The following is a 43,881-nucleotide window of genomic DNA, read 5'->3' on the forward strand; positions in this document are numbered from 1 at the left end:
TTCAAAATAGATACAGCAAAATGGATTACTTATGATTTATAATGATTTTCGCTTTATGTCCCGTGGAAAACAACTCCATACGTTGAAAAAAGAGGACTTTTCACGTCTTCAACCTATTAATCAACGAAGCACTAAAAAAGATCGTGCCTTACTGCTTTTTCATGGTTTTACTTCATCGCCAGCTGTTTATCGCTACCTGATTCCGCAATTAAAAAATTATGATGCGATTGTTTGTCCTGTTTTACCAGGACATGCAGATAGTATTGCTGCTTTCGCTCGAGCTAAAAAAGACGATTGGGTAATGCATGCTAGGCAAGAATGTGAAGCATTGTTTAAAGAGTATCAAAAAGTAGATATATTGGGAGTGTCCCTTGGAGCATTACTGGCATGCAAGCTGAATAGGAACTTTCAATTCAACCATTTGTTTCTTTTAGCTCCCGCCTTAAAATTACAGATGAATATTAATCGAAATAAAAAACTACTTAGCGTACTCCAAAGTCTTGGTTTTTGTGAATTACGTGGAATGATGGGTAATATTGTCAGTACTAAAAATACAGAAATAGCCTATCGAAGAATTCCTATTACCACATTGATTGAACTATTTAATTTAATAGAAGAGCACCAATGGGCCCCTCCAAACTGTCCCACGGACCTTTTTTTAGGAACCCATGATATTGTTGTTGCATCCAAAGAAGTAGAAAAAATGTTTGCTCATCTGCCAAACACCACCATACATTGGCTTAAAAACTCAGCCCATGTATTGCCTTTAGATAATGATTTGGATCAAATTGTTCGATGTGTTAATCAATACGTATAATTTACAATCAGATCAAGTTATTTTCTGACCTTCCGCTTGCGCGATTGAGCCAAACTGGATCCCGTATAAATACTACGCATTTTGCGAGATAACGTTCGTTTAGCTAAACGAACGTTAATTATGGAAATTGCTTGTTGTAACGATTAAAATCTTTCAAATCGAATTGGTTCCATTCGCGCATATCCAACACCGAGCCATCAAAAGCCATAAAATCAGCTCGGGTTGTCGGTAGATTATAATAGTAAATATCACTGGCATCGGTAGCTAAATTGCTTTGATGTTTCGCTACAGAAATTTCTGCGACAGAACGTCCATGTGTCTTCACAAAACTACGTTGGGCACGTAAATAACGACCTTTAAATCGTGCATTATTCCAAAGCTCAACATCCAGTCTTTGTACTGCACCCGCCAATTGAATCGTTGCCGCTTGCCTTGCACGTATGGTTAATGTATCTGTTTTAACCCAATACAAACTAAGCCAAGCATTTCCTTGCATGGTTAAATTCGCTAAATTAGCAATCCCAGAAAGTTGTACTTTAGGACTGCCCTGCAAATGAACCTGTAAGTTTTGGCTCGATATACCACCAATTTGAATTAGGCCATTGCCTTTAATATCCAGTACACGTAATCCAATAGAGCCATTGAGCCTTACAGTCCCAGTATTTACCAAATAAACATCTAATACGCTTGTATGTAATTGATTACCTACAATAAGGTTCGTATCTTTAGCAGCTAAACGATTAAGGAATTGACCTCTAATATCAACAGAAACAGGCCCATACATGGGATAACCTTTTCCTAGAGCTAAATAAAGAGTATTTTGTGAAACTACTGTTTTTAGCGCAGCCAAATCACGAGTATCACCTCTTAAAATAATTTGCGGTTTTTTATAACCCGTATGTACTGTTACATTCATTTGTCCTTGAACATCAACATGATTAAAAGCACTGACTGCTCTGACTTGTTTTGTTTTAATACCTTGCGGCGGTAACGAAGAGACTTTGGGCGCATGATGATGTGCACAAGCAGTTAATAAAAAAACAATAAGAGTCAATAAGTAGCACCGCTTTAGCATAAGATTTTATCCCTAGATGACAATTCCTCTACATTAGAGGAAGTTTTACCAATGTTCAAGATTAAGTTTTTTAAGCATGTTCTTAACTCAACGTTACATCATCCTAAAAAAGCCTCTGTATTAAAATTTGAAAGAGTCACATTGTTAGGACAAGTATCATTAATTTGCGAATCAGGAGCCTCATTAATTAAAGACTCTAAAGAATCTCCATCTGGAATAAGCGCGGGCAATTGAATGTAAATATCTACTAAGATACCTTTTTTGCAGCCTAAATATATTTTATTTGAATTCGTTGGGCCAAAAGACTGAGTAATCATTTCTCGCAAATCAGTTAATTGAACTTTTTGGCCTTGATGTTGCGTTAGATATTGACCAAATAAAGAATTATCGGCTGTTTCTGCTAAGCGGATAGCCAGAGCAAAATACTGATCAGCAGATAAAATTTGACAACTGCCATGTTTATTCCATTCATGTCGTTCCAAACAACTCCCGTAATAGTAACTGGGCATTATTCTTTTTAAAAGCTCAGCAATCTGAGGGGATAAATCTAATGGAGGGTAGGCACAATGACTTGTCTTTTGTTCCACACCGCAATATCCATAATTTTGACCACATGCTTTTTGATTAGGCCATAATCCATGTAGCGTAAGATGTTTTGCTTGATAGGAGTCTTTGGGTAAATGCGCGCATTCTGGCTTACCTGCTTCATGTCCATAAGTTTGGCAGAAACCCGGTTGTGAACTTAATGCTAAAACATAAGAATCGGACAAACCTGCATGCATATCACAGGAATCACCTAGCTGTTCCATAGCATGCACATTGATTGAAAAAACCAGCAATAACAATGCAAACTTCATCATGAAGACACTTCAATTGGCTTCTTTCGAAACATTATACAGAAGCAGATAATGAATGCTAGATCTTTATCCTGAATAAAGTGGCCCCTCTTGCGGATCTATCGAAGGATCAACCTCGTTTTCGCCAAGTAATGGTTTTTTCATTTGTTCTGCAGATGTTTTCTTAAAGAAACCCTGAGGCTTTTTCGTTTCAACCTCATGAAGCGAATCATAAAATTTCGTATATTCTTCTTGATCGAACTCTAATGCCTTTTTTTCTTCTGGCTTAAATAAAGAATCAACCAGATAACGAGAACCTAAAGCAAATCCCAGCGCTGCGCCAATAGTAAGTATACCAAATCCTAAAGGCATGCATACTAAACTGAAAAAAACGACCACTGGGATAAGGATATCCAGTACAATACCACGTATTAAATTCGCTGACTGATAAATCATCATTTGTTTTTGATATTCTGTTTCTGCTTTGAGCTTCTTAATCTCCAAGAAAAGAAGTTTTCTTTCCTTCTCAGTGAGTTTATGGCCATCTCTTTTTAAGATACTCACCTTAAGCTCGTATTCCTCTTTAATCTCTTTTCTTGTTTGGTGAGTTGTGTACAGTTCAATACCACCTTTTATCGCATTGTTAATTACAGTGAAGGCAAGACATAAAACCGCGCCAACAAGACCTAATGTAGCGGCAACAGGTGCTGCAACAGGCAAAAATGGCATCGTTAAAATGACAAAGGCCAGCATCAAACCCACAGCATAGGCAATATTGCTCATTAATGAAAGCTTGTTCATTTGCCATTCTCTGGCACATTTTTTTTGTTCCCTTTGTAATGCATGCAGCTGCATTTTTAATTGTCGTTCTTCAGCTGCTCGCTCTTTTTCACCTTCTTTTTGTTGAGTACCTTTAAGAACCTTAAGTCGCTTTTCTATTCTGGCAATATCTTCAGAATATTGCAGCATGGCTTTATTGTATTTTGTTTTCTGTTCCTCAAAATCCCAAATAGCAATACTGATGTCAAAAATTAATAAAGCAACGGTGAGTGCATCACCCCAAGTCCCTAAAATACTTTTTCCAGTTAACCAAAAAAAGCAAACCAAATTGGCTGTTCCCCAAAGCGAATCATTCAATAAACTAAATTTTCTTTGGTCCCATTGCGTTTGAAAGCGCTCATACCAAGGCATTTTAGCCTCTTCTTCACTCATCCAAGAACCTTTAATTGTATGTTTTAATAATAAAGAGAGATTTAGTGCAAAACGTGCGTAATATAAAACCCAACTCAAAGTACCTGTATAAAAATCCGGGTATCTGATTGCCTTTGCAGCTTGGCCCGCGTTAGGATGATCTTTAGGAACTAAATCAATTACCGTTTTTAAAAAGGTAGACTCCCACACCCAATTCAATCTCTTTTCGTTTAAAGAACCCATGTATTCTTTAATTGTTTTGGTCGCACCTTTTTCGGTTTTAGTATCAGTCCAATCTACTATTTGTTGGCCAAGCTCGTGACCAACAGCCCACCCTAAATATTTTAGCGGCTTATCCTGATTAAGCTCGGTTTGCTCTGGAGATTTTATAATGAAATTTTGATATTCAGGATCAAGCACGAGAAGAAACTCGACACATCGTTTCATGTGCTGGGTATATGCTTTTCGATTTTCAGTTTTTTGATAGTCTATTTCATGTTGTTGTTGAGCGAGTAAAAGCAACAGTGTCATTTTTAGATCAAATCGCAATTGTTCTTTTTGCTCTTCACTCATGTAGGCAAACATTACTTTATCTGTATCGCCTAAGATCCCCAAATAAAAATTTAAGGAAGGGAGAAAATCATCACTACGATGTGCATTAAAAGAACGACCAGTAATCAATCTCACTAAGTCTAGTGTATGACCTTTTGCTCTTTTATAAGATGGAGTGCATTTTCTTTTTAATTGCTCATAGTCATCTCTATTGCTTTTGGTTTTTTCAAGCGCAATAACTTTTCGATTATTTATATCCGCGTAATAAAGTTTATCTTGGTAGGCAATCACCATGTTTTTCTTGTAGAGTAATGGGATAACCTCAGTAAATTTGTTGCTGGGATCAAAATCAACCTCAATGAGACCACACTCTGCTCTACTATACTCAAGAAGTTCTTTGCGAAGATTAAGAAAATCTTTAAAGTGCCAATCAGCAACTTTCTTGTTTTTATTTAATTTATCGTTAAGAAAGGAGTAAAAAATTCCGCTGCTGGTTGCCATAATGTTACCTCTGTGCTTATGAGTCTTTGGCGACTCATTCATTTAATCACAGTAAAAACTAATGTGTTCTTTTTTATAACATAGCACTAATTTTAAAAACAAGGTGAACATTGATTGATTTACAGTATTGAAACTAAAATTTGCATAATCTAATAAATCGAATAACAAACTTACCCCATCCCCTCCTACGTTGATGTCATCCCGAGCAAAGCGAGAGATTTTGAATGGGTACGTAAATCTGAAAATAAAAAGGGATTACAATAGGTCGCGTGCGTAAATATCATCAAACCGCTTAATGTCGTCCTCTCCTAAATATGCGCCACTTTGTACTTCAATGACATAAAGTGGTTCATTGCTTGGATTGCTTAGACGATGAAGGGTATTTTGCGCAATGTAAGTAGATTGATTTACTGATAAATAAATAGTTTGGGTGTCATTAATGACTTCGGCTTTCCCAGAAACTACAACCCAATGTTCTGCTCGATGTTGGTGCATTTGCAATGACAGACGCGCACCGGGTTTCACCATGAGCCGTTTTACTTTAAAAGAAGCTCCTTCAGCTAAAATTTCATAATAGCCCCAAGGTCGCGATACTCGTTGGTGATCTTGGATTAATTGGTGGTGATCTTTGCTTAAAGAATTAACTAAATCTTTAACTTGTTGTGAATACTGCTTATCGGCAACCAAAACTGCATCCTGGGTGGCAACAATGATTTTATCTTCTACTCCTACAGCTGTCACTAAGATATCTGTACTATGAATAAAACAATTTTTACTTTTTTGAGCAACCACTTTTCCAGTCACTGTATTACCATCGTGATCGGGTATATTGGCATCTGCAACTGCAGACCAGCACCCTAAATCACTCCATTGCATCGCAACAGGAATAACGACTGCTTTATCGGTCTTTTCCATAATTGCATAATCGATTGATTCTGCTTCACATCGTGAAAACTCTTCTAAATCAAGACGTAAAAAGTCATTATGATGCTGAGCATTTAAAACTGCTTGTCGGCTAAAATAATGAATGTCTGGTTGATGTTCAGCTAACTCATTCAGGTAGACACCTGCGCGACAAACAAAAATACCACTATTCCAAAAATAATGAGTACTCGCGATAAACTCTTTTGCTGTCTCCGTTGAAGGTTTTTCTCTAAAGCTTAAAACTTGATGTACTTTATCAGCAAGTGATGCCCCAGCCTCTATATAGCCATACCCAGTTTTAGGACTATCCGGTTGAATACCAAAAGTCACTAAAGCATGCTGCTCGGCAGCAAATTGCGCTCCGGTAATCATCGCTTCTTGCCATGCCAAATCATCAGCAATCCAATGATCTGAAGGTAACACCAACATCACAGCATCAGGACCAGCAATTTGTGATATATAATGAGCGGCGCTTGCAATTGCCGGTGCTGTATTGCGTGCACACGGCTCCAACAGATACGTTATGGATTGAGCAAAATGGTTTAATTGTTCCTGACAAAGAAAATAATGTGCATCATTACTTACAATGAAGGTATGCGAACTCACAAGACTTTGAGCTCTCTTCACCGTTTGTTGCAGAAGAGATAAGTCACCGTTTAGGGCAAGAAACTGTTTGGGATAATTTTTTCGTGACAAAGGCCATAAACGAGTCCCAGAACCTCCTGCAAGAATAACGGGATAAAGAGTAGTCGTCATAAAGTTCCATGTTATGGCATAATTGGCGCATTCTAACAGCATTTTTAACCTAAAAAAAGCGGTTACCTTTACAGCAAAAATGGCTAACAAATCCATTTAAGTTAAAAAGTAAATCAATTTATGGAGGCTCTCAATGAAAAAAGCGGTCATTTTACTCTCTGGTGGACTCGATTCAACAACCTGCCTCGCTTTAGCTGCAGCAAAAGGTTTTTCCTGTTATGCAATCAGTTTTTCTTATGGACAAAGACACTCAGCAGAATTATTGGCGGCACAACGAATCGCGGCACATTACAAAGTAGCAGAGCATCAGATCGTACCATTGGATACCAAATTATTCCGGAACTCTGCATTAACTGACCCCAACTTGAATGTTCCTGCCTTTAAGGAAGGCACAGAGATTCCAGTGACTTATGTTCCTGCACGAAATACTATATTTCTAGCCATGGCATTGGGTTTTGCGGAATCTATAAGCGCTAGAGATATTTTTATCGGGGCAAGTTCTGTGGATTATTCTCATTACCCAGATTGCCGCCCTGAATTTATTAGTGCCTTTCAAACCCTGGCGAACTTAGCAACCCAAGCAGGAGTATCTGGCGATCTGTTCACCATTCATGCACCGCTACAACAGTTAAGCAAAGTGCAAACTATCCAACTAGGAATAAGCTTAGGTGTAGATTATAGCTTAACTGTTTCCTGCTATCAGGCAAATGATACAGGTGAAGCATGCGGTCAATGTGATAGTTGTACTTTTAGACACCGCGGATTTATTGGAGCAGGAATTGATGATCCTACTTTATACCGTCATTCTGAATAGAAACAGCAGGGCTTAACCAGCCCAGCAATCAATAAGGAACACCTATCCCAAATATACATCAATACAAACTACTCGAACGTAAATTTTATCAAAAACGGTTCTTTTAGGATAAATAATACTTAACTTGAAAAGTGTTTAAACAATTAGTGGGTTATAGTCAAATTATTTTACACTTTTGTTACAACAAACTGAGCATTTTTGATTCACATGTAGCAAATTCATTGCTATCATCCGTCCTGATTTATAACCTTGGAGTAAAACATGAAATTTAAAGAGTTTATGACTACGGTTGGTTATTTACCAGCTAATGTTTTTAGCGGTATGGTTAACTTGGTATTAGGTTCTACCCAAAAAGATAAAGATGGAGAGACCAAGACAAATCGTGGCCTTTTAGGTCTTGCTCTTGATGGCGTTAAATATGTTGCTCAATCTACTGCTAATTTCATTGCTGCACATAAAAAAGCAATCTCCGTTGCTGCATGGCTTTCTTTAGCTGCTGCTGGTGGTGTTGGTCTTACATTATTCTTGTGGCCTGCTGCTTTAACAGCTGTTGCTACTTTTTCGATTTATGGTTTTTCTATTGCTGGTATCGTTGGTGCTAACACTGCTCTGCAAATCGGTTTTGCTGCTGGATTAGCTGCTGCTGCTACCTCTGTTGGTACTTACTTAACTGCAGCTGTAGTAAACGGCATTTCTGCAATTACCAGTTACTTTAAGCGTCCTGCTAAAACAGAAAAATTGGTTGCTAGTAATGAGGACTCTTTAAGTGACGAAAGTTCACAGAGCCATAGCCATAGCCATGATGAAATCCCTAACACTAACCCTAGCCTCATTTTATTAAGTTCACAGGCTCCTAAAAATACACAGGGTGTTACTGAAGAGAGCCATGTTGAGCCTCAATTTACACAAGTGTTCTCAACTTCAAAACCTGTTGTTGAGAAAAAAGATCAAGAAGAAGAACTTCGTCTATCTTGCAAATAATGTAAGAAAAAAATACATTATAAAAAACGCGGCTTAAGTCGCGTTTTTTATTTTTCCCTTCCTCTAGAGTCTGTTTACAATTCTATATCCTTACTACAGCATTTACCTCTCTTTTGCGTTATAATCAGCCATCTTTCATACAAGTGGGTACTTTAATTGATGAAACAACGCAAAATGCTGGTTACCAGTGCTTTACCTTATGCAAATGGACACTTACATCTGGGACATTTGGTGGAACACATTCAAACTGATATTTGGGTTCGTACTCATAAAATGTCTGAAATTGAGTGCATTAGCATTTGTGGGGATGATGCGCATGGCACTCCAATTATGTTGAAAGCAGAGCAAATGGGGATTAGTCCAGAAGCCTTAACCGCTGAAATAAAATTGAGTCATGAACGCGATTTCAAAGCCTTTGCCATAGACTATGACTGTTATCACACCACGCATTCGCCAGAAAATCAGTCTTTAGCCGAAGCGATTTATGAAAAGCTGCAAGCAAATGGATCAATCATTAAACGAATCATACATCAGGCTTATGATCCAGTGAAAGAAATGTTTTTACCGGATCGTTACGTCAAAGGAACTTGTCCTAAATGCGGCGCTAAGGATCAATATGGAGATAACTGTGAAGCCTGTGGTGCTACCTACTCACCAACCGATCTCATTGATGCTGTCTCTGCAATTTCTGGTGCCAAACCTATTGAAAAAGATTCAGAGCATTATTTCTTTGATTTACCACGTTATGAAAAACTTTTAAAGGAGTGGACGCGAAGCGGCCATTTGCAAACAGAGGTTGCCAATAAATTAGATGAATGGTTTGCAGCAGGCTTAAAACAATGGGATATTTCTCGTGATGCGCCTTATTTCGGATTTCCTATTCCAGGAACTACTGATAAGTACTTTTACGTATGGTTAGATGCGCCTATAGGCTATATGGCAAGCTTTAAAAAATTCTGTGATGAGCATGGAATTTCATTCGCTGAATTTTGGGATAAAGACTCTACCACGGAACTGTACCATTTTGTGGGTAAAGACATCGTTTATTTTCATGCTTTATTTTGGCCTGCCATGCTTGCCGCAAGCGGCCATCGCACGCCTACTGCCGTTTATACACACGGTTTCTTAACTGTTGATGGACAGAAAATGTCAAAATCACGTGGCACTTTTCTTGAAGCACGTACTTATCTTGAATATTTACACCCTGAATATTTGCGCTATTATTTTGCTGCCAAACTTAATGGTCGTGTAGATGATCTGGACTTAAATTTTGATGATTTTATCAGTAGAATTAATGCTGATCTCGTGGGTAAAGTAGTTAATATAGCGAGTCGGTGCGCAGGATTTATCAATAAGCGATTTGACAATATCTTAAGCAGCTCCTTAAGTGAACCCCAATTATATAAAGAACTCATCGACGTGCGTGGCGACATTGTTGAGTCATTTATTTCTCGTGATTACGCACGTGCTATTCGCCACATCATGGAATGTGCCGATAAAGTCAATCAATACATTGATACCCACAAACCTTGGGTATTAGCAAAAGAAGAAGGGCGTTTATCCGAAGTACAAGACATTTGTACGATGGGTATTAATTTATTCCGCATTTTAATCACGTACTTAAAACCCGTATTACCTTTAATGAGTAAAGCGGCAGAAGACTTTTTAAATTGCAATCCCTTAACTTGGGAAGTAATCGATGCTCCTTTATTGAGTCATCGAATCAATGCGTTCCAACCGTTAATGACTCGCGTTGAAAAAGAAAAAATTCAAGCAATGCTGGAACAATCAAAAACAGGTGTGTAATGGCTTCCGTTAAAGAAATAGATGCACTTTTGCCACAAACTCAATGTGGCGAATGCGGTTATTTGGGTTGCTTACCCTATGCTGAAGCTTTAGCTCAGGGTACAACCACGATTAATAAATGTCCGCCAGGCGGGGTTGCCACAGTTACAGCCTTAGGCTCTTTATTGAAGATCGATCCTACCCCTTATCTGGATGAGGTAAAAACAAATACACGTCCCCCATCCATTGCAGTCATTCGTGAAGCGGAATGCATAGGCTGTACCAAATGCATCAAAGCATGTCCTGTAGACGCAATAGTGGGCAGTGGTAAATTAATGCATGCGGTGATTACCCATGAATGTACGGGCTGTGGTTTATGTGTTGCCCCTTGTCCTGTAGATTGTATTGAGATGGTGACGTTACCCGCTGCAGAATATGATAAGGATTTAGCACGTAACCGTTTTCATGCCAAACAAACTCGTTTGTTACGCGAAGACCATGAAAAACAACAAGCTTATAGGGAAAAACGTCAATTAGCGATAAAAAAGGATAAAACACAAGAAACACAAGCCAAGCAAAATTATATTCAACAAGCTTTAGCACGTGTGAAAGCGAAAAAAACTCATGAATAAACAACAACGTCGTGAAATTTTTTTGCGTTTCCAAACGCAAAATCCACACCCAGTTACAGAGTTAGTTTATGATTCACCTTTTGAGTTATTAATTGCTGTTATTCTTTCAGCGCAAGCAACTGATGTAGGAGTAAATAAGGCAACCGTTAAATTGTTCCAGGTAGCCAATACACCTCAGGGCATCCTTGATTTGGGATTAGAAAAACTTAAAGAATATATTAAATCTATTGGCCTATATAATAGCAAAGCACAGAACATTATGAAAACATGTGAATTGTTGATCAAGAATCATCATGGAAAAGTTCCTGATCAACGCGAGGCATTAGAAGCATTACCTGGCGTAGGTCGCAAAACAGCTAATGTTGTACTCAATACTGCTTTTGGGCAACCTACTGTAGCGGTGGATACTCATATATTTCGAGTAGCTAATCGAACGGGAATTGCTAAAGGTAAAACTCCTTTAGCAGTGGAAAAAAACTTAATAAAAAATACAGCACCTGAATTTTTAAAAAATGCACATCACTGGCTTGTATTACATGGGCGTTATGTATGTACTGCACGAAAGCCTCATTGTAAAACGTGTGTTATTCAAGATCTTTGTGAATATCCAGATAAAAATTTATCATAATTGTTCACTAAGCCTAGCATAGTGTAATGTTCCTGTACTTCATGAGGAAAAGACTAGCATTTCTTTTTTTTTCCTCATACAATGAGGTTTCGTAGTTGCAGGGAGAGCAAGAGTATGAGCTGGTGGACATCTATAGTTAATGGAGCTAAATCATTTGGTGATGGGGCAACTTGGGCTTTGAGTAAAGCGCCTATCACGCAAGTAGTAAGCTATGCTGCAGACACAGCGTTTTATGTAACCGAACAGATCTTAGCTTTACGGGAAGCAATTCCCGCTCTGATCGCTCCATTTAAAACTCGCGTAGAAGAAATGACGCCCCCAATGGAATCCGTGCAAAAGGTTATTAAAGGAATGGGAAATGTCGTATTCCACGACGTACTCCCCGTAGTAGCAGTCAATTATGTCAATAACGGGATTCAGAGTTATTTTCGTGAGGGTTATAACGAAGAGCAAGGTTCGCTATTGGCACCATATGCTCTTTTTTTATCTACTTTATCTTTAGTCAATTATGGCGTTCAACTCTATAACTATAGACAAGCAACTAAATTAGTCGCACATACTCTAGTCCTCGACTCAATAGCACCTTCTGCTTTTAACGAACATAAAGCACTTCTTCCAGCACCTCCTACACTTTGTATCGAAGAAGATTGTAATTTTAAACGCAAGTTCAAAGGTTCGCTGCGAGGAACAATAGGATTAGCTTTAAATGATCTTGTGCTTTGGGGAATTAGTCAATTTCCGTATGGTGGTAAGCAAATCGCATGGATACTAGGTATCTATTTCTATGGTGAATACATTACCTATATGGCTACACCCGAACGTTGTGAACGACATAAGGGCATGAAACCAGAATCAATACTGTCTTTAGGATTAGCGTACACTGGAACCTCAGCGCTTATGAACTATGCACTGGAATCTACTGTGGGCATACCGCCCTATCTCTATAACAGAACATTACAACATTTGTTGCTTTTATTACATATTAATGTTGCGTCTCATATGGCGTTACCCTTAGTGAAACCACAAAAAGATGTTGCCATTCCCATTGATCCCTTATTTTTGTATGACCGGACGAAACGATTTATTATTGACGTAGTCTTTGCAGGTTTAATGAAAAGAGTACCCATCGATTTTAAACCTCCCGAAGGTGCAAAACCCTTTATACCGCTTTCAACTTTATTTAAATTTTTCACTAAAGTACTGGAAAGTGATTTAGAAAAAGTACAGCCCTCTCAACCTGGATTTTTTAAGCAAGCCACAAGGGTTGTTTTACCCAAGATGTTCCATAATCCTAAAAATGCCGTCAATGATCCCGTGATCAAACAATTTTGGCCAGAAATACGAAGTGATTTACTGTATATTATAGACATTATAGAGTCCACCAAACCTATTCAAACCTTGACTACAGGGGCTAAACCAATCTCATCTACGGTTAAATATACATTACCTAAATTACTTTGGTATCGCTTTGGTTTACCCATAAAATTATCTGAATTTCTTTTATCTTTGAGTAAAAAAGAGGACTTTTGGAATTTTGTTACCGCGTTTAAACGTTGGCTTGAACGCAATGATGTATCTCGTGAAATTATCTTAGCCAAAGTAAATTCAAACGCTGGACTACATGAAACAGATAAGGTAATCGAACTTCCACCGAATTCACAAAAACCAACAACATTACCTTCAGTAGAGGAGCTAAAAACAACTCGCACCCCAATAATGACTGATGCAAAACAGTTGATTCCCCAAAAACCTTTATCATTAATATCTACTAATAGCTTATTTTCTACCAAACAACGAAAAAACCTAAATAACGGACCTAAAATAGATGAAGTGCCGTCATTACAATACAATTAATCATTTCTAGAGAATTGGCCCTCCATCGGTGGGCCTCTAGATTATTGGAGTTTTCCGGTGGGTTATTAAAAATAAATGCTTTTGTATAAGTTCAAATAAAATCAGTTCGATATAAAAAATCACTTTATTTTTTATATCGAACTCACGTTAAATTAAGTAATTATTTGTTGAACAAACATTTCTAAAATCAACAAACCTTATCTTAAACTGCCGTTTATTGCTTGCCATATTAAACACTATAGTGTTATATTTGCGCACGAACTAGCTCATTGCAAAGCATTATCGTAGAAAAGCCAGGACAGTTTATGGAAATCCTATACAAATGAATCAATCGTTGCCTGTACAGAACTCCCCTGGTTTTTTGTTTTTGACTGTAAGTGGCATCACCTCTCTTATCTTATTAATTAATGTCTCATTTAAAATTATTCTCCTACAAGGACTGATGTTTTCCGTAAATAGTTTAATCTGTCCATTAGTTGCAGGATTATATTTATTGGCCTTAAGAAACTTTACTATTAAAGAACAAAGGCATTTTTTAAACATTTCGTTAATGACTGTATATGTATTTTGTATTGGAGTGTTTGTTCTCGTAAACTTACCCGCTGCTGAATATATGCATAATAATCCAGTGTACCAAATTATTTTTGAAGATATTCCAAAAAAATTCTTTGCGACTACTACCGCTTTTGCACTTAGTTTTTATTTGCCGCATCTACTGTTTTATCCCAAATCCAGTAAGACACTTCCTACATCAAAGCAATGCATGCTGTTAGCAATGTTAGGTGGTTTAGGCTTTTTTGGTTTGGACTTTTTTCTTTTATTTTCTGGCACCCATCTACCTAGTTTCAAACAAATTTCTATTGACTCCTTCATGATTGCCTCGCTCATATTGCTGATTATCGGTGTCTTTTATTTGACTTTTTTACTCAAACATCACAATACCTCGTTTATTCCCGAGCGAGGCAGCGAGAAATTGCCCTTATACGATTACCTTATTTGTTTTGCAATCATTGTCATGCTGATTTGTTTAGCTTGCGAATACAGAATAATTACGCTGTTCAGCAAACACAATATCATATCAGCAAGCTCTTTATTTTTTCCCATAACCCTAGTGATTAGTACCATTTTAGGTGAGCTATGGGGCTATAGAGTAAATTTAAAATTGTGTCTGGTACTTATCGTCACTCAATTTATATTTGATGTCTTATTGATGATTATTGTAGCCTTACCATCCCCTACATTCCTTCATTTGAATCCCTTTTACAGTTACATCATGCTCAAAAGACTGCCTACTGCATCGTTGACCTTGTTTCTCGCTTTTATAAGTAACGCGATGCTATTGCATCATTTAAAACAACCTAAGTGGGCCTTACAACGCCCACTTCGCATTTTAATTGCTAATATTTGTGCAAATTCCTTATTGTGTTTCATTGATTACAGTTTATTATTTGGTGGAATTTATCCTTATGATCAGATCATTAATTTAGTGGCTAATGTATGGCACTATAAATTATTAATGACGCTGATTTCTCTACCCTTCATTTTATGGTTTTGTACTCATATGGAGAAAAATAAAACTGTACCTACCTTACAATATGATTAAAAAACCTCTGTTCAGAGGTATTTACCCTACTCCTTTTTGACAGGTCGTTTCCAACCATAAACGGTTTTTTGTTTTGACTCCGTTAAAGTTAATTCCCCAGGAGGAGCATTTTTACGTAGGGTACTACCAGCACCAATAGTTGCATGAGCACCTACTATTACAGGAGCAACTAATTGAGTATCTGAGCCAATAAAGGCACCATCCTCAATGATCGTTTTGTGCTTATTAACACCATCATAATTGCACGTAATAGTGCCAGCACCAACATTAACTTCCTTTCCTAACTCAACGTCACCCAAATAGCTTAAATGGCTGGCTTTTGATCCTTCACCAAATATCGCTTTTTTTGTTTCTACAAAATTACCTATCTTACAATTGGCAGCCAATAGTGTTCCCGCTCTTAAACGAGCAAAAGGACCAATCATGCAATTATTTGCTACATCACAACCTTCCAATACACTATTGGCGTAAACTTCACATCCTGCTCCTAAAGTTACATCAGTCAAAACACAATTAGATCCTACAGTACAACCATCACCAAGTACTACTTTGCCGCTAAATACACAATTGACATCTATAGTTACATCTTTACCACAAATTAATTCTCCTCGTAAGTCAAAACGATTTGCATCAACAATTGTTACTCCTTGTTGCAATAACTCCTTCGCTTTTCTTGTTTGCCAGATACGTTCTAATTCGTGTAATTGAAGTCTGTTATTGACTCCTTGAATTTCTGTATTATCTTTTGCACTTAGTGTTCTAATAGGTGTTTGACTGGCAACAGCTAAGGCAATAATTTCTGTCAAATAGTATTCGCCTTGAGCATTATTATTGCTCAATTTGGGCAGCCATTTTTCTAAATCATCTGAAATTGTACAGCAAATCCCTGAATAAATTTCTTTTATATTCTTTTCTTGCTCATTTGCATCTTTTTCTTCTACAATGATGGAAACTTCACCTTGATTGTCTCTAATAATACGCCCAAAACCACTGGGCTCTTCAAGATGAGCAACCAAGAGTGTCAAAATGGATTGATAAGAATTTGCTGGATTGCTGCATTCAATTAAAGCTCTTAAGGTACTTTCTTGGATAAGCGGCACATCAGCAGATAAAACAAGAACTTGTGTTTGTGGTGGAATAAAAGGTAAGGCTTGCATAACTGCATGCCCTGTCCCTAATTGTTCTGCTTGGTATACCCAATGCACAGGTAAGTCAGGGAGTGAGTTCTTAAGTTGTTCACCACCATGACCGTATATGACATGGATTACATCAGGATTTAGTTGCTGTGCGGTTTCCACTACCCGAACCAGCATAGGCTTCCCAGCAAGCTGGTGGAGTACTTTAGGGATATTGGAATACATTCGTTTACCCTGGCCCGCAGCTAAAATAATAATTTGTAAGTTCATGAAATTATGATTTCCTAGGTTAAAAACAATAACAGGTATGCAATGAAACAATCTACCTAAAATAAAAATAGGTAATACAGGTATGATAACTAAATTGCAGTTCAAGGAGTAGAGCGATGACCGTTTTTATTAGAGCAGCTAAAAGATTAATGCTTCAATGCCTAGACAAGTCGATGGAAGACTCTAGTGCCAAAAACCAAAGTTGGTTTGGCGGTTTTAGAAATGCCGAGCTTTCTGAGGCGCAAAAAGAGTTAACTCTTAAACTAAGAAGACAAATTGATGACTTTGTCCCCAAAGAAACTGATTTACAAAGTTTGCTTGCCTTAAAAAAAGCAATCACAGACATTGATGCAGAGGTTGAAGGAAAACGCAAAGAATATCAATATCCACGTGGAAATTTGAATACAACTTTAACTGAAATGAATTCTAATTTGGAACGATTTTATAATACCATTTCAACTTTATCCTTTAAGCTCAATGAGGGAAAGATTAATGAGGCAACTGTATCCTTTCCGCTTAATGATATACAAAACTTAAAACACCCCTTTAATATTCTTTGTGCCCATGCCGTATATTATTTTGGTGAAAATATTTTTTACCCTGCCGATGAAGGTTACATTGTTAAGGCGGTCTCTTCACTTGTTGGAGCAACTTCTACTGTCAGTGTTAGAGAACACAAAGAAGCTTGTTTGCTTGCACATCTGAAAAAATGTGAAGAACTATTAAAAGGAGTGAAAGAGGGCGATGAATTTGATGGAATGCGCCAAGAATTGGTGCTTCGAGAAGTAGATGCCATTCAACGAGAAAATGCTGAAATTTGTAGTAAAGCCCAACCCATTACGAGCGTTCCGGTAAGCCTCTCTTTTTTTGCAACAGCTAATGTGAAAGCACCCACGCTAAAACCGAGTAGAGGTCGATTAGAAGTATGCATGAAACATGTACTCGAAGAAATCGCTTCGCTTAAGAAGCCCGTTGTGTCTGAATCACTCTCGCTTTAATTACAGCAAGAAACATAGCCTGGGTAAAATCCAGGCTATGAAGTTAATTCACCGCATAGTTCTGTTTCCATCAATTGCTTTATTTTTGAAATGTCTAGTCGCTTACTTAATAAATACAATAACTTGCAATGAGCTGCCTCTGGAGTCATATCATGGCCACTAATCAATCCTGCTTTTTTTAAAGAATGTCCCGTAGCATATTGACTCATCTCCACTCCTCCTTGTTGACATTGAGTACAATTAATAATGATTACTCCACGTGCGCAAGCATCGGTAAGTTGCTTTAAAAAACGCGGATCATTATTTTGCGCATTCCCAGCCCCATAGGTCTCTAAGATTAAACCACATAAAGGCTGATTTAATATGTATGCTAAAACATCCGTAGCAAAACCCGGAAATAACCTAAAATTAGCAATAAACTGTGGTGCAATGGTTTGCAAATGAAACGATTCTTGTGGTCTTTCTAGCAAAAGGTTTTTATGTACTTTAATGTCAATTCCTATTGATGCTAAATGAGGATAATTTGGAGAGTTAAACGCTTTAAACCCTTGAGAGCTTATTTTTTGTGTTCGGTTTCCACGCAACAAATGCTGATTAAAATAAATACATACCTCAGGTATTGGCTGATGAGCACATAACCATAAAGAAGTAACGACATTATCAATAGCATCATTACGGACTTCAGATAAAGGAATCTGAGAACCAGTAAGAATTACAGGCTTTCCCAGATTCTCCAACATAAATGATAAAGCAGAGGCGGTGTAAGCCATGGTATCAGTACCATGAAAAACAACGAACCCATCAAAATGATCATAATCATCTGCTATATCTTTAGCAATTCTATTCCAATCATGCACGGTCATATTTGATGAATCGAGTAACGGCTGGTATTCCTTGATAATGTATTCAGGCATGTCTTTATGTTGAAGCAAAGGAATCTGCTGTAATGCTGAGGCCACATAACCCAAGGACGGCTCGTAACCATTTTCAGTTTTAATGCAACTAATGGTTCCACCCGTATTAAGAATTAAAATTCGCTTTCGCATATAATTGTAAATTAGAATGTTTCCCCAATTATATAACTAAAAGAGCTATTACTCACTCCAATTCTTTACTCTTATTATGATATTGCATCTGCGGCAATAAAAAAATTGGCTCACCATGAACATTAGGTGAAAAAGTTTTTATAATAAGACCCTTTTTTAAATAATAATTACAGATTTAATTGCCAAGGTCTTGTAGTTTATGAAAGAATCCCTATATTAGCGGTTTAATAGAAAATAATGACATCATGGTAATTGATCGTGCCGGATATCGGCTGAATGTAGGAATTATCCTTGTCAACTCACAGAACAGAGTTTTTTGGGGAAGAAGAAGCGGTCATGATGCTTGGCAATTTCCACAAGGGGGGTTAGCTGCTGGTGAAACATCACTAGAAGCAATGTTTAGGGAGTTGCATGAAGAGGTAGGATTAGATAAGGAAGATGTTGAGGTCATAGGCTCTACGAAACGTTGGCTTAGATACAGATTACCCAAACAATATCTACGCCATGGCAGTGAGCCCTTAGTCGTTGGACAAAAACAAAAATGGTTTTTGTTAAAGCTTATTGCCAGTGAACAAAAAGTAAAACTTGACCTCAGTGACTCTCCTGAATTTGACAGCTGGCGTTGGGTTGATTTTCATGAACCCGAAGGACAGGTTATCTTTTTTAAACGCCAAGTTTACATTCAGGCGTTAAAAGAGTTAGAGCCTTTATTAAAAATAAAAAATCGCCGTACACCTTACGGACTCAAACGAAAAAAGAGGTAGTCATAAGCAGAGATGCTCAAGGTTCTTAAGCGGATAGTTCAAGAAGTCACTGCAGCAAGGCAGCTCTCCGAAGCGCTTGGTGTTTTAGTGCAACAAATAAATAAAGCCATTAATGCAGAGGCTGCTTCCGTTTACCTTATCGATACCAAACATGCTGAATACGTACTTATCGCTACCGAAGGTTTAAACAAGCAGGCTCAGTTTCGTGTACGCATTTCATTAGATAGCGGACTTGTTGGGCTTGTTGGACGCCGTGAAGAACCAATTAACATTGAAGATGCCCCAGCTCATCCCGATTTTTATCATAATCCTTTATTAGGTGAAGAACATCTCAAAGCCTTTTTAGGTGTACCTATTATCCAGCATCGAAAACTTTATGGCGTTCTCATTGTTCAGCAAACAGAACAACGTCATTTTGATGATACTGAAGAGTCCTTTTTAATTACATTAGCTGCCCAACTTGGCGGAATTATTGCTCATGCAGAAGCAACAGGAGAACTAGCAGAGTTAACGCTACCCAAACCCATAGGAGTAACCAAAGTTGAAGTAAGCTCAGCGGCTCTGACTGGAATTGGTTCCGTGCCAGGTATTGGGATAGGTACCGCAGTAGTTGTTTATCCACAGGCAGATATCGATGCAGTACCACTTCATCCCGTTGAAACATTGGATGAAGAAATTAAAGCATTTTATGAAGCTCTTGAATCGACCAGAGAGGATATGCATCGTTTAAGTAGACGTATGAAGGCGATTGTTGCAGAAGACGAACATGCTCTTTTTGATGTCTATTTGCGGATTCTTGACAAAGACAGTTTAGGAGTTGAAGTAGAGCATGTCATACGTAAAGATAAAATTGGAGCACAAGCAGCTTTAGCTACCGTTATAAAAAAACATATCGCTCAATTTGAGAATATGGAAGACTCTTATTTACGCGAGCGCGCCAGTGATTTTCGTGATTTGGGGCGTCGTGTTTTGGCCGCATTACAATGGTCGCAACAAGAAGAGATTGTTTATCCTAAAAGGACTATTCTCGTTGGTGAAGAAGTCACCGCTGCAGCACTAGCAGAAGTACCTGAAGGTTATCTGGCTGGAGTGATATCAGCAAAAGGCTCTAATAACTCACATGTGGCTATTTTAGCTCGTGCTTTGGGTGTACCTACAGTTATGGGAGTGCGTGGTTTAAAATTAGAATTCATTTCTAAGCGCGCTATCGTTGTTGATGGATATTACGGCCAAGTTTATATTTCGCCTTCTAAATCTGTGCTTGCAGAATTCAAGCTTCTTGAGCAAGAAGAACAAGCTTTAAATCAAAGTCTCATCAGCCTACGAGATAAATCTGCAGAAACTACGGATAACTATAAAGTTTCTTTGCAAGTCAATACCGGTTTAGCAATGGATGCTGGTTTATCCATGAGTGTGGGAGCAGAGGGGGTTGGTTTATATCGTTCAGAAGTTCCTTTTATGAGTCGCGATCACTTCCCTTCGGAAGACGAACAAACCATTATTTACAGACAAACATTAAAAGCTTTTGCACCACGCCCTGTAACCATGCGGACATTAGATATTGGTGGTGATAAAGTACTCCCCTATTTCCCAGTAAAAGAAGATAATCCTTACCTAGGATGGAGAGGTATTCGAGTTACCTTAGATCACCCTGATGTTTTTCTAATACAAGTACGTGCCATGATGCGTGCCAGTGAAGAGTTGAATAATTTGCGTATCATGCTACCCATGGTCACCAATTTAAGTGAAGTTGAGGAAGCTGCTTATCTTATTGAACAAGCTTTTACTGAATTATTGGAAGAAGGTTGCGTCATTGAAAAACCTAAATTAGGGGTGATGATTGAAGTACCCGCAGCTGCTTATTTAGCACGTGAAATTGCAAAACGAGTTGATTTTATCTCTGTAGGCAGCAATGACTTGACTCAATATTTCTTAGCAGTAGATAGAAATAATGCACGCGTCGCAGGTCTTTATGACGCCATGCATCCAGCAATGTTGCGGGTTTTACTCAAAGTAGTTGAAGGTGGTCATGGGTCATGCTGCAGGAGTTGAAGTAAGTATTTGTGGCGAGATGGCCAGTGATCCATTAGCTGTCATTTTGTTAATTGCTATGGGATTTGATACTTTAAGCATGAACTCTTCCAGTTTACCAAGAGTAAAGTGGGTCATTCGTAATTTTGCTATTGCCAGTGCACGCAAAATACTTGCAGAAGTATTGGAATTTGAACATCCCGCACAAATACGTTTTCATTTGCAAAAATCCCTGGAAGAAGTAGGATTAGGCAGTCTAATCAGAGCTGGAAAGTCTTTATGAGTTGGGTGTAATCAAGTGAAACCAGGAAATGTTGTACTCACCAAATCTGGCTTCTGGATTCGTCTTCATCTAAGCGATACTCGCTGCAATTTCTTAATTAGAAATTTTTATACCAACAAATGCACACCAACGCCACGCGCTTTATGCTCAGACTCCAGATACAGATCAAGATCTATGGATCCTGCGCACAAGTCGCGGGATGTCGAGGCGAGTAAAAATCAATTTTTCGTCAGCGACTAATTATGGTAAGAATATACATATAAAAAAGGAACCTAAAATATATGCTCACTTTCCCCTATATCAATCCAGTCGCTTTTTCAATAGGACCATTACAAGTACATTGGTATGGGCTAATGTATTTGATTGGCTTCGTCAGCGCCTGGTTATTAGCCCATTGGCGCACAAAGCACTATAAATTAGATTGGACGTCAGAACAAATCAGCGATTTGATCTTTTATGCAGCTCTTGGGGTAATTATTGGTGGTCGTATAGGTTACATGCTTTTTTATGATTTCCCTACACTCGTACACGATCCCTTGTCATTATTTAAGATCTGGCAAGGTGGAATGTCTTTTCATGGCGGTTTGCTTGGCGTTGTAGTAGCACTTTGGATTTTTGCTTACCGACAAGGCAAACCATTCTGGGAAATTGGTGACTTTATTGCACCATTAGTTCCCATAGGTTTAGGAGCGGGCCGTATCGGTAATTTTATTAATGGCGAGCTTTGGGGACGAGTAACTGACATGCCTTGGGGCATGGTCTACAGCCATGTTGATAATCAGCCACGCCATCCTTCAGAGCTTTATGAATTTGGGTTGGAAGGAGTATGTTTGTTTTTACTTGTATGGATTTATGCAAACAAACCTCGCCCTATTGGCCGAGTGTCTGCTGTTTTTTTAATGGGTTATGCAGTATGTCGCATCATTGCAGAATTTTTCCGACAACCGGATCCTCAACTAGGCTTTATAGCCTTAGGATGGTTGACGATGGGGCAAATTTTATCTATTCCCATGTTGCTACTGGGAGTTTGGTTATGGTGGATTAAACGATGAAAATTTATTTGAACTTGTTAGAACATATCTTAGAAAACGGAACAAGAAAATCAGACCGAACAGGAACAGGAACCTTATCGATCTTTGGTTATCAAATGCGTTTTGATTTAAGCCAAGGATTCCCTTTATTAACTACCAAGAAGCTTCATACACGTAGTATAGTGCATGAACTACTCTGGTTTTTAAGTGGGAATACGAATATTGCCTATTTAAATGAAAACGGAGTCTCTATATGGGATGAATGGGCTGACAGCAAAGGAGACTTAGGCCCTATTTATGGTAAGCAATGGAGAAGTTGGCCAACAACTGACGGTCGAACGATTGATCAGCTTAGCGAAGTGATACACCACATTAAATCAAATCCAGATTCACGTCGCCTGCTTGTCAGTGCTTGGAATGTAGGAGAGCTGGATCAAATGGCTCTCATGCCTTGCCATGCTTTATTTCAATTTTATGTGGCCAATAACACTCTTTCTTGCCAGTTGTATCAACGTTCTGCGGATGTATTTTTGGGAGTGCCTTTTAATATCGCCTCTTACTCCTTGCTCACCCATATGGTGGCACAACAATGCAATTTACAAGTAGGTGATTTTATATGGACAGGAGGTGACTGTCATTTGTATTTGAATCATTTGGAACAAACACGCACCCAATTAGCAAGAGAACCATTACCTTTGGCCACTTTAAAGATGAAGCGCAAACCTCAGTCACTGTTTGACTATGTTTTTGATGATTTTGAATTTGTGAATTATCAATCTCATCCTGCGATTAAAGCCCCAATTGCCGTTTAAAAAATTTCTTATCTAACCTCGACTTCTAAGCCACGAAGTTGAGGTTAATGTCGCAGAGGTATTTCTTGAAAAAGCGATTGTTAGTTGCAGTAGAATTTCGGATAAAGTCACCCTAAGATACGTAGGGTCTGTTAAAAGGGAAAGGGATATTTTTAATGAATAAAAATAAAATCGCACAACTTATGATGATTTTAATAGGTTGGTTAGTCATTCTAGTGCAAGCTAACGCTTCTCTCTCCATTATACCTAATAAAAATTGTCTTAGCAGAACTCATCTGGGTGATTGCATCATACAAATGACTGCTGGCTCTAATGTGCCAGCTACTGTAACTATTTTTAATAACTCGACAAGAGTAACAGCAGCTAATATTAGAGCCATCTTACCTTCTGATTGGGCCGATGTGTCTCAAGATGTATCTAATTGCGTTACTTTACCACCTCAACATAGTTGTGTACTTAAGTTTTTTCCTGGTAGTGCTACCCATGCGCCTACGTCAATACCTATTGTTGGTACTCGAACCAATACTTCTTATGTCACCATGGAAGTTGTTGCCGCAACCTATACGATTGGAGGTTCTATCTCTGGATTAACAGCGAGTGGCTTGATTCTCCAAAATAATGGCGGTGATAATTTATTGGTACCTGCTGGCGCAACCTCTTTTCAATTTTCAACACCTGTTGCTGCAGGCGGAAACTATAATGTTACCATACAGCAACAACCAACTGGGTTGACATGTATAGTTGACAACAGTACGGGTACAAACATTATGGCTAATGTGACTAATATAAACATTATCTGTAATACAACTATGTATACAATTGGAGGTTTTGTTTCTGGATTAACTACTGAGGGCTTGGTTCTCCAAAATAATGGCGGTGATAATTTATTGGTACCTGCTGGCGCAACCTCTTTTCAATTTTCAACGCCTGTTGCAGCAGGCGGAAACTACAACGTTACCCTACAGCAACAACCAACTGGGTTGACCTGTACAGTAGACAATGGTACGGGTACAAACATTATGGCTAATGTGACTAATATAAGCATTACCTGTAATGCAACAACGTATACAATTGGAGGTTCTATTTCTGGATTAACAGCCAACGGCTTGATCCTGCAAAATAATGGCGGCGACAATTTATCGGTACCTGCTGGCGCAACCTCTTTTCAATTTCCAACACCTGTTGCAGCAGGAGGAAGCTACAATGTAACTATACAGCAACAACCGACTGGGTTAACCTGCACGGTCGATAATGCCACAGGTACCAATGTTATGGCTAATGTGACTAATATAAGCATTATCTGTAGTGTAACCACGTATACAATTGGAGGTTCCATTTCGGGATTAACAGCGGACGGCTTGGTGCTCCTAAATAATGGTGGCGACAATTTATCGGTACCTGCTGGCGCAACCTCTTTTCAATTTCCAACACCTGTTGCAGCAGGCGGAGATTACAATGTTACCGTACAACAACAACCTAGTGGCCTAAAATGTAGCGTAAGTCAGGGTTCTGGCTCAAATGTTATGGCTGACGTGACGGATATAAGTATTACGTGCGTGGTTTTATATACTTATGTATCGAATAGTGGAGCTAATACTGTATCTCTTTGCAATATCAATCAAACTACTGGCGAATTAACTTGCCCGGGGACAACAGGTAGTGGCTTTAATAATCCTCGTGCCATTCATATTAATCCAACTGGTACCTTTGCTTATATAGTGAATCAAAATAATGGGAGTATTACTCTTTGTAGTGTCAATCAGACCTCTGGAGTCTTAACTTGTATGGGGTCAACAGGAGGTTCCTTTCAAAGTCCCATTGATATTGGCATCAATCCAGCAGGTACTAGAGCTTATGTCACAAATGGTGGAAATGATACCGTATCTCATTGTATCGTTAATCAAAGTACGGGTGAATTAACTTCTTGTCATCCAACAGGGGAAGGATTTGACGGTCCTGGGGGTATTACAGTGAATCCAACAGGTACCTTTGCTTATATCGTTAATGAGTTTGGTGATAATATTTCTGTATGCAGTATCAATCAAAATACAGGTGTTTTTACCTCTTGCTCTGAGTATACGGGAGATTTTGATCATCCTAATCGCATCACGCTTAATCCTCTAGGAAATTTTGCATACGTTAGTAACAGTTTAGGTAACATTGCCACTAGCAAAGTTACTCTCTGTAGCGTTGATCAAAACACAGGTGGCTTAACCTGTTTGGGAACAACAGGTAGTGGATTTAATCAACCTTTTGGCATCACGATTAATTCCGCAAACACATTCGCTTATATAGCCAATAGTGGCAACAGCACGGTCTCGCTATGTAATATTACTCAAAGCACTGGCGCACTAAGTTGTCCAGGAACTACTGGCAGCGGATTTACTAACCCGACTGGCATCGCGATAACGGGTAATCTTTGATATTAATCGTCACGTCCCGTGGCTTAATCTCGCGGGACGTAAAGCAGCCTATTGGCAACCTATGATAAGTTCTGCTAGCTCCGTGGGTGGCATAGTAACTAAACTGTCTATAGCAGCATTTGTACTCACATTCGCAACTAAATCCATATTGATTTCATTACTCTGTACAACAGCATGGGTTTGATCCTGAGTTTGTTCTGTCTTATTTGTAGTGTCTAAACTACTATAGGCTTTCCATGGAATGGGGCCCGCAGTAAATTTTTGGTTTTTATCAAATGAACCACTAGCAAATTGTTGCGAAGGACCAAGAAGTTGATTGCCACTTTTTACCATTCCTTCAGTAACTTCAATATATGTTTTTTGCGGAATTGCTATAAGTTTGAATCGGGTTCCCTGAATAGCAAGAGCAACAACAGGTGTTTGTATGAGTCCTTTCTTTTTTCCAGTTGAATTGTATTCAATCGCACCTTTGTTTAACTTGGCTTTTAATTTTAATTCTGCCTGTGGTTTATATGCGACAGTTTCATAATTAGAGTTCTTTTGTACGGCGACAAAAGTGCCATTTTCATATTGAATATCTATTTTGGAATTCGCCTTAGTGATTATTGATTCACCTATATGGATGGGCGATCCCGGGGATAAAACTCGTTGTATGTTACCTTTTTTAGCGATTGCTGTGTTAGTGACATTCACTACTTTAGCAACAGGTTGTGCAACGACACTGATAGAATAAAAGAATATACTGATAACAATTAATTTTTTCATTTGCTTTCCTAGCAATATATTGATTAACAATAAACAACACTTACTTTTGCGTATGAACAAATACACCATTCCAGTCTTTTGGAGGTGGTTTTTGACTAAAATCGTTAATACGACTTAAAAAAATCTGGTAAAGATGCCGTTCCGGAGCTCGCGAAAGTAATTTTATGAATTGTTCTTTTGCCTTTTCCCAATCTTGGGCATAATAACAGGTCAATCCTTGCTCATATTCGTGTAACTCTGTCAAAAGCTCTGGTGGAGCGTCTTGTCTATAGCCTAAAGGCTCATAAATTTTCAATGGAATATGTCGTCCTTTCACAGTAATTTGATCCACTAAACGCCATAGAAAAGGAGTACTCTTCATTTGTGGTGACTCATTAACTAAAATGGGAATTTGATAGTATTTGGTTAAATCTTGCAATCGTGACGCCAAATTTACTGTATCACCAAGAACTGTATAAGAACGACGGAATTCGGAACCCATGTCACCTACGTCCATTAACCCAGTGGCAAGTCCCATACCAATTCTAATGTAAGGTAAATCCATTTGTAACAATTTTTTATTAATTTCTTCGAGGTTATTATTGATTGTTAACGCGGCTGAAATGGCATGGTAGCAATGTTCGTTATCTTGTAAAGGAGCCCCCCAAAAAGCCATAATCATATCACCTACATATTTATCGATTGTACCTTTATGATTAAAAATAATATCCGTAATTGGTGTAAAAAATTCATTTAATAGCCTCTTAATCTCTTTGGCCTCTAAATCTTCACTTAAGGTAGTAAAATCACGAATATCGGCAAAAAAGACCGTCATTTCACGGGTTTCTCCTTCAATACTGTAATTTTCAGAAAAGTCGGTAAGCCTCTTTACATAAGAAGGAGGAACATATTGTCCGAACAATTCTTTTATTTTATTTTTTTGTCGTTTTTCAAGAATGAAATCGTAAGAAAAATTAATAATTGCTAATAAGGTAGTTAACAAAAAAATTACAGCTGGCGCAATAAAGATATGCTGATAATTAAATAATAAAAAGGAAACACCAGAAATTACCGTAAGAGAAAAGAAATAAAAAAGAAGCAATAGAATAGGACTACAGAAAGGAAATAAAATTACTAAAATACCTCCTAATGCACTAATAGTCAGTATCCCCTTAAGGGTATTCCAATTAAATTCGACCAATACTTCTTGCGTCAAGATGGCAGTAATTATATTTGCATTTACTTCAGCACCTGGAAATGTTTGAGACAAAGGAGTTTGGTGGAGATCCGCTAAAAGAACCATTGTAGATCCGACAACTGCAATTGATCCGGCAAGAGCATTACGAGGTAGTTTATTTTGTATCACATCACTTGCTGAATAGTAATCAATAGTACCTGGTAATCCCCAAAATGGAATAAGTATTTGTCCTTTATGATTCGTAGGTATAAAAATATCTTTAATTACAATTCCATCTAAAAGCTCTTGGCCATGCCTAACATGCGTCATCAATTTTACGTGATCAGTTGATAGATAGTGCATTACTGCTGTGAGCGCAATGTTTGCATACAATTTATTGGCATAATTTCCTAATAGGCTTCCATGTCTAATAACACCATCGAGATCTGGAATATTGGAAACGAAACCTGCATGAGGAGATGCTTGTAAGAATAAGGGTAAAATCCCGTTATATCCCAAAAACTTAGGTACGATGTAATTTGTTGCATCAATAGGTTTCCCATTTTGATGAAGCAGCGGCCGTGGTAAAGAACCTTTTTTTACTTCGGCATCATAATGTAATAAATACCCAAGGACAGCATTGTTATTCGATAAAGTAGAAGCGAAGTTTTGATCATTATCTACATAAGGTTCTATCTCACTCAACAAGTGCATCACTTGCTGTTGCGTTTCTTTTTGTGCGAAAGGTAATTGAGCTATTTTTTCTTTTAGACTCTGTGCATAATTTTTTTCAATATCAGAAAACACAATATCAAAAGCAATAATCTTGACGCCAAGAATTTTTAGATTGTTTAATAGGATGGCCATTTTATCGCGTGGCCAAGGCCATCGTCCCTCTCGTTGGACAGAATAATCGTCAATATCAATAATCACTACTCGAGGGAACTCTTTTTTCTTATGCAAACTTAACTTAGATAAATAATCGTAGATAAGACCATTGATTCGCCCCAAAAAAGAGAGCTGCTCACCTTGTAAAAAAAGAATGAACATTAGGCATAAAACTCCTAAGCCGAATTGTATGGTTCTTGTTCTAATTGCTTTAATCAAAAAAAGCCCCTTAATCCATAGCAATCTTTAATGAGACTATGGAGAGATTGCTATGATAAACATTCGCTCGTTGTACATATTGTTGTTCCAAACGTAGGGTAACTTTTTTTAATGCAAAATTAATTCCTGCGCCAACTTGGAATCCATTTTGGTTTAAATTAAATTCAGGTGAGGTACTTACTAAAGTACCTGTTATTAACGGACGACTATTTGAAAACTGGACCACCTGAATTAAGCCACCATTAATAAAAGGTTGTAAGGTTCGATTAAGCTTGTAGCCTATTTCTGCGTTTTCAAAGAGATAAGATGATTTATTGGTTAGTGGTGCTATGGTATTTGATACTAAATTAGGACGAAAAAAATAAGTAAATCCATTTTGTTTGATTTCATTGTGCAAAACACTGAAAGCACCTGTAAATAAAAAATTACGAAAAATAGTGCTATATAAAGCACTTAAGCTTACAAACCAGTTATTACTATGATTATTAGCTGAAGCTACTTGTTGATTAGGCGTATGAGGCGCCATTAATGTGAGGTAATTAAGCTTATTTTGTCCATAACCACCATAAAAATCGACAAACAAATGACGTTTAATCGATTTTGTTATATGGCCAAAAAGCGAATTATTATGGATTGATTGACTTGTTTGAATAAGTGGGGTAGGAGCAATAAGCACACTAGACCCCAAACTCATGTCTGCCCTATAAATAAATAAACCGCCAGTAAGCCCTTTCATTATTTGCAGGTTATTTGCGCCTAATACATACAAATTTGAATGGCCTTGAAAACTATTATAATTGGCAAACTTAACTGATTTAAATGTGAAATCGCGATAACTATAAATACCTTGAAGATTAAATAGAATAGTTCTATTAATTCCCGTTGTCTTCTTTTCTTTATTTAATGAGGGATCGGCAAAACTTAAAATGAGATAAAACGAACAGAATAAACTAAGTACAATCCTTTGTTTTTTCATGGCATCCTCAAAGCAACAATCTAGAGTCAATTATGCATCGGACGTGCACCATTTATAGTTACATCTATATGAACGAGAAGCAATAATGGTTTTTTAATTTTTTATCCAATTATTGTTTGCAATAGTGACTCTAAATTCGCAAAATGCACTCTAATAGTGCTAGACGTAAAAGGGATTCCATGCCTTTTACGTCGCACTCACGTTACTTAGCAGCTGCGGCTTTCTTTTCTTTTTCTTTGGCAATTACTGCCTCAGCTACATTGTTTGGGCAAGGGGCGTAGTGAGAGAATTCCATTGAGAATTGACCACGACCTGAAGTTAGGGTACGCAATGTACTGATGTAACCAAACATTTCTGAAAGAGGAACATCGGCCTTAATACGGACACCAGCTGCACTGGGCTCCTGACCTGAAATCATGCCGCGACGACGGTTCAAGTCACCAATCACATTACCTACATCCTCTTCTGTACTATAAACGTCAACCTTCATAATGGGTTCAAGCAATTGTGGGGCAGCTTTGGGTATCGATTGACGAAAAGCACTTTTTGCAGCAATTTCAAATGCGATTGCTGAGGAGTCAACGGGGTGATAAGCACCATCGGAGAGATCAATTACAACATCCAATACAGGAAACCCTGCTAAAGTACCTGTATCCATCATTGAGCGAAAACCTTTCTCAATTGCAGGAAAGAACTCTTTTGGGACATTTCCACCGACTACGGATGTGGTGAACGTAAATCCAGTGTTGGGCTCACCTGGTGAGATAGTGTAGTCAATTTTACCGTATTGACCAGCTCCACCTGATTGTTTCTTGTGGGTATAGCTGTCTTGAATCGATTTGGTTATGGTTTCGCGGTAAGCAACCTGTGGTTGACCCACTATTAATTCAACATCGTAAGTACGCTTCAGAATATCCACTTTAATATCAAGATGCAATTCACCCATTCCACGAAGAATGGTTTCACCCGAATCTTCATCAGTTTCAACCCTAAACGTTGGATCTTCTGCAACCATCTTACCAATAGCAATACTCATTTTTTCGGTAGCGCCTTTATCTTTTGGCGTGACCGCAATCGAGATAACTGGCTCAGGGAAAACCATTGCTTCCAGTGTACACTCGTGATTAGGATCACAAAGAGTGTGGCCGGTTCGAACATTTTTCATACCTACAATTGCGATAATGTCGCCTGCTTCAGCACTTTGCAATTCAATACGCTCATTTGCTTGCATCTCAACCATACGGCCGACACGTTCCGTTTTACCGGTAAAGGAGTTAAGAATCGTATCCCCTTTATTCAATTTTCCTGAGTATATGCGTACGAACGTTAAGGCACCAAAACGATCATCCATGATTTTAAATGCCAAGGCGCGAAATGGCTCATCAGGAGAAACGATAGCGAATTGGCCGTTTGGCTCACCTTCAGCATCAGTTAAAGGTTGTGGATTTACTTCATGTGGAGCAGGTAAATAGTCAACAACTGCATCCAATAATAGCTGCATCCCTTTGTTTTTAAAGGCTGAACCGCAATAAGTTGGGAAGAAGGCTAATTCAAGCGTACCTTTACGGATACAACGCTTAATTTCTTCTATTGAAGGCTCCTCTCCTTCTAAGTAAGCCATCAGCAATTCATCGTCCATCTCAAGGGCCGTTTCAATTAATTGCGCGCGATACATTTCAACATCGTCATGCATATCGGCTGGTACATCGGTAACTTTGTAATTTTCTGGCTGACCAGATTCGTCCCAAACATAGGCTTGGCGAGTTAATAAATCGACAACACCGACGAAGCTGTCTTCATAACCTATGGGCAAAGTCATAATTAAAGGATGTGCACCCAATACTTTTTTAATTTGCTCAGTCACTTTCAAGAAGTTCGCGCCGATACGATCCAATTTGTTTACGAAAATCAAACGAGATACTTTTGAATTATTTGCATAGCGCCAGTTGGTTTCTGATTGAGGCTCAACGCCGCCAGAACCACAGAATACCCCGATACCGCCATCGAGAACTTTCAGTGAACGATATACTTCTACAGTGAAATCAACGTGTCCTGGGGTATCGATAATATTGAAGCGATGACCTTTCCAGAAGCAACTAACTGCAGCTGACTGGATGGTAATGCCGCGCTCCGCTTCCTGTACCATAAAATCGGTTGTTGATTCACCATCATGAACCTCGCCTATTTTATGAATTCTACCGGTGAGCTTCAGAATACGTTCAGTTGTGGTGGTTTTTCCGGCATCTACGTGGGCGAAGATACCAATATTTCTGTAAAGGTTTAAATCAGTCATAGCGCTCTTATAAAATTTAAATGGATAAAAAATTGTCGCATATTGTACAGGATTTTATCCGAATTTGCAGCAAAAATTTAAACTCATTAAATTATTTTATAATCACCTTCATAAATTTGTTAATTCCTCTCACGATCATCAATGATTTTAAGTAATGCTTATGACAGCTAAAGAACTATATATTTTTACGTTATTCCAAATCAGACTGCTGAGATCAGCGTTGCATAAAGAGTACGAAAAATATCGGGTAATGGTATTGATTTATTTTGCGTGTAATCCACCCAAACAATTTTGCAACTACCGTGTGCCATAAGTACTTCATCTTGATAAAGCTCATGATCCATAAGCATACTCGAATTACCAAGACTATGAATTTTAGAACGTAAAGTAACAAGAGCAGGATAAATCACTGGTTTTAAAAAAGTACAGGCTACATGAATCACTACTGGTCCTGTTTTTTCCGTCATATTAATATTCAAGTCTCTTAACCATTCAATGCGTGCTTCTTGAAAGTACTCAAAATAGCGCGCATTATTTACATGCCCTAATGCATCCATATCTCCCCAAGCGATAGGGAACTCTTTTTTATGTACTTCAACTTTTCGATTGTTCATTTCAGATTCCAATTTGACGTTTATTTAAGATAAATCTATAGGATCCACATCCATATTCCAGCGTAGACCATTACTTAATTTATTTCTTGTGAGCCATTCACGAACTTGCGTTAAAACATTCTTTAGAACTTTTCTTGAAGGTGATTTAATCAATAATTGCATACGGTATTGATTGGCTTTACGTGGCATAGGAGCGGGTGCTGGTCCCATAACGATAATAGCGTGAGTGTTTATTTGCTCTTTAACCGCATGTAAAAAATTTGATACACTTTTTGCTACTTTTCCTTGTGCCCGAACTACTGCTAGATAGTGAAAAGGAGGCATTTGTGCTTGTTGACGCATCGTTAATAAAACCTCTGCGAAGTGATCATAGCCCTGCTGAATCAATAAATTGAGTAAGGGATGATTCGGTAAATGCGTTTGAATTAAAACTTGACCTGCATAGTCTGCACGCCCTGCACGACCCGAAACCTGGGTTAATAATTGCCCTAAATGCTCTAGCGCACGAAAATCTTGGTTATAAAATCCAGCATCAGCATCAAGCACCACTACTAAAGAAAGGCGTGGAAAATGATGGCCTTTCGCCAACATTTGCGTACCAACGATGAGCTGCGCTTCTCCACTATGGATTTTGTCCAAATGCTCATCTATAGAATTCTTTTTACGAACCGCATCGCGATCAATACGCACAACTTCTGTATTAGGAAAGTACGTACTTAAAAATTCATGAATACGCTGAGTCCCTGCTCCAACTGGAATCAGCTCCCTACTTTGGCAACTCGAACAATGCCCTGGTTTTTTTTGCGTCAAACCACAATGATGACAAATCATTTGTCCTAGTTGTTTATGAAGCGTCAAATGACTATCGCACGCACGACAATCAACCATCCAACCACATTGATGACATAACAATACCGGTGCAAAACCACGGCGATTAATAAACACTAAAACCTGATTTCCCTTATGTAAGTGTTCTTTAATCACGTGTAGCGTTGGCGTTGCTAACCCATGTTGCACTGTTTGAGAACGAAGATCGATGAGTTGGTAATGCAATGGGGTAGTCGATGAGGCTTTATGAGTGAGGCGCAACAACTTATATTTTTTCTGTTTGCTATTATGTAGGCTTTCAAGGCTAGGTGTTGCTGAACCCAAAATGATAGGAATATTTGCCAGATTTGCGCGCATTAATGCGGTATCACGAGCTGAATAGCGCACCCCCTCCATTTGCTTTAATGAAGGATCATGCTCTTCATCAACCACAATTAATCCTAAATCAGGCATTGGTGTGAAAATAGCAGCCCTAGTTCCTATGACTACTTTAACCTTCTTTTCTTTTGCTAATTGCCAAGCAATTTGTCGTTCTGATTCATTTAATCCAGAATGAATCACTGCAATAGGTTGTGTAAAGCGTGCTGTAAAACGGGATACTAATTGCGGGGTTAACCCGATTTCAGGAACCAAAACTAAAACCTGTTTCTCTTGCTCTAAAATTTGTGCAATCACTTGCAAATATACCTCCGTTTTACCGCTGCCCGTAACTCCTTGCAATAAAAAGCATTGATAGCAATTTAGCTCTTCTTTAATCGCAGTTACTGCAACAGCTTGTTCTGCATTAAGTGTTAAAGGAGAGGAACGTAAAATCTCAGATTGTTTAGGAAACAGGATTTGTTGGGATAAAGAAAGAACTTGGGTTGCGAGTAAATGACACAATTGATTGGTAGTAAATCCGTTTTGAGTTAAAACACGTTGAGCAACGGGCTCTTTTTGATTATTTAAAAATTCGATAAGCTCTAACTGTTTATGGGCGCGAGCTGGAATACGTTTTTTAGCTTCGTTCAAAGGTAAAGCTAATTGATAAAAATCACCCATCGGTAATTGACAGGCTTGGCCTAAACGATATTTTTTGGGTAAAGCCAGAGACAATACTTCCGATAAAGGTGATTGGTAATAACTGCTGACCCATGAACATAAAGTCAATATTTTTTCATCAATTAAAGACTGCTCATCAATGATTGCACTCATGTTTTTTAATACACAATCGTGCAAAGATTCATTCGCGCTGATGACAATACCAAGACGCGTTTGCTTGCGAAATGGAACCCAGACTCGAGCACCAATACATGGAGTAAGTCCTTCTGCGACATAATCAAAATAGTCTTTGTTAGTATGTGGAATACAAACTTGATAAATGGTATGGGGCTGCGTTTGATGTGAACGTTGCTTCATTGATTGGGTGCTTGAATTCTCGCCTAACTTCATGGGTACTCCGGTTCTGCGATCCATGTCCTCTCACATTCTTATCTCCGCGGCGAATTTCGAAATGGATTTATTCATCCACTCTTTGCCATTCATGACTGGCAGATTGTCCAGGAGCAGAAAAAACTTTGACTACGATCTTCTCAATGCGATGTCTATCCAACTCATCCTTGTCTTGAACCAGTTCATAAACAAACCACCGTGAAAGTTCTTCAACGGTAATATTGGTTAATGGCAATAGCGTAACATCTTCTTTGAGAAAGGGAATTTTTTTATGATTAAACGTAAAATAATAATATGCTTCATCTTCAGCATACTCCAAAAAAGGTGAAAATTGTGGCATCAAAAAAGTTTGATTCAAATAACGACATAATTTATGAATACGTTCTTTATAATAACGGTAGTCAAAGGTCATACCATTTTCTTCAACCCAAGTAGTCAATGCGAGATAAACTCCATACATATGGCCATGTAACGGTTCTCTTTCTGTTGCGGAAAAAAGAGTAGTATGGCCAGCAGAAAACTTCATTGATTCTTTCTGCAATTCCACTGTAGTAAGATATTTTTTCTCGTTCATAAACTCACTCGTTTATCATTTAGTTGAAACCCATGCAAAGCAACATCTATCCCTTTGCTCAATGCAATTACTTTAAACAATTCACCCATTTCACTCGGTTGTGTCAACTGTTTTATTACTTGCTTTGCTCGCACCTGTTCTAATTCAGTATTTAATGAGTTAATAAAGCTTAACAAACCATTGGCCAGTAAAAAAGAGGCTTGATTAGTATAACCCGCAATGTGAAAACCTGCTTGTTGTCCAGCCTCTGCTACATGAGTAAAGTCTACATGCGCAGTAATATCTTGCTCTCCAAGATGTAGTAATGGATTTGGGTGACTGTGATGTTGATAATGACACATCAAAGTTCCTTGATTTCGATCGGGATGATAATACTCATGGCGGGGAAACCCATAATCAATCAAAAAAACTACTCCTTGCTTCAGCATTCGATAATTATTCAAAATCCAATCATCAATAAAAAGATTCACCTCTGAAAGATAAGGGATACCTAACAAAGATAATTTGTGATTTATATATTTGAGCAAACGTTGATTTTGACAAGGCTTGAAGACCTCTATGAGTTGTTGCTGCTCATTAAAACGCACGTAACTTTCCATAATTCCTTGTTCGGTATTCATAAAACGATGTACAGGCATTGCATCCAGAACTTCGTTTGCCAAAACCACACCATTAAAAGGAGTTTCCGGCCAACGATCCAGCCAAGTGACCAGATGCGCTAAATGAGGAATTTTTTGCTCAATCATCTCCCGTTGACGATGATATAAATTAGAGCTGACTTCTAAGATATAATAGACTTTGGGCAAAGAATTGTGCTCAGCAAGATGTTCTAATATAGAGATACAAAGTGCACCCGATCCCGCACCAAACTCAAAGAGCGAAGGAGATTCAAGAACATGGAACACTTGCAGACATTGATTTGCTAAAGTTTTACCAAATAAGGGAGTTAATTCAGGAGCCGTGATAAAATCACCTTGCTGCCCTAATTTTTGCAATCCTGAACTATAATAACCTTCGCCTGGAGCGTACAATGCCAATTGCATGAATTCTACAAAGGGAATAGCCTGTCGTTGAGCCAGTTGTGCCTGTAGTGTTTGTAGTATACTCATAACGAAAATGACTTAAAAAATCTAGGGAAAATACCTTGAAACTCGAAAAAACACAAGAAGCAAAACTTGCTTTAGTCACGGGGAGTGCACGTCGTATTGGTGCTGCAGTAGTCAAAAAATTGCATGCAGCAGGGTATCAAGTGGTTATCCATTGTCATCAATCGTCGTACCAAGCTCATTTCCTTGCTAAGAGTTTAAATACTCAACGAGCCAATAGCGCTTTTGTGATACAAAAAGAATTATCTGAGCCTAATGCTGCTGAAGAAATCGTGGCAGCAATACACGATTGGGCTGGGCGTTTGGATTTACTCGTCAACAACGCCTCACTTTTCATTCGCACCGAATTTAACTCTTTTAGTACAGCGGATTGGAATGCTTTGTTCGATATTCATGTTAAAGCCCCGTTTTTGCTAAGCATTGCAGCTCGTCCTTTATTAGCAAAACAATCCGGATCCATTATCAATGTGACCGACACCCATGCTGAAAAACCACTGAAAGGATATTCGGTATATTGTCAAAGCAAAGCTGCCTTGGAAATGCAAACAAAAAGCCTGGCGCGCGAATTTGCTCCCGACATCAGAGTTAATGCCATTGCTCCAGGAGCTATTATGTGGCCAGAGAGCTCCAATACATTGTCGCCAGAAATACAAGAAAAAATTAGAAGCAAAATACCCTTAAAAAAACATGGCGATCCCGAATGCATTGCCCAAGCTATTTTAGCGTTGGCTGAAAATCCCTACATTACGGGGCAAATTCTTAAGGTTGATGGAGGAAGAAGTATATTTAGCTAACAATTTTTGCCTACTGCAATAGAGCGAAAAAATGCTTTATTTTTTCTATAGAATCTAATTGATAAAAACGATTCAACAAGGATGCATCAAACACTTTTCCAAAATAATAACGTACCAAAGATTTACTTTGTAAAATAGCTTTATACTCATCTTCTAATGCGGCAAGGCCTTGTAAATGCTTTATAAAGAAAGCACTTTTTTCAGAAAAACTCACAGCCACGCTTTGTTGCTCTAGCAGCTCCTGATACAACCAGGGTTTACCACTCCCTGCACGTGATATCATATAAGCATCACAGCCACTAAACGCCACTGCTCTTTGTAAACTAGCAATATCATGAATATCACCATTAGCAATAACGGGAATCGCTAAATGTTGTTTGATTTGTGCAATTTGTTGTAAATCAGAGGCCACTTCATAATCATCAATCCAACGACGACCGTGTACAATCAATGCATCTGCTCCAGCTTCTTCAATTTTTTTTGCCAAAATAAAATCCTTTTCATTCCCTTGGATGCGAATTTTAAGGGTTAAGGGGATTGTTATTGCGGCACGTACTTCTTTAACGATTTTCACCAAATGTTCAGGGGTTTCAAGTAATGCGCTTCCTGCGCCCCTTTTGCGTATTTTAGGCTTTGGGCAACCGCAATTTATGTCAATAACATCGGCACCATAAAATTGTAATTTTTGTGCCGCTTGTGCCAATATATTGGGTTCCGTACCTGTAATTTGATAAGCGAGAATCTGCTCTTCTGGAGCTCGATAAATATAGCGAGAGTTCATAGAGTGTTTGTAAAGAATATCTCTTGCAGAACTCATTTCAGTAACACAGTATGCTGGTGAACGATAATTATAAAACAATGTTCTAAATGGAGCACAACTATAACCTGCTAAAGGACCTTGAATAAGTCGATGAGGTAGTGTTAATGAACCAATTTTCAAAGAAGTGTTAATAAAAGCGTGCATCAATTTAATTCATGGATATAATGAGGGCGAATTTTAACATACTTGAAAAAAAATCGAATTAAAAATGGACAAACGTTATTTATCTCCTTTAGAATTACTCAATATTGCAACTCAACATGCCTATGCAGCAGATTACTTACTCCAGCAACTCACTCACAAAACCGTGAGGGAAGCCGATTCACTAACCGTACTAACACCAGTTACTTCATTGATGTATCAAGCCTTCCAACTCACCTTAAAAGCTTATTGTTTGCATGAACATCGCCCAGTTAAGGAGTATAAAAAACTCATGGAACTGGTTGAATTAAACAGCCATTTGGGGTTTTCTCGCCAAGAAATCATTTTATTAAAAACGCTAACCAAACAACAGGCATTTCACAAAGGAACTGATTTTGATTTATGGGAAAACCAACAGCAATTTCATGTTTTTTGTGAAGAAATTCTTTCTCTTTATCAGCGATTACAAATGATGATGCCCTTAGAGCTTCACCCTGATTATCAACAATAGGCTTATTTATCAATAATGAGTCAACCCGACCAAGTAGAACACAAAAATTATCTGTAGGACTTGGCATTAGCTACAATTCACGTTAGGATAAGTTCTTTTATTTAATCTCTGTTTGAAGTTACTCACATTAAGGTAAAAACTATGGAGCAAGTAGAAGACAATAAAACTGAAAATTCTGTGCAACACCAAATATTACAGTTAAGTCATCGCTTAAACTCGCAAATTTTAGGCCAAAAGGGATTAATTTCACGCCTACTCATTGCCTTACTTGCTGATGGCCATTTATTAGTTGAAGGAGCGCCAGGTTTAGCAAAAACACGCGCTGTTAAAGAGTTATCTGATGGGGTTGAAGGCAACTTTCATCGCATCCAATTTACACCTGATTTATTACCCGGTGATTTAACAGGTACTGATGTATATCATCCACAAAATGGCTCTTTTGTTTTTCAACCCGGCCCAATATTCCACCATCTGCTTCTGGCAGATGAAATTAACCGTGCTCCAGCTAAAGTACAATCTGCCTTACTCGAAGCCATGGCAGAAAGACAAGTCACTATAGGCGGTAAAACTTATCCTTTACCTGAATTATTTTTGGTAATGGCAACTCAAAATCCTATTGAACAAGAAGGAACTTATCCTTTGCCCGAAGCACAACTGGATCGGTTTTTAATGTATGTAAAAATTAGTTATCCCGATGCGAAGATAGAGCATGATATTTTAGCTTTATCCCGAAAAGAGGCCTTAGGCATCGCGACGGCCAATAAGCATGTCACCACCGAAAAATTACCTCAGAAAACATTATTTGAGGCACGCAAACAAGTACTTAACGTTCATACAAGTGAAGCATTAGAAAAGTATCTAGTCCAATTAGTAGTCGCAACCCGAAATCCCGAGGTATATAGTAGCGAATTAGCACGATGGTTGCGTTTTGGGGCAAGTCCACGCGCTACGATTGCTTTAGATCGTTGCTCAAAAGCCCATGCGTGGCTTTCTGGAAGGGATTACGTCACTCCAGATGATATTCATGTGATTGCTCATGATGTATTACGACATAGAATTTTATTAAGTTTTGAAGCTGAAGCAGAGGGAGTTAATAGTGATGACTTTATAGACTCCTTATTACGCTTGGTTGCTGTTCCTTAAATATGGATTAGCATGAGGTTTTTATGGCTAATGGCGTTACTGCAGAACTCAACGAACTGATTGACTTAAGACGTTATGTACAATCTGTTCGTTATCATCCAGAAGGTAGAGCAATACGATCAGGCAATCATTTATCCAAAGTTCGTGGTCGTGGAATGGATTTTGCCGAAGTAAGAAATTATCAAGCTGGAGATGAAATTCGTCACATGGAATGGCGTGTCACTGCGCGTACGGGCAGACCTCATGTCAAAGTTTATCAAGAAGAAAAAGAGCGCCCTGTAGTAATCCTCACTGATTTTAATCCTTCGATGATTTTTGGTACACGCATCGCATTTAAATCCGTCATCGCAGCACGATTATCTGCACTTCTTGCTTGGACAGTAATCAAGGAAGGAGATAGAGTGGGTGGATTATTCTTTTCGGCCACCGAGCACAGCGAGTTTATGCCCCGTAGCCGGGATGTGGGTGTTCTTCCCATGTTGGCCTCATTAAGCCATTATACGGCACAAACCGAAGTACAACGAGAAGCTCAACCAAGACAACTCAGCGATGTATTGATCCGATTACGTCGTGTGATAAGACCTGGAAGTATTTTAGTCTTGATCAGCGATTTTTATTCTATGGATAATGAAAGCGAACAACATTTAAATCGGTTGCGCTATCACAATGATATTCTGGCCTATCATATATGCGATCAAATAGAATTAACTCCACCAAAACCGCAGCAATATGCAATTACTAATGGACAACAAGAAATAATCCTTGATACCAGTCTTCATTCAGTAAGCACAGCTTATGAACAGTACTGCCAGCAGCGTATAACCCACTTACAAGAGCAGTTACGTTACTTACACATTCAGTATGTTCAAGTGACTGCGGACGTTGATTTAGTTTCTTTAGTACGTCAAACTTTTCCCAGGAGGTCTCCCCGTGGCTAACACTGACCCCTTGGCACAATTAAAGGACATTCATCTTCCCACACCTATAGGCTGGTGGCCTCTGGCTCCCGGATGGTATGTGGTCATTGCACTTATCGTATTGATATCTATCTTTATTTCTTATCGTATTTACACGAATTATCGTCATGCAAAAGCTAAAAAACACGCTTTGCTTTTATTAATGAATTATCAAAAACAATATGAGAAAGAGCGAAATGTAGCTCTCGCAAGTGCCCATATTTCGGAATTATTACGCCGAGTCGCACTAGCCTATTATCCAAGAGAAGAAGTTGCGAGTTTACATGGTGAAGACTGGCTGCGTTTTTTAAATGAAACGGGTAAAGGAATTGACTTCAATTTAGTAAGAAACATGCTCTTAGACGCCCCTTTTAAAACGGATCAAACCTTAGATCTCAACCCACTGTTCAACACTGCACAGCTTTGGATTAAGCAAAGGAGAGTGCCATGTTCGAATTAGCTAACCCTTGGATTTTATTATTTTTTCCTTTACCTTTAATGCTTTGGTTTTTAATGCCAAGAGTAAAAGTAAAGTTGCCTACTGCACTGAAAGTACCCTTTTTTGCGGCTATGATTGATATCGCAGATCAAGAAAAGCGCTCTATTTCGGTGCAACACTCTCTGTTAATACCAACATTAGTATGGTTGTTACTTGTTTTTGCTTTAGCAGGGCCACGTTGGGTTGGCGCTCCTAAACCCATTTCTCGTGAGGGATATAACATTATGATGGCCTTGGATTTATCAGGAAGCATGGAAATTCCAGACATGATTTTACATGGGCGTCCAACAAGCCGTTTAAATATAGTAAAAAGTACTGCAGAGCAATTTGTGCGTGATCGCTCAGGCGATAAAATTGGTTTAATTCTTTTTGGTACTCGTGCTTACTTGCAAACACCTTTAACCTACGACCGACATGCAATACTTTTACGTCTTGAAGATGCCACTGCAGGACTTGCTGGCAAAACAACTTCTATTGGTGATGCAGTTGGTCTTGCTGTTAAACGTTTAGATAGAGCCCCTCAAAAAGGGCGTATTATTATTCTATTAACCGATGGAGCGAATAATTCAGGTGTGCTTGCCCCACTGAAAGCAGCTGAATTAGCAAAAGAGGAAGGCATTAAAATCTATACAATTGGATTAGGTTCTGAAGGAGATTCCCGAGCTTTAGTGGGTGATTTTCTAATGCAAAATCCCGCAGCAGATTTGGATGAAGAGACTTTGAAAAAAATTTCCGCTATGACGGGAGGACGTTATTTTCGTGCTACAGATACTGAATCACTCCATTCAATCTACAAAACGATTAATCAATTAGAAACTATCAATCAAGAGCAAGCCACTGTACGTCCACAAAAAGAATATTATCCATGGTTTGTTGGTGTCGCTTTACTCCTTTGCTTCTATTGGCTGTTTGAAAAAGCCGATCTGACTTTTAGAATAAACTCTTTTGCAAAAAGGAGGGAGGCATTAAAGCCATGATTACAGCCTTTCATTTTTTAAGACCATGGTGGCTTTTAGTGATCATTCCTTTATTAGGGTTGACTTTGGTTTTATGGCGCCAAAAACCCAAATTACATGCCTGGTCTGAGGTTTGTGATCCGCATTTGCTCAATCACCTTCTCCAAAAAAAAGGTCAAGGACAACGAATGAGCTCGTTTCTGTACTTAATATTTAGTCTTCTATTTATGATTTTGAGTATTGCTGGACCTGCATGGTATAAGTTGCCTGTAGCAACCTATAAGCCCATACAGCCTAGAATTTTGGTTTTGGATATGTCCGATAATATGATGGCAAATGATTTAACCCCTGATCGCTTAAGTCGTGCTAAATTTAAATTACATGACTTATTTGCTCATAAAGATTCAGGCCAGTTTGGCCTAGTAGTCTTCACCAGCGAACCTTTTGTCGTTTCCCCACTTACTGATGATGGTCAGACTATCTCATCCTTACTTACTTCTTTAACTCCAGATATCATGCCAGTAAGTGGACAAAATCTATATCGTGCATTAACCGAGGCCAGTAACCTAATCAAAGAGGCAGGCTATACTCAAGGACAAATTTTAGTGATGACGGCAGACTCACCTTCGAGTGAATCAATTGCTCTAGCAAAAAAATTAACAGAATCGGGCATTTATTCCTCGATCATGCCGGTCAAAGCAGAAAAAAATTTAAATCCTTTATTTCAGAAGTTTGCTCAAGCAGGAGAAGGACAATTAATAAAATATACTTCCGATTCAAGTGACTTGAATCAATGGCTCAAATCTGGAAATACCAACAAATATACTCTGAGCGAAGACGAAGACATTCCACTGTGGCGTGATGAAGGGCGATGGTTTTTAATCCCTGCGATGCTATTGCTCTTACCTGTGTTTCGACGTGGCTGGATGCAGAGGGTAAGTGTATGAAGCGTTATGCCATTCTTTTATTCTTTTCACTCTATTCTTTATCCATTCATGCTTTTAATTGGCACGATTTATGGAGCACTCCCGATCAACAAGGACAAGAATTAATGGCGAAAAATCAATTTAAGGAAGCCAAAGAAACCTTTACTCGTAACGATTGGGCTGCGGCCGCTGCATATCGAGCAGGTGACTATCAAAAGGCAGCTGAATTATATCAAAACGTAGGTAACGAGCAGGGCTATTATAACGAAGGAAATTCTTTAGCGCACATGGGAAAATATGAAGAAGCAATCAAAGCTTATGATAAAGCATTAGCACTTAATTCAAAAAACCAAGATGCACTTTATAATCGTAAGTTAATTGAAGATCTTTTAAAGAAAGATAAAGAAAAAAATCAAAATCAGCAAAATAAAGATCAGCAAGACAAAGATCAGCAAAATAAAGATCAGCAAAATAAAGATCAGCAAAATAAAGATCAGCAAAACAAAGATCAGCAAAATAAAGATCAGCAAAACAAAGATCAG

The 43,881-nt window shown here is 38.4% G+C and carries 36 protein-coding genes and 2 pseudogenes; 22 read left to right on the top strand and 16 right to left on the bottom strand.

Going from position 1 to position 43,881, the window contains the following annotated elements:
• Positions 1–31: 31 nt before the first annotated feature.
• Positions 32–817 (top strand): alpha/beta hydrolase, encoded by a 786-nt coding sequence (locus tag Lgra_RS05325; RefSeq protein WP_058498240.1) that lies wholly within the window; start codon positions 32–34, stop codon positions 815–817.
• Between the two features lie 118 nt (positions 818–935).
• Here the strand turns inward: Lgra_RS05325 and Lgra_RS05330 are convergent, their stop codons facing one another.
• The 4 genes from Lgra_RS05330 to Lgra_RS05345 form a co-directional block, all read right to left on the bottom strand.
• Positions 936–1,892, bottom strand: a complete 957-nt coding sequence (locus Lgra_RS05330) for a GIN domain-containing protein (RefSeq protein ID WP_058498241.1) — start codon at positions 1,890–1,892, stop codon at positions 936–938.
• Positions 1,893–1,990: 98 nt separating this feature from the next.
• Positions 1,991–2,752, bottom strand: a complete 762-nt coding sequence (locus Lgra_RS05335; RefSeq protein ID WP_058498242.1) for a ribonuclease T2 family protein — start codon at positions 2,750–2,752, stop codon at positions 1,991–1,993.
• Between the two features lie 63 nt (positions 2,753–2,815).
• Complete coding sequence (locus Lgra_RS05340) at positions 2,816–4,972, bottom strand: hypothetical protein (protein WP_058498243.1); 2,157 nt, start codon at positions 4,970–4,972, stop codon at positions 2,816–2,818.
• Positions 4,973–5,227: 255 nt separating this feature from the next.
• Positions 5,228–6,652 (bottom strand): mannose-1-phosphate guanylyltransferase/mannose-6-phosphate isomerase, encoded by a 1,425-nt coding sequence (locus tag Lgra_RS05345; protein WP_058498702.1) that lies wholly within the window; start codon positions 6,650–6,652, stop codon positions 5,228–5,230.
• A 133-nt stretch (positions 6,653–6,785) separates the two neighbouring features.
• On the opposite strand from Lgra_RS05345, the gene queC reads away from it, so the two are divergent.
• The 7 genes from queC (at position 6,786) to Lgra_RS05380 (ending at position 14,949) form a co-directional block, all read left to right on the top strand.
• A complete protein-coding gene (queC, locus tag Lgra_RS05350; protein ID WP_058498244.1) occupies positions 6,786–7,466 on the top strand; it encodes a 7-cyano-7-deazaguanine synthase QueC in 681 nt (226 codons plus the stop codon).
• A 261-nt stretch (positions 7,467–7,727) separates the two neighbouring features.
• Complete coding sequence (locus tag Lgra_RS05355) at positions 7,728–8,447, top strand: hypothetical protein (RefSeq protein ID WP_058498245.1); 720 nt, start codon at positions 7,728–7,730, stop codon at positions 8,445–8,447.
• A 174-nt stretch (positions 8,448–8,621) separates the two neighbouring features.
• Complete coding sequence (metG, locus tag Lgra_RS05360; protein WP_238584389.1) at positions 8,622–10,253, top strand: methionine--tRNA ligase; 1,632 nt, start codon at positions 8,622–8,624, stop codon at positions 10,251–10,253.
• Positions 10,253–10,864 (top strand): RnfABCDGE type electron transport complex subunit B, encoded by a 612-nt coding sequence (locus Lgra_RS05365; RefSeq protein ID WP_058498247.1) that lies wholly within the window; start codon positions 10,253–10,255, stop codon positions 10,862–10,864. Before metG ends, Lgra_RS05365 begins: the two co-directional genes overlap by 1 nt.
• Complete coding sequence (gene nth / locus Lgra_RS05370) at positions 10,857–11,492, top strand: endonuclease III (protein WP_058498248.1); 636 nt, start codon at positions 10,857–10,859, stop codon at positions 11,490–11,492. Before Lgra_RS05365 ends, nth begins: the two co-directional genes overlap by 8 nt.
• Before the next feature lie 114 nt (positions 11,493–11,606).
• On the top strand, positions 11,607–13,346 hold the full coding sequence (locus Lgra_RS05375; protein WP_058498249.1) for a hypothetical protein: 1,740 nt from the start codon (positions 11,607–11,609) through the stop codon (positions 13,344–13,346).
• Positions 13,347–13,668: 322 nt separating this feature from the next.
• The gene (locus Lgra_RS05380; protein ID WP_058498250.1) at positions 13,669–14,949 is read left to right on the top strand and encodes a VUT family protein; all 1,281 of its coding nucleotides are present in this window, start codon (positions 13,669–13,671) and stop codon (positions 14,947–14,949) included.
• A gap of 26 nt (positions 14,950–14,975) precedes the next feature.
• Here Lgra_RS05380 and glmU read toward each other — a convergent pair whose 3' ends face one another.
• Positions 14,976–16,355 (bottom strand): bifunctional UDP-N-acetylglucosamine diphosphorylase/glucosamine-1-phosphate N-acetyltransferase GlmU, encoded by a 1,380-nt coding sequence (gene glmU, locus Lgra_RS05385; RefSeq protein ID WP_058498251.1) that lies wholly within the window; start codon positions 16,353–16,355, stop codon positions 14,976–14,978.
• Positions 16,356–16,471: 116 nt separating this feature from the next.
• Here glmU and Lgra_RS05390 point away from each other — a divergent pair, with 116 nt between their 5' ends.
• Positions 16,472–17,353, top strand: coding sequence for a hypothetical protein (locus Lgra_RS05390; RefSeq protein WP_058498252.1), 882 nt, complete (start codon positions 16,472–16,474; stop codon positions 17,351–17,353).
• Between the two features lie 35 nt (positions 17,354–17,388).
• On the opposite strand, the gene ansA is transcribed toward Lgra_RS05390, so the two are convergent.
• Positions 17,389–18,399, bottom strand: a complete 1,011-nt coding sequence (ansA, locus tag Lgra_RS05395) for an asparaginase (RefSeq protein WP_058498253.1) — start codon at positions 18,397–18,399, stop codon at positions 17,389–17,391.
• Between the two features lie 245 nt (positions 18,400–18,644).
• Here ansA and Lgra_RS05400 point away from each other — a divergent pair, with 245 nt between their 5' ends.
• The 5 genes and pseudogenes from Lgra_RS05400 to Lgra_RS05420 all read left to right on the top strand — a co-directional run bounded on the left by Lgra_RS05400 (position 18,645) and on the right by Lgra_RS05420 (position 25,743).
• Positions 18,645–19,163, top strand: coding sequence for an RNA pyrophosphohydrolase (locus Lgra_RS05400; protein WP_058498254.1), 519 nt, complete (start codon positions 18,645–18,647; stop codon positions 19,161–19,163).
• A gap of 12 nt (positions 19,164–19,175) precedes the next feature.
• Positions 19,176–21,477, top strand: a pseudogene (gene ptsP, locus Lgra_RS05405) (phosphoenolpyruvate--protein phosphotransferase).
• Positions 21,478–21,758: 281 nt separating this feature from the next.
• A complete protein-coding gene (lgt, locus tag Lgra_RS05410; protein WP_058498255.1) occupies positions 21,759–22,529 on the top strand; it encodes a prolipoprotein diacylglyceryl transferase in 771 nt (256 codons plus the stop codon).
• Positions 22,526–23,320 carry a thymidylate synthase gene (gene thyA, locus Lgra_RS05415; protein ID WP_058498256.1) on the top strand — a complete coding sequence of 265 codons (795 nt, stop codon included), beginning with the start codon at positions 22,526–22,528 and terminating at the stop codon, positions 23,318–23,320. The genes lgt and thyA overlap by 4 nt, the downstream gene beginning before the upstream one ends.
• A gap of 155 nt (positions 23,321–23,475) precedes the next feature.
• Positions 23,476–25,743 (top strand): beta-propeller fold lactonase family protein, encoded by a 2,268-nt coding sequence (locus Lgra_RS05420; RefSeq protein ID WP_058498257.1) that lies wholly within the window; start codon positions 23,476–23,478, stop codon positions 25,741–25,743.
• Between the two features lie 48 nt (positions 25,744–25,791).
• On the opposite strand, the gene Lgra_RS05425 is transcribed toward Lgra_RS05420, so the two are convergent.
• The 8 genes from Lgra_RS05425 to Lgra_RS05460 all read right to left on the bottom strand — a co-directional run bounded on the left by Lgra_RS05425 (position 25,792) and on the right by Lgra_RS05460 (position 36,596).
• Positions 25,792–26,508 carry a FecR domain-containing protein gene (locus tag Lgra_RS05425; protein WP_058498258.1) on the bottom strand — a complete coding sequence of 239 codons (717 nt, stop codon included), beginning with the start codon at positions 26,506–26,508 and terminating at the stop codon, positions 25,792–25,794.
• Positions 26,509–26,548: 40 nt separating this feature from the next.
• Positions 26,549–28,714, bottom strand: coding sequence for a CHASE2 domain-containing protein (locus Lgra_RS05430; protein ID WP_238584368.1), 2,166 nt, complete (start codon positions 28,712–28,714; stop codon positions 26,549–26,551).
• Between the two features lie 67 nt (positions 28,715–28,781).
• On the bottom strand, positions 28,782–29,747 hold the full coding sequence (locus Lgra_RS05435) for an autotransporter outer membrane beta-barrel domain-containing protein (protein ID WP_058498259.1): 966 nt from the start codon (positions 29,745–29,747) through the stop codon (positions 28,782–28,784).
• Between the two features lie 202 nt (positions 29,748–29,949).
• The gene (gene fusA, locus Lgra_RS05440) at positions 29,950–32,040 is read right to left on the bottom strand and encodes an elongation factor G (protein ID WP_058498260.1); all 2,091 of its coding nucleotides are present in this window, start codon (positions 32,038–32,040) and stop codon (positions 29,950–29,952) included.
• A 200-nt stretch (positions 32,041–32,240) separates the two neighbouring features.
• Entirely contained in the window at positions 32,241–32,654 is a 414-nt protein-coding gene (locus tag Lgra_RS05445) for an acyl-CoA thioesterase (RefSeq protein WP_058498261.1), read from the bottom strand.
• 24 nt (positions 32,655–32,678) lie between these two features.
• On the bottom strand, positions 32,679–34,880 hold the full coding sequence (locus tag Lgra_RS05450; RefSeq protein ID WP_338011218.1) for a primosomal protein N': 2,202 nt from the start codon (positions 34,878–34,880) through the stop codon (positions 32,679–32,681).
• A 100-nt stretch (positions 34,881–34,980) separates the two neighbouring features.
• Positions 34,981–35,487 (bottom strand): 6-pyruvoyl trahydropterin synthase family protein, encoded by a 507-nt coding sequence (locus Lgra_RS05455; protein WP_058498263.1) that lies wholly within the window; start codon positions 35,485–35,487, stop codon positions 34,981–34,983.
• Positions 35,484–36,596: a class I SAM-dependent methyltransferase gene (locus Lgra_RS05460; protein WP_058498264.1), complete on the bottom strand. Its 1,113-nt coding sequence runs from the start codon at positions 36,594–36,596 to the stop codon at positions 35,484–35,486. Before Lgra_RS05460 ends, Lgra_RS05455 begins: the two co-directional genes overlap by 4 nt.
• A 35-nt stretch (positions 36,597–36,631) precedes the next feature.
• Here Lgra_RS05460 and Lgra_RS05465 point away from each other — a divergent pair, with 35 nt between their 5' ends.
• On the top strand, positions 36,632–37,387 hold the full coding sequence (locus Lgra_RS05465; RefSeq protein ID WP_058498265.1) for a pteridine reductase: 756 nt from the start codon (positions 36,632–36,634) through the stop codon (positions 37,385–37,387).
• Positions 37,388–37,397: 10 nt separating this feature from the next.
• On the opposite strand, the gene Lgra_RS05470 is transcribed toward Lgra_RS05465, so the two are convergent.
• Positions 37,398–38,351 (bottom strand): tRNA dihydrouridine synthase, encoded by a 954-nt coding sequence (locus Lgra_RS05470; protein WP_058498266.1) that lies wholly within the window; start codon positions 38,349–38,351, stop codon positions 37,398–37,400.
• A gap of 64 nt (positions 38,352–38,415) precedes the next feature.
• Here Lgra_RS05470 and Lgra_RS05475 point away from each other — a divergent pair, with 64 nt between their 5' ends.
• From Lgra_RS05475 to Lgra_RS18655, 7 genes and pseudogenes are all read left to right on the top strand, one after another.
• Entirely contained in the window at positions 38,416–38,859 is a 444-nt protein-coding gene (locus Lgra_RS05475) for a hypothetical protein (protein WP_058498267.1), read from the top strand.
• 141 nt (positions 38,860–39,000) lie between these two features.
• Entirely contained in the window at positions 39,001–40,002 is a 1,002-nt protein-coding gene (locus Lgra_RS05480; RefSeq protein ID WP_058498268.1) for an AAA family ATPase, read from the top strand.
• A gap of 23 nt (positions 40,003–40,025) precedes the next feature.
• Positions 40,026–40,940 (top strand): DUF58 domain-containing protein, encoded by a 915-nt coding sequence (locus tag Lgra_RS05485; protein WP_058498269.1) that lies wholly within the window; start codon positions 40,026–40,028, stop codon positions 40,938–40,940.
• Entirely contained in the window at positions 40,933–41,418 is a 486-nt protein-coding gene (locus tag Lgra_RS05490; protein WP_058498270.1) for a DUF4381 domain-containing protein, read from the top strand. Before Lgra_RS05485 ends, Lgra_RS05490 begins: the two co-directional genes overlap by 8 nt.
• Entirely contained in the window at positions 41,406–42,434 is a 1,029-nt protein-coding gene (locus tag Lgra_RS05495) for a vWA domain-containing protein (protein WP_058498271.1), read from the top strand. The genes Lgra_RS05490 and Lgra_RS05495 overlap by 13 nt, the downstream gene beginning before the upstream one ends.
• Positions 42,431–43,360, top strand: coding sequence for a vWA domain-containing protein (locus Lgra_RS05500; protein WP_058498272.1), 930 nt, complete (start codon positions 42,431–42,433; stop codon positions 43,358–43,360). The genes Lgra_RS05495 and Lgra_RS05500 overlap by 4 nt, the downstream gene beginning before the upstream one ends.
• Positions 43,361–43,464: 104 nt before the next feature.
• Positions 43,465–43,698: pseudogene (locus Lgra_RS18655) on the top strand (tetratricopeptide repeat protein); the annotation flags it as partial.
• On the opposite strand, the gene Lgra_RS18605 reads toward Lgra_RS18655, so the two are convergent.
• On the bottom strand, positions 43,676–43,881 hold a 206-nt coding region (locus Lgra_RS18605), incomplete at its 5' end, for a pentapeptide repeat-containing protein (protein ID WP_420795198.1). The pseudogene Lgra_RS18655 and the gene Lgra_RS18605 sit on opposite strands and share 23 nt — an antisense overlap.

Source organism: Legionella gratiana (assembly GCF_001467695.1).
Taxonomy (GTDB): domain Bacteria; phylum Pseudomonadota; class Gammaproteobacteria; order Legionellales; family Legionellaceae; genus Legionella; species Legionella gratiana.

What these genes read in the sequence shown, in the direction of transcription:
- Lgra_RS05325 (WP_058498240.1), top strand. Translation starts at nt 32, where the DNA reads ATGATTTATAATGATTTTCGCTTTATGTCCCGTGGAAAACAACTCCAT.
- Lgra_RS05330 (WP_058498241.1), bottom strand. Translation starts at nt 1,892, where the DNA reads ATGCTAAAGCGGTGCTACTTATTGACTCTTATTGTTTTTTTATTAACT.
- Lgra_RS05335 (WP_058498242.1), bottom strand. Translation starts at nt 2,752, where the DNA reads ATGATGAAGTTTGCATTGTTATTGCTGGTTTTTTCAATCAATGTGCAT.
- Lgra_RS05340 (WP_058498243.1), bottom strand. Translation starts at nt 4,972, where the DNA reads ATGGCAACCAGCAGCGGAATTTTTTACTCCTTTCTTAACGATAAATTA.
- Lgra_RS05345 (WP_058498702.1), bottom strand. Translation starts at nt 6,652, where the DNA reads ATGACGACTACTCTTTATCCCGTTATTCTTGCAGGAGGTTCTGGGACT.
- queC (WP_058498244.1), top strand. Translation starts at nt 6,786, where the DNA reads ATGAAAAAAGCGGTCATTTTACTCTCTGGTGGACTCGATTCAACAACC.
- Lgra_RS05355 (WP_058498245.1), top strand. Translation starts at nt 7,728, where the DNA reads ATGAAATTTAAAGAGTTTATGACTACGGTTGGTTATTTACCAGCTAAT.
- metG (WP_238584389.1), top strand. Translation starts at nt 8,622, where the DNA reads ATGCTGGTTACCAGTGCTTTACCTTATGCAAATGGACACTTACATCTG.
- Lgra_RS05365 (WP_058498247.1), top strand. Translation starts at nt 10,253, where the DNA reads ATGGCTTCCGTTAAAGAAATAGATGCACTTTTGCCACAAACTCAATGT.
- nth (WP_058498248.1), top strand. Translation starts at nt 10,857, where the DNA reads ATGAATAAACAACAACGTCGTGAAATTTTTTTGCGTTTCCAAACGCAA.
- Lgra_RS05375 (WP_058498249.1), top strand. Translation starts at nt 11,607, where the DNA reads ATGAGCTGGTGGACATCTATAGTTAATGGAGCTAAATCATTTGGTGAT.
- Lgra_RS05380 (WP_058498250.1), top strand. Translation starts at nt 13,669, where the DNA reads ATGAATCAATCGTTGCCTGTACAGAACTCCCCTGGTTTTTTGTTTTTG.
- glmU (WP_058498251.1), bottom strand. Translation starts at nt 16,355, where the DNA reads ATGAACTTACAAATTATTATTTTAGCTGCGGGCCAGGGTAAACGAATG.
- Lgra_RS05390 (WP_058498252.1), top strand. Translation starts at nt 16,472, where the DNA reads ATGACCGTTTTTATTAGAGCAGCTAAAAGATTAATGCTTCAATGCCTA.
- ansA (WP_058498253.1), bottom strand. Translation starts at nt 18,399, where the DNA reads ATGCGAAAGCGAATTTTAATTCTTAATACGGGTGGAACCATTAGTTGC.
- Lgra_RS05400 (WP_058498254.1), top strand. Translation starts at nt 18,645, where the DNA reads ATGGTAATTGATCGTGCCGGATATCGGCTGAATGTAGGAATTATCCTT.
- lgt (WP_058498255.1), top strand. Translation starts at nt 21,759, where the DNA reads ATGCTCACTTTCCCCTATATCAATCCAGTCGCTTTTTCAATAGGACCA.
- thyA (WP_058498256.1), top strand. Translation starts at nt 22,526, where the DNA reads ATGAAAATTTATTTGAACTTGTTAGAACATATCTTAGAAAACGGAACA.
- Lgra_RS05420 (WP_058498257.1), top strand. Translation starts at nt 23,476, where the DNA reads ATGAATAAAAATAAAATCGCACAACTTATGATGATTTTAATAGGTTGG.
- Lgra_RS05425 (WP_058498258.1), bottom strand. Translation starts at nt 26,508, where the DNA reads ATGAAAAAATTAATTGTTATCAGTATATTCTTTTATTCTATCAGTGTC.
- Lgra_RS05430 (WP_238584368.1), bottom strand. Translation starts at nt 28,714, where the DNA reads ATGTTCATTCTTTTTTTACAAGGTGAGCAGCTCTCTTTTTTGGGGCGA.
- Lgra_RS05435 (WP_058498259.1), bottom strand. Translation starts at nt 29,747, where the DNA reads ATGAAAAAACAAAGGATTGTACTTAGTTTATTCTGTTCGTTTTATCTC.
- fusA (WP_058498260.1), bottom strand. Translation starts at nt 32,040, where the DNA reads ATGACTGATTTAAACCTTTACAGAAATATTGGTATCTTCGCCCACGTA.
- Lgra_RS05445 (WP_058498261.1), bottom strand. Translation starts at nt 32,654, where the DNA reads ATGAACAATCGAAAAGTTGAAGTACATAAAAAAGAGTTCCCTATCGCT.
- Lgra_RS05450 (WP_338011218.1), bottom strand. Translation starts at nt 34,880, where the DNA reads ATGAAGCAACGTTCACATCAAACGCAGCCCCATACCATTTATCAAGTT.
- Lgra_RS05455 (WP_058498263.1), bottom strand. Translation starts at nt 35,487, where the DNA reads ATGAACGAGAAAAAATATCTTACTACAGTGGAATTGCAGAAAGAATCA.
- Lgra_RS05460 (WP_058498264.1), bottom strand. Translation starts at nt 36,596, where the DNA reads ATGAGTATACTACAAACACTACAGGCACAACTGGCTCAACGACAGGCT.
- Lgra_RS05470 (WP_058498266.1), bottom strand. Translation starts at nt 38,351, where the DNA reads ATGCACGCTTTTATTAACACTTCTTTGAAAATTGGTTCATTAACACTA.
- Lgra_RS05475 (WP_058498267.1), top strand. Translation starts at nt 38,416, where the DNA reads ATGGACAAACGTTATTTATCTCCTTTAGAATTACTCAATATTGCAACT.
- Lgra_RS05480 (WP_058498268.1), top strand. Translation starts at nt 39,001, where the DNA reads ATGGAGCAAGTAGAAGACAATAAAACTGAAAATTCTGTGCAACACCAA.
- Lgra_RS05485 (WP_058498269.1), top strand. Translation starts at nt 40,026, where the DNA reads ATGGCTAATGGCGTTACTGCAGAACTCAACGAACTGATTGACTTAAGA.
- Lgra_RS05495 (WP_058498271.1), top strand. Translation starts at nt 41,406, where the DNA reads ATGTTCGAATTAGCTAACCCTTGGATTTTATTATTTTTTCCTTTACCT.
- Lgra_RS05500 (WP_058498272.1), top strand. Translation starts at nt 42,431, where the DNA reads ATGATTACAGCCTTTCATTTTTTAAGACCATGGTGGCTTTTAGTGATC.